The 43,886-nt window shown below is 60.2% G+C and carries 40 protein-coding genes; 13 read left to right on the forward strand and 27 right to left on the reverse strand.

Annotation, left to right across the window (positions count from 1 at the left end):
* The first annotated feature begins 373 nt into the window (after nt 1–373).
* Nucleotides 374–763, forward strand: a complete 390-nt coding sequence (locus PMI21_RS27440; protein ID WP_007933140.1) for a hypothetical protein — start codon at nt 374–376, stop codon at nt 761–763.
* 60 nt (nt 764–823) lie between these two features.
* The gene (locus PMI21_RS27435; protein WP_007933142.1) at nt 824–1,726 is read left to right on the forward strand and encodes an alpha/beta fold hydrolase; all 903 of its coding nucleotides are present in this window, start codon (nt 824–826) and stop codon (nt 1,724–1,726) included.
* Here the strand turns inward: PMI21_RS27435 and PMI21_RS27430 are convergent.
* Nucleotides 1,695–2,687 (reverse strand): GlxA family transcriptional regulator, encoded by a 993-nt coding sequence (locus tag PMI21_RS27430; RefSeq protein ID WP_007933143.1) that lies wholly within the window; start codon nt 2,685–2,687, stop codon nt 1,695–1,697. The two genes, PMI21_RS27435 and PMI21_RS27430, sit on opposite strands and share 32 nt — an antisense overlap.
* A 90-nt stretch (nt 2,688–2,777) precedes the next feature.
* Between PMI21_RS27430 and inhA the strand changes: the two genes are divergently transcribed.
* Entirely contained in the window at nt 2,778–3,464 is a 687-nt protein-coding gene (inhA, locus tag PMI21_RS27425; protein WP_007933144.1) for an isonitrile hydratase, read from the forward strand.
* A gap of 37 nt (nt 3,465–3,501) precedes the next feature.
* Here inhA and PMI21_RS27420 read toward each other — a convergent pair whose 3' ends face one another.
* Nucleotides 3,502–3,831 carry an antibiotic biosynthesis monooxygenase family protein gene (locus PMI21_RS27420; protein ID WP_007933145.1) on the reverse strand — a complete coding sequence of 110 codons (330 nt, stop codon included), beginning with the start codon at nt 3,829–3,831 and terminating at the stop codon, nt 3,502–3,504.
* 26 nt (nt 3,832–3,857) lie between these two features.
* Complete coding sequence (locus tag PMI21_RS27415; RefSeq protein WP_007933146.1) at nt 3,858–4,487, reverse strand: LysE family translocator; 630 nt, start codon at nt 4,485–4,487, stop codon at nt 3,858–3,860.
* Nucleotides 4,488–4,576: 89 nt separating this feature from the next.
* Between PMI21_RS27415 and PMI21_RS27410 the strand changes: the two genes are divergently transcribed.
* Entirely contained in the window at nt 4,577–5,902 is a 1,326-nt protein-coding gene (locus tag PMI21_RS27410; RefSeq protein ID WP_007933147.1) for an aminotransferase-like domain-containing protein, read from the forward strand.
* A 660-nt stretch (nt 5,903–6,562) separates the two neighbouring features.
* Here the strand turns inward: PMI21_RS27410 and PMI21_RS27405 are convergent.
* Nucleotides 6,563–7,051, reverse strand: coding sequence for an SRPBCC family protein (locus PMI21_RS27405; RefSeq protein ID WP_007933148.1), 489 nt, complete (start codon nt 7,049–7,051; stop codon nt 6,563–6,565).
* A gap of 208 nt (nt 7,052–7,259) precedes the next feature.
* Here PMI21_RS27405 and PMI21_RS27400 point away from each other — a divergent pair, with 208 nt between their 5' ends.
* Nucleotides 7,260–7,661, forward strand: a complete 402-nt coding sequence (locus PMI21_RS27400) for a lysozyme inhibitor LprI family protein (protein ID WP_007933149.1) — start codon at nt 7,260–7,262, stop codon at nt 7,659–7,661.
* Nucleotides 7,662–7,743: 82 nt separating this feature from the next.
* Here the strand turns inward: PMI21_RS27400 and peaD are convergent, their stop codons facing one another.
* The 4 genes from peaD to peaA form a co-directional block, all read right to left on the reverse strand.
* On the reverse strand, nt 7,744–8,862 hold the full coding sequence (gene peaD / locus PMI21_RS27395) for a quinohemoprotein amine dehydrogenase subunit beta (RefSeq protein ID WP_007933150.1): 1,119 nt from the start codon (nt 8,860–8,862) through the stop codon (nt 7,744–7,746).
* A 23-nt stretch (nt 8,863–8,885) separates the two neighbouring features.
* A complete protein-coding gene (qhpC, locus tag PMI21_RS27390; RefSeq protein WP_007933151.1) occupies nt 8,886–9,209 on the reverse strand; it encodes a quinohemoprotein amine dehydrogenase subunit gamma in 324 nt (107 codons plus the stop codon).
* Nucleotide 9,210: 1 nt separating this feature from the next.
* Complete coding sequence (gene peaB, locus PMI21_RS27385; protein ID WP_007933152.1) at nt 9,211–10,641, reverse strand: quinohemoprotein amine dehydrogenase maturation protein; 1,431 nt, start codon at nt 10,639–10,641, stop codon at nt 9,211–9,213.
* 81 nt (nt 10,642–10,722) lie between these two features.
* Entirely contained in the window at nt 10,723–12,303 is a 1,581-nt protein-coding gene (gene peaA / locus PMI21_RS27380) for a quinohemoprotein amine dehydrogenase subunit alpha (protein ID WP_007933154.1), read from the reverse strand.
* A gap of 345 nt (nt 12,304–12,648) precedes the next feature.
* Between peaA and PMI21_RS27375 the strand changes: the two genes are divergently transcribed.
* The gene (locus PMI21_RS27375; protein WP_007933156.1) at nt 12,649–13,005 is read left to right on the forward strand and encodes a hypothetical protein; all 357 of its coding nucleotides are present in this window, start codon (nt 12,649–12,651) and stop codon (nt 13,003–13,005) included.
* A 48-nt stretch (nt 13,006–13,053) separates the two neighbouring features.
* Here PMI21_RS27375 and PMI21_RS27370 read toward each other — a convergent pair whose 3' ends face one another.
* Nucleotides 13,054–13,308 carry a DUF1652 domain-containing protein gene (locus tag PMI21_RS27370; RefSeq protein ID WP_007933158.1) on the reverse strand — a complete coding sequence of 85 codons (255 nt, stop codon included), beginning with the start codon at nt 13,306–13,308 and terminating at the stop codon, nt 13,054–13,056.
* Between the two features lie 284 nt (nt 13,309–13,592).
* On the opposite strand from PMI21_RS27370, the gene PMI21_RS27365 reads away from it, so the two are divergent.
* Complete coding sequence (locus PMI21_RS27365; protein ID WP_007933160.1) at nt 13,593–15,083, forward strand: aldehyde dehydrogenase family protein; 1,491 nt, start codon at nt 13,593–13,595, stop codon at nt 15,081–15,083.
* Nucleotides 15,084–15,172: 89 nt separating this feature from the next.
* Here the strand turns inward: PMI21_RS27365 and qhpG are convergent, their stop codons facing one another.
* The 7 genes from qhpG to PMI21_RS27330 all read right to left on the reverse strand — a co-directional run bounded on the left by qhpG (nt 15,173) and on the right by PMI21_RS27330 (nt 23,538).
* The gene (gene qhpG / locus PMI21_RS27360; RefSeq protein ID WP_007933162.1) at nt 15,173–16,468 is read right to left on the reverse strand and encodes a flavin-dependent monooxygenase QhpG; all 1,296 of its coding nucleotides are present in this window, start codon (nt 16,466–16,468) and stop codon (nt 15,173–15,175) included.
* Nucleotides 16,465–17,142 carry a subtilisin-like serine protease QhpE gene (qhpE, locus tag PMI21_RS27355; RefSeq protein ID WP_007933163.1) on the reverse strand — a complete coding sequence of 226 codons (678 nt, stop codon included), beginning with the start codon at nt 17,140–17,142 and terminating at the stop codon, nt 16,465–16,467. The genes qhpG and qhpE overlap by 4 nt, the downstream gene beginning before the upstream one ends.
* Nucleotides 17,132–18,850, reverse strand: a complete 1,719-nt coding sequence (locus PMI21_RS27350) for an ABC transporter ATP-binding protein (protein WP_007933166.1) — start codon at nt 18,848–18,850, stop codon at nt 17,132–17,134. The genes qhpE and PMI21_RS27350 overlap by 11 nt, the downstream gene beginning before the upstream one ends.
* Nucleotides 18,850–20,754, reverse strand: a complete 1,905-nt coding sequence (locus tag PMI21_RS27345) for a sigma-54-dependent Fis family transcriptional regulator (RefSeq protein ID WP_007933167.1) — start codon at nt 20,752–20,754, stop codon at nt 18,850–18,852. The genes PMI21_RS27350 and PMI21_RS27345 overlap by 1 nt, the downstream gene beginning before the upstream one ends.
* 160 nt (nt 20,755–20,914) lie before the next feature.
* Complete coding sequence (locus tag PMI21_RS27340) at nt 20,915–21,652, reverse strand: S-methyl-5'-thioinosine phosphorylase (RefSeq protein WP_007933168.1); 738 nt, start codon at nt 21,650–21,652, stop codon at nt 20,915–20,917.
* A gap of 12 nt (nt 21,653–21,664) precedes the next feature.
* The gene (gene nagZ / locus PMI21_RS27335) at nt 21,665–22,663 is read right to left on the reverse strand and encodes a beta-N-acetylhexosaminidase (protein WP_177318265.1); all 999 of its coding nucleotides are present in this window, start codon (nt 22,661–22,663) and stop codon (nt 21,665–21,667) included.
* Between the two features lie 167 nt (nt 22,664–22,830).
* Nucleotides 22,831–23,538, reverse strand: a complete 708-nt coding sequence (locus PMI21_RS27330; RefSeq protein ID WP_007933170.1) for a TetR/AcrR family transcriptional regulator — start codon at nt 23,536–23,538, stop codon at nt 22,831–22,833.
* Nucleotides 23,539–23,767: 229 nt separating this feature from the next.
* On the opposite strand from PMI21_RS27330, the gene lexA reads away from it, so the two are divergent.
* Entirely contained in the window at nt 23,768–24,376 is a 609-nt protein-coding gene (lexA, locus tag PMI21_RS27325) for a transcriptional repressor LexA (protein ID WP_007933171.1), read from the forward strand.
* Between the two features lie 10 nt (nt 24,377–24,386).
* Entirely contained in the window at nt 24,387–24,860 is a 474-nt protein-coding gene (gene sulA, locus PMI21_RS27320; protein ID WP_007933172.1) for an SOS-induced cell division inhibitor SulA, read from the forward strand.
* Between the two features lie 94 nt (nt 24,861–24,954).
* Here the strand turns inward: sulA and PMI21_RS27315 are convergent, their stop codons facing one another.
* From PMI21_RS27315 to PMI21_RS27285, 7 genes are all read right to left on the reverse strand, one after another.
* Nucleotides 24,955–25,188 carry a hypothetical protein gene (locus tag PMI21_RS27315; protein WP_007933173.1) on the reverse strand — a complete coding sequence of 78 codons (234 nt, stop codon included), beginning with the start codon at nt 25,186–25,188 and terminating at the stop codon, nt 24,955–24,957.
* Between the two features lie 141 nt (nt 25,189–25,329).
* Complete coding sequence (locus tag PMI21_RS27310) at nt 25,330–25,854, reverse strand: DUF6586 family protein (RefSeq protein WP_007933174.1); 525 nt, start codon at nt 25,852–25,854, stop codon at nt 25,330–25,332.
* A 142-nt stretch (nt 25,855–25,996) separates the two neighbouring features.
* Nucleotides 25,997–28,624 (reverse strand): type I DNA topoisomerase, encoded by a 2,628-nt coding sequence (topA, locus tag PMI21_RS27305; protein ID WP_007933178.1) that lies wholly within the window; start codon nt 28,622–28,624, stop codon nt 25,997–25,999.
* Nucleotides 28,625–28,738: 114 nt separating this feature from the next.
* Entirely contained in the window at nt 28,739–28,975 is a 237-nt protein-coding gene (locus tag PMI21_RS27300; RefSeq protein WP_007933188.1) for a DUF1653 domain-containing protein, read from the reverse strand.
* 99 nt (nt 28,976–29,074) lie between these two features.
* The gene (gene fadA, locus PMI21_RS27295; protein ID WP_007933190.1) at nt 29,075–30,250 is read right to left on the reverse strand and encodes an acetyl-CoA C-acyltransferase FadA; all 1,176 of its coding nucleotides are present in this window, start codon (nt 30,248–30,250) and stop codon (nt 29,075–29,077) included.
* Between the two features lie 30 nt (nt 30,251–30,280).
* Nucleotides 30,281–32,428 carry a fatty acid oxidation complex subunit alpha FadB gene (gene fadB / locus PMI21_RS27290; RefSeq protein WP_007933192.1) on the reverse strand — a complete coding sequence of 716 codons (2,148 nt, stop codon included), beginning with the start codon at nt 32,426–32,428 and terminating at the stop codon, nt 30,281–30,283.
* A 653-nt stretch (nt 32,429–33,081) separates the two neighbouring features.
* Complete coding sequence (locus tag PMI21_RS27285) at nt 33,082–33,519, reverse strand: hypothetical protein (protein WP_007933194.1); 438 nt, start codon at nt 33,517–33,519, stop codon at nt 33,082–33,084.
* A 104-nt stretch (nt 33,520–33,623) separates the two neighbouring features.
* Here PMI21_RS27285 and PMI21_RS27280 point away from each other — a divergent pair, with 104 nt between their 5' ends.
* Nucleotides 33,624–34,061 (forward strand): universal stress protein, encoded by a 438-nt coding sequence (locus tag PMI21_RS27280; RefSeq protein WP_007933196.1) that lies wholly within the window; start codon nt 33,624–33,626, stop codon nt 34,059–34,061.
* A 78-nt stretch (nt 34,062–34,139) separates the two neighbouring features.
* Here the strand turns inward: PMI21_RS27280 and PMI21_RS27275 are convergent, their stop codons facing one another.
* Entirely contained in the window at nt 34,140–36,062 is a 1,923-nt protein-coding gene (locus PMI21_RS27275; protein WP_007933199.1) for an ATP-binding cassette domain-containing protein, read from the reverse strand.
* Nucleotides 36,063–36,275: 213 nt separating this feature from the next.
* Between PMI21_RS27275 and PMI21_RS27270 the strand changes: the two genes are divergently transcribed.
* Nucleotides 36,276–38,204, forward strand: coding sequence for a transglycosylase SLT domain-containing protein (locus PMI21_RS27270; RefSeq protein ID WP_007933209.1), 1,929 nt, complete (start codon nt 36,276–36,278; stop codon nt 38,202–38,204).
* A gap of 79 nt (nt 38,205–38,283) precedes the next feature.
* On the opposite strand, the gene PMI21_RS27265 is transcribed toward PMI21_RS27270, so the two are convergent.
* Complete coding sequence (locus tag PMI21_RS27265; protein ID WP_007933210.1) at nt 38,284–40,068, reverse strand: ABC transporter transmembrane domain-containing protein; 1,785 nt, start codon at nt 40,066–40,068, stop codon at nt 38,284–38,286.
* Between the two features lie 267 nt (nt 40,069–40,335).
* Here PMI21_RS27265 and PMI21_RS27260 point away from each other — a divergent pair, with 267 nt between their 5' ends.
* The gene (locus PMI21_RS27260; RefSeq protein ID WP_007933211.1) at nt 40,336–40,515 is read left to right on the forward strand and encodes a PA1571 family protein; all 180 of its coding nucleotides are present in this window, start codon (nt 40,336–40,338) and stop codon (nt 40,513–40,515) included.
* Nucleotides 40,516–40,617: 102 nt separating this feature from the next.
* On the opposite strand, the gene pdxB is transcribed toward PMI21_RS27260, so the two are convergent.
* The gene (gene pdxB, locus PMI21_RS27255; RefSeq protein WP_007933212.1) at nt 40,618–41,760 is read right to left on the reverse strand and encodes a 4-phosphoerythronate dehydrogenase PdxB; all 1,143 of its coding nucleotides are present in this window, start codon (nt 41,758–41,760) and stop codon (nt 40,618–40,620) included.
* Nucleotides 41,761–42,095: 335 nt separating this feature from the next.
* On the opposite strand from pdxB, the gene PMI21_RS27250 reads away from it, so the two are divergent.
* Nucleotides 42,096–43,505: an MATE family efflux transporter gene (locus PMI21_RS27250; RefSeq protein ID WP_007933213.1), complete on the forward strand. Its 1,410-nt coding sequence runs from the start codon at nt 42,096–42,098 to the stop codon at nt 43,503–43,505.
* A 48-nt stretch (nt 43,506–43,553) separates the two neighbouring features.
* On the opposite strand, the gene tusA is transcribed toward PMI21_RS27250, so the two are convergent.
* A complete protein-coding gene (gene tusA / locus PMI21_RS27245; RefSeq protein ID WP_007907805.1) occupies nt 43,554–43,805 on the reverse strand; it encodes a sulfurtransferase TusA in 252 nt (83 codons plus the stop codon).
* Nucleotides 43,806–43,886 lie beyond the last annotated feature (81 nt).

The following is a 43,886-nucleotide window of genomic DNA, read 5'->3' on the forward strand; positions in this document are numbered from 1 at the left end:
TTTTGTAGGATCGAGGCCTACCCGCGATGAACTTAAACACTCACCGTCAGCCACCACTGAACTCCCGTGGCGAGGGAGCTTGCTCCCGCTGGGGCGCGCAGCGGCCCCCCGAATGCTCAACCACATTCCTCCAGAAGCACCGCATTTGCTGGCTTTACGACCGCTGCGCAGCCGAACGGGAGCAAGCTCCCTCGCCACAGGATCGCGTAAGCCAAACACCTACATTTATTAAACAAACCTGCCCAATCAACACACAGTCACTCATTCCTACATCCGGAAATACCTTGTTGCCAGTACCTGCATCCATCCCTACCATCCACGCTCAACGGGTACAGCGGAGCTGTCCAACAAAACCCGAATTCAAGGAACCAGAATGACCCAGCGCATCCATCGCAGCATCGATACCCCACTCCGATCAGGCCTGAACCGGACTGAACTGTGGGAGGGCCACGACAAAGGCCTGATCAAATGCTGGGAAATCGGCCGCCAACGCGCCGCCCGCTTCCCCGACCTCGCCCACCAATGCCTCACCGGTGAACTTCCGGTGCTGGGCTGGAAAGGTGGCGTCAGCCGCAGCCTGAAGAAACTCGAAAAATACGGCTCCCTCAAGTACCTCGCCCAATGGCAGGGGTTGCGCGGGGAAGATCTGGATATTGATCTGAGCGCAGAACGGGCGTTGACCTGTTCCAGGACCAAAATGGTGGTGACGTTTACGCCGGACCGATCGAAATACTTCAATCAGGTGGCGGACGTGGAAGCCTGAGAAACAGGCCTCGGATCGATTTGAATCGGCCATCTCAAAACAGCCACTGCGGAGCATCGAATGAACAATGACGCGCTGATCCACTATGCACTGACGCCCAGCCTCAATCTCGCCTACGAAGCATACGGCCCCAGCAGCGGCGACCCGGTCATTCTGCTCCACGGCTTCCCCTACTCCCCCCGCGCCTACGACGACATCGCTCCAACCCTCGCAGCGAAGGGCTACCGCGTCATCGTCCCGTATCTGCGCGGTTACGGCCCGACCCGTTTCAACAACCCCGACACCCTGCGCTCCGGCCAGCAAGCCGCTCTCGCCCAGGATTTGCTGGACCTGATGGACGCTCTTGCCATCAAACAAGCCGCGCTGTGCGGTTACGACTGGGGCGGTCGGGCGGCGTGCATTGTTGCGGCGCTAAGGCCGGAGCGGGTGCGCTGTCTGGTGACCGGGGACGGTTACAACCTGCAGAACATTCCCCGCTCCACCCAGCCTCTGGATCCGCAGACCGAACATCGCCTCTGGTATCAGTATTACTTTCACACCCCGCGCGGCGTGGAAGGCTTGACCCAAAACCGCCGGGCGCTGTGCGAACTGCTCTGGCGTCTGTGGTCACCGACCTGGGCGCAAAATGCCGATCGTTATCCCTTGAGCGCGCCAGTCTTCGATAATCCGGATTTCGTCGAAGTGGTTATTCACTCGTACCGACACCGGTTCATGTACGCGTCCGGCGACCCGGCGCTGGAGTGGATGGAAGAAGCGTTGACCCAGCAACCGGTGATCGGCGTGCCGACGATTTCCCTGTGCGGCGCCGATGACGGCGTGGGCCCCGCGCCCGAAGTCGATGAAGACGCCGAGCGTTTTACCGGCCCCTACGAACGCCGAGTGTTGGCGGGCGTCGGGCATAACATTCCCGAGGAAGCGCCCGAGGCGACGCTCAAGGCAATACTGGATCTGCTGGAGGACTGACGGAAAACCGCTCGCGATAAGACTGCGGTGTCACGCCCATGGCTCGCAGAAAACTGCGACGCAAGGTTTCTTCGCTGCCAAACCCGCATTGCACCGCGACCCGTTTGATCGGTACGCCGGTGTCGCTGAGCAGCCGTCGCGCTGTCTCGACCCGAATCAGCTCGATGGCTCGTGCCGGGGTCTGGCCGGTGTCGGCGCGGTAGTGACGGACGAAGCTGCGCTCGCTCATCCCGGCCTGCAAGGCCAAGGTCGGGATGCCGAGGTCCTTGGTGAGGTTTTCGCTAATCCAGGCGTGGAGCTCGTCGAATCGGTTGCCTTCTTTCTGCAACGACAGGGTCACGCTGAACTGCGACTGGCCCCCCGGACGCTTGAGAAACACCACCAGTTGCCGGGCGACTTCCAGGGCCATGGTGCGGCCGAGATCCTGTTCGACCATGGCCAACGCCAGATCAATGCCCGCGGTAACCCCGGCCGAGGTCCAGACCGGACCGTCGTTGATGAAGATCGGGTTGGGTTCGACCTGCAGTTTGGGATGCTGCTGCGCCAATTGCTCGCAGCGGGTCCAGTGCGTCACCACTCGTCGACCGTCGAGCCAACCGCTGGCCGCCAGCAAAAACGCCCCGGTGCACACGGACGACACCCGCCGGCAATCTCGCGCATGCTCACGCACCCACGCCACCAGCGACTCGTCCTGCGCCGCCGCGTAAACGCCCCAGCCACCAGCAATGATCAAGGTGTCGCTGCCCCGATCCGGCAGCGGCTCCGCCAACAGCGCCAAACCCGCCGACGACATCACTGCCCCGCCACTGCTGGCAATCACCGACGGCGCATAGGGCGGCGACAGACCTTGCTGGCGGGCAATGTCGTTGGCCGAGGCGAACACCTGCAAGGGCCCGGTGACGTCGAGCACTTGCACGTTGGCAAAGGCCAGCACGTGAATGGTTTTCGGGGGGCTCGGCATGTTTGGCGTAATTCGTGGGGTTATTGGCGTGTACGCCAGATCCTACGAGCCTACAGTGAAGCCGTCCACCTCAATCAGGAGAAAAACGCCATGACGTTGCAGATCGGTTTACTGTTGTTTCCACAGGTTCAACAACTGGACCTGACCGGCCCTTATGACGTGCTGGCCTCGCTGCCGGACGTCAAGGTGCATCTGATCTGGAAGGACCTGGTGCCAGTCACCGCGAGTACCGGGCTGGTGTTGAAACCGACCATCACCTTCGACGATTGCCCGCCGCTGGATGTGATCTGCGTTCCCGGTGGCGGTGGTGTCGGGCCATTGATGGAGGATGAACAAACCCTAGCCTTCATCAAGGCTCAGGCCGCCACGGCGCGGTATGTCACCTCGGTCTGCACCGGCGCTCTGGTGCTTGGCGCGGCGGGGTTGCTCAAGGGCAAGCGCGCCACCACTCACTGGGCGTATCACGAATTGCTCGGGCTGTTGGGGGCGATTCCGGTGAAGGATCGGGTGGTGCGCGACGGCAATCTGCTGACGGGTGGCGGGATCACCGCAGGCATCGATTTTGCCCTGACCCTGGCCGCTGAGTTGTTCGATAAGGACACCGCGCAACTGGTGCAATTGCAGCTTGAATACGCCCCGGCACCGCCGTTTGCATCAGGCAGCCCCGAAACGGCGCCAGCCAGCGTGCTGGAAGAAGCCCGTAAACGCGCTGCCGGGTCGTTGAAATTGCGTACGGAAATCACCGAACGTGCTGCGGCGAAACTCGACCTCCAGTGAAAGAAATGGCTGCGGGAGCTATCGCCCCCGCAGCCAGTCATCCACGCCGACCATTCGGCACAAACAGCTCGAACGAGTCATCGCCATAAGCCCGCTCTACTTTGGCGATCACCACTTGATAACCCGCGTACCACTTGCGGTACTGACGCTTGGCCTCCAGGTGCCTGGGGTGGCTGGCGAATTCCCGGATAGAAGTTTCGTCCTGCCAGTAGTAACTGGCGTTGACCAGTTCGCCATCGGCCGAGCACCAGGATTGGGTGCCGACGAACCCTTCGATGCTGATCGCGACTTCGTCGATCAACGCGCTCAACCGGTTGAACTCCTCGTCCCGTTGCCCGGGTTTGTAGATAAACGATGCGATGTACATGCACAGATTCCTTTTCAACGAATGAGTCAGGCCGGACGAGTCATCAGGGCCAGCCGGACGGCGAGCAACAGCAGTACCGCAGCCAGTCCCAATGACTGCCATCTGGCGAATGTCGACGTGCTGGAAATACGCCGGCTGACCGTGCTGCCGAAAACCCCGAGCAAGGTGTGAAACACGCCACTGACCAGGGTCAGCACCATGCCCAGCAGCACCAGCTGTAAGGCAATCGAGCCTCGTTGCGCGTTAACGAATTGCGGCAGGAACACCATGAAAAACAGCAAGGCCTTGGGGTTCAGCAGGCTGTTGAGCATCGCCCGGATCAGCAGGATCTTGAGCGGCACCTGCGCAACATCCGACGTGCCGCTGGCCGATGGTTTTTGCAACGCCTTGAACGCCAGCCACAGCAGGTACAGGACGCCGGCATAACGGATCAGGTCGAAGGCCGGCGGCCAACTGGCAACCAGTGCGGTAACCCCCATCGCCGTCAGCGCCGTCAGGATCAGATCGGCCAGGCCAATGCCCAATCCCGACGCCACACCACCGCGCCAGCCATAACTGGCGCCATGGCTGATCACGAAGGCCATGTTCGGTCCGGGTGACAGCAGCAACAACATCACCGCGCCGACGAAAATCGATAAGGTCGCAGGGTCAATCACAGCGAAGTCTCCGTCCTGGAAAGCCTGTAGATTAGAGCGCCAATCTGATACAAACAAAAAATTGATCCAGATACAAAGAGCACTCAGCCATGACCCGTATTCGCTACAAACGCCTGGTGGATCAGTTCGCCGGGAAGATTCGCAGCGGTGAACTGCCACCGGCCACGCAATTGCCGACCATTCGCGCGTTGATGCAGCGCGAGCGGATTGCCCTGGCCACGGCGTTGCGGGTCTATCACGAGCTGGAAGCGATCGGCCTGGTGGTCGGCGAAACCGGCCGTGGCACCTTTGTGCGCGACACGTCCTTGCCACGCGGTCTGGGATTGGAACAGCAACCGCTGGGCGTCGGCATGGTGGACCTGACCTTCAATTACCCGTCGGTACCCGGTCAGGACGAATTATTGCGCGAGGGTTTGCGAGCGATTGCCGCCTCCGGGGATATCGATGCGCTATTGCATTCCGCGCCTCAGGGCGGGCGGCCGCATGAACGGCAGACGGCGGCCCGGCATTTACGCAATCGGGACATTCGGGTGGGGGGCGATCAGGTGCTGATCGTCAACGGCGCCCAGCAAGGTCTTGCCGTGACGCTGATGGCACTGCTCAAACCGGGAGATATTCTGGCTCTCGACGCCCTCACCTACCCCGGCCTGAAAACCCTGGCCCAGGCCCATCGGCTGGACCTCGAAGCCCTGCCGCAAATCGCCGGGCACACCGACCTCGACGCCCTGGAAGCGCTGTGCAAGCGGCGCCCCGTGCGGGCGCTCTACAGCATGCCGACGATGCACAATCCGCTGGGCACGGTGATGTCCATCGCCGACCGTGAGCGCCTGGTGCAATTGGCCGAACGCTACGACTTTCTGATCATCGAAGACGGCGCCTATGCCTTCCTCGCAGAACCGGCACCCAAACCGCTGTTTACCTTGGCCCCGCAGCGCACGCTGTATATCAGCGGCCTGTCGAAAAGCGTTGCCTCGGGCCTGCGCATCGGTTTCATCGTTGCACCGAAAGCGATGATGCCGGCGCTGGAACAAGCCATACGCGTGTCGACATGGAGCACCCCGTCGCTGACCGTCGCACTGGCCTGCCGCTGGATCGATAGCGGCGAAGTCGACAACCTCGAAGAGCAAAAGCGCCTGGACGCCCGGCAGCGACAGAACCTGGCTCGGCAAATCCTGAAAAACTGCGAACTGATGGCGCATCCCGCGTCCTACTACCTCTGGCTCAGATTGCCCGAAGGCTTGCGGGCCGAAACGGTGGTTGCCGAGCTGGAACGTAAAGGTGTGCAGGTGACCAGCGCCGATCCCTTTGCCACGACCACTCATGTGCCTCCTGCACTGCGGGTGGCCATGGGATCGATCAGCCTCGACGTGTTGAAGCGCGCCCTGGAAACACTGCGTGCAGTTGTGGACATCTGACGGACTTTTCTGACGCCCATAAAAAAACCCGCCTAAGCGGGTTTCTCAAGACCATTACGACATCCTGTCGGTAGCCATCCTGGCGTATGGTCGATCATCCGTGATCCTGAACACGTCCTGTGTTCAGTTGATGGATCCAGATTAAACACATCGATGAAGCTGCAAAAGACGACATATCAGCGGCTGCGTGTAAGCCATTGACCATCCAGCGCCTTAAAACAGCCCTTGTAGCAGCTGCCGAAGGCTGCGTTCGGCTGCGAAGCAGTCGTAGACCATACAACCACGGTGTACCTGAAAGACCGCAGCGCCTGAATTTGCGACTGCTTCGCAGCCGAACGCAGCCTTCGGCAGCTGCTACAGGTACGGGGACGGGAAATCGGTTGCAGTTTTCTGCAGACGAAAAAAAACCCGCCGAAGCGGGTTTTCCAAGACCATATCGACTCCCTGTCGGCAGCAATCCTTGCTTATGGTCGATCATCCGTGACCCTGAGCACTTCCTGTGCTTCAGTTGATGGGGCTAGATTACGCTTCGGATCCAATCCGCAATAGACGACATAGCTACTACCGCGTGTAAGACATTCGCCATAGCCGCCCTTCCGAATACCCTTAGACGTATCAACCATCATGGGCCGAAGCCGCGAATTTCGCGGTCTGCAGCCATCAACCTCCCTGAAGATCGTGGGTCTTGGCGTTGTCCGTCAGAAACTGTTCGATATTGTTCATCTGCTCATCCCAGCCACGGCTGTCCATGCGGAACGCCTTGAGCCTGCGCGACTGAGGAACGTGATCGAAACCGGACTCGACGACCGTCAACAACGTGCCTTCGTCCGTGTCTTCGAGTTTGAACGTCACCAGCGTGGTGGGCTCCTGGGAGTAATCGACTTCCGGTTCCACCGCATACGGGTGCCAGCGAAACGAAAACACCCGCTCCGGTTCGACCCGCTCTACCAGTACATTCCACAACAAGTGCTCATAACCAGGATAAGTAATCTGCCCCTGGGTCCACTCGCCGGCAACAAAGCGTTTACCTTTGAGTGCCACGCCGAACCATTGCCCGAACATTTCGGCATTGGCCAGCATGCGCCAGACCCGCGAGCGCGGCGCCTTGAGCAGAACCTTCCTTTCGATGAAATCTGATGCTGGGTTCATAAGTCACCTCCTGTATTGAACAGTAGGCCCGTAAAGACCATAAGACCAACCTAAAAGTTGTATCAAACGGGTGCTGCAATCAACCGTACCTGAAATATTCGGCCTCGGTTTTGGGCATAAGTTCTGGGCTGAAAGTGCCTCGTTGCAAGCTGAAACCTCCATCTTCGCTACACTGCTGTTCAATTTTCATCACCACTGCGAGCCCACCATGTCCCCTCGTTTTCTCCTGGCGCTGACACCGCTGCTGTTCACCACCATGGCGCATGCCGTGGACTGTGCCAATGCGAACGACCAGGGCACCATGAATCAGTGCGCTGCCGAGCAATACAAAGCGGCTGATAAAGAGCTGAACACGCTTTACCAGCAAATCACCAAACGATTGAAAGACAATCCCGATGCCAAGAAGCTGCTGGTCAGCGCGCAACGCAACTGGGTGGCGTTTCGTGATGCCGAGTGTGAGTTTTCGACCTCTACGGTGTCGGGTGGCAGTGTGTATCCGCTGATCTACAGCCTGTGCAACACCAACCTGACCAAGGCCCGCGTCGAAACCTTCAAACGCTACCTCACGTGTGAGGAAGGCGATATGAGTTGTCCGGTGCCCGAGGCTTGATACTGAGGTGTCCTTGAGGGCCTCTTCGCGGGCAAGTCGGATCGCCGACTTGCCCGCGAAGGCACCCGCTCAGGTACCACGATTACCGAACAAACACCTGCGCCGTGGTAATCGCCATATCCCCACCCGGCATCTTGATGCTGCCAATCCGCTTCAGGCTGTCGGCATCGAAAATCGCCACATCGTTGAACGTCCCGGCCAGGTAGACCTTGCTGCCGTCCTTGTTGAAGGAAATGCAGTAGTAGGAGTGATCGAGCGTCGCTGCCTGCAGCATTTTCTTCTGTTTGATGTCGTACTTGGCCAAGCGATTGAGCACGCCGAACATCAGGTTCGGATCCTTGGGCGAGCGCATGCCGCTGAAGTAGATTTCCGTCAGCGGGCCGAAGTCGGTGGTTTCGGTCTTGCCGGTTTTCAGGTCGATGCTGAACAGCCCGTAGAGGTACTCGGCGGTGGCCGGGTCCTGCTTCTTGTCCTTGAATTTCGCGGCGGTGTAGAGCAGCGAGAAATCATGGCGATAGGTCTGCTGGTTCCACACGTAGAGCACGTCCGGCGCGCTGTAGTTGGCCCGTTTCCAGTGACGGCTGGGGATCAGCACGTCGAATTTTCCGGTGTTCACGTTCACCTTGTAGACGTCAGCCCCCGCCACATACAACGTGCCATCGTCACCGCTCTGCATGATGGTCAACTGCCGTGGTGCCGGGAAACTGCGCACGGGTTTGGCGTCCATGCCGGCGTCGGTCGCGTACACATCGAGACGCGGTTGCTGCACTTCGTAGCGATCATTGAGCATCAACGTCGGGTTGGCGACGGTGTACAGCTCCTTGCCGTCATGACTGAGGGTGAAGGCAAACATCGAGCGTGCTTTCTCCCCCGGTTTCTGCGTGATGCTGGCGTGGAACACCTGCTTGCAGCTGTCCAGCTCGACACCGTAGACATCCGCGTAGTGGTTGTTCAGTACGTAAGCCGTCTTGCGATCCGGCGACAGTTGTACGGTGCCAGGGCCGAAGGCGTCCGGCATTTTGCAGGTCTTGAACAGGCTGTCGGTGGCCAGATCTATGACGTGCAGGTTGTTCGGATAATTGGTGGTCAACATGTACTCGTGACCGGTTTGAAGTGCAGTGTTTTCATCGGCCAGAACGGTGAGCGAGCAGACGCTCAGGACGGCAAACGCGGCGAGGCCGCAAGCTTTAATACGAAGCATGCTGGAATCCTTCATCAGTCCGATCATTTGTCTTTTGGAAAGACAGTGCCGAGGTTGCGCCAGTTTTCGTTGGACGCCTGGGCATCCTTGTTCCAGTCCGGGTAGGTGCTCATCATGTCCGGCACCTGGGCCGGCCACCAGCACGGGTCGGAGCAGCCATAAAGATCGGCCTCCATCGGCTGGCACAGCGACGACACACCACCAAAGGCGTCGATTTCCCAACCCGGGTCGGTGGTCGAGGCGCAGCCGGCGACGGAACTCATCGCCACCACTTCTTCGATACGGTTTTCAGCCGCGGCCTGATCGAGCTTCTGGGCTTTGTTGTTGATTGCCTTGAGATGTTTCATGTCAGTGAGCCTTGCGCGGAGTGATGTAGCTGCTGATAAACGCAGGGTTGTGAGCCATGATCCGGGTGTAGACCTCGATGCCGAAGTCGACCCAGTCACGCATCAGTTCGCAGTAGTGATAGGTCGGATGGGTCGGGTCGCCGTATCGGGCGTAGCTCTCGTGGTAACAGCCGCCGGAGCAGAGATTACGGATCTGGCAGTCCTCGCAACCGGTGTTGGTGCGGTCCAGGCGTTGTGAGAGGAAGTCATTCAACTCAACCTGTTTCACGCCGCTGTGCACATTGCCGAAGGTCGGCAGGCTCGAACCGGTGAAGCGGTGGCACAGGTTCAATTCGCCCTTGTGATCCACCGCCAGCATCTTCAGGCCCGCGCCGCATGGCAGGGCTTTTTTGTGGCCTTCATGGATGTCGGTGATCAACTGGTGCAGGTTGGAAAAACCGATGTTGCGGTGTTCCAGCGCCGCTTCCAGATACCGCCGACCGAGCTTTTTCATGTTGGCGAAGACGTCGATCAACTCGTCGCTGGTGAGGTTGAAACTGCTGATATCGCCCGAAGTCACGGGAGCAAAACCGACCTCGGCAAATCCCAATTCGTTGAACAGGTGATCCCAGATAGTCTCGACGTCGGTGACGCCGGTGGTCAGGGTCACCCGCGCGCCCACCGGACGGCTGTTGTAGCGTGACAGCAGCATCTCGGCCTTGCGCCGCACCACGTCGTAGGTGCCCTGCCCGCCCACGGTGATACGGTTGCGGTCGTGCACGGTTTTCGGCCCGTCGATACTGACCGAGAGCCCGAAGCGATGGGCATTGAGGTAGTCCACGGTTTCTTCGGTGAGCAGCGTGGCGTTGGTGGTCATGACGAATTCGACAAACTTGCCCGCCTCGGCAAAGCGCTTTTCACAGTAGTCGACCATGTACTCGATCAACTTGCGATTGCTCAGCGGTTCACCCCCGAAGAACACTACGGTGAAGCGTTCTTCGTCCGGGGATTCGCGCAGCAGCATTTCCACCGACGCGACTGCGGTTTCGACGTCCATTTTTTTGCCGGCCGACGGCTTGTCGAGGTCTTCCTTGTAGCAGTAGGTGCAGCTCAGATTGCAGCCGGTGTTGACGTTGAGCACCACGGTATTGATCGCGGTGCGCTCGACCCGTTTGGTGCTGATGTCCGGGGTCAGTGGCGAGCCGTCGCTGACCAGCTCCAGCGAGATCAGCTCACGCAAGGTCTCGGTGATTTCTTCGCCGTTGAAGCGTGCGGCCAAGCGCTGGATCAGGTCGTCCGACGAACAGCCGGGACCGCGCAAGGTATCAATGATGGTGCCGGTCAACTCATCGCTGGCGAACAGCGAACTGCTGGGAATGTGAAACAGCATGCGGTCGGCATCGACGTGCACTTCGTGCAGATTACGCTCGACCAGATTCAAGATAGCGCCCATGGCAAACCTCCTGTGCAGACCTCGGTTGCGAGGCCTGCGATCATTCCGAAAAAGTGTCTGAAAGCTTGGGTTTCAGGGCATTCAAGGAATGGGTGGATTGTTCCAGCGTTGCACGGTGACGATCATGTGGCCTTCGCCGGTCAGGGATTTGCCTGCGTCGTCGACGGCGGCGATCACCTTGAGGTTGCCGGCATTGTTGGTGGACATTTTGCGCGCAGGGTTCGGCCCGGCATCTCCCGGGGTGAACACGCCAGCGTCGGCCTGCATGGTGCCGGCGAACTTGACGTCTTCGTCTTCCTTGGCGCGGTCGTCGAAGGCTTCGACTTTCCACTGCGCCGGGAACACGCCGATACGATACGGCTTACCATCAGCGCCCTTGCCCCAGGCTTCAGCATCGAAACGGCCCTGGACTTTCGGCGTCGAACCACCGCCCTCGCCGATCCGCGCCACCGAGAATTCCGGCACCACTTTGACCGATTCGATTTTGCTGTAGACCGACAGGGTTGGGCCTTTCAGGCTGCCAACCGTCACCGCGCGCAGGCCCGGTTGGGCATTGGCGGCGGCCTTGAGTTTGACCTTGATCCGATCCGCGCTTTGCTCGACGACTTCGACCACTTCCACGCCTTTGCCAAAGTTCGGTTTGCCGTTGAGGCCACTGCCGACCAGCGTCACCTCTGTCTCGGCGCCCGCCTTCAGATAACCCGGCTGCACCGCCAGCAAACGCTGGGAGCCCTGTTTGGCGGCGACGAAGTCCAGACCGCGTTCGTCGTGCTCGGCCTCGAACATCCGCCCCTGCATGGCATTGCCTTGGGCGGCGAACACCTGGCGCATGGTCACACCTTCAATGCTCACGTTGCCGCGCCATTCGTAGCCGGTGTAGAGAATCGCGCTGCCGTCGCCGTTGAAGGGCGTGCTGTCGGCGTATTGGCCTTTGACACTGACCTTGAAGGTGTCGCTGCCGTTGGCCGTCACGCTCATCACCCCGGCCAATTCACCTTTACCCGGCAAGTGGCCGCTGAAGCTCCAGTCACCCACCAGCGCGGCGCTTTTCGGCGCGCTGCCCAGCCATTTTTTCCAGGCCGGGTTGTCCAGCGGATAGCGCTTGGCCAACAGCGGCACCATGTCTTTGCGGGCGATATCAAACCAGTCACGATCCCGCGCCAGTGCCTGGTATTCCAGCGACGGCCATTGGCCGAGGTGGAAGTTCACCAACCGCTCCCATTCCTGGGCAGGCCGGCGTTGCAGGGCAACCCGCGCGCCGGAGTGGCAGCGACCGCACATCTGGCTGGTCTGGTCGTCAAATTTCTCGACGGTATTGAGCCGCCGCTCCAGCGCATAACGCACACCATCGGTCTCGCTCGGTGCCAGGCCCTGAGTGTCGGCCAGGTATTTGACGAGTGTCCGGCGGTCGTCATCGCTGATCTGCAAACCGTGCATGGTTTGCATCCGGGCGATGCTCATCAGCCAGCCTTCCGGGGTTTTGCGCTGGTGGCTGATGCGGCTCAGGGCGTTATCGGCTTCGGGGGTGTGACAGCCCTGACAGGTTTCCTTGAGGACGGTCTGGGCGTCGCGGGCTGCCAGGCTATGGGGTGAGTGCAGCGCCATACAGGCGGCTACGGCCAGCAGACTGGCGTTCATGCCTGATCGGAGTTTTCTCTTCATCAACGTCGAACCTCGCACGGTGCTTTCTTATTTTTGTGGCTTATCGTTTTTATGGTTTCTGCCGTCGGCTTTGATCCGCTGACGGAGGCAAGAGAAACGTCTGCGATGAGCAATACACGGAGCGTGCCAGCTTAACGATCACCATAAAAATCAATTAGTTATATGAAAAAACTGGCTATTGAGCGCGTCTGAACGAGATCGCCTGCGTCTAATATCGCGACATCTGTTGCAGTGTGAGACAAGCATAGATGCCCCGACCGGAACACTTCATCGCCCGGCGATTGACGATGCTCCAGTGCAGGCGCGAAATGAGGGTCCACCGATTGCCAGTCAGAGGGTAAGAACATGGCAAGCATAACGGTCCTGGCGGGGGACTTTCTGCAGGGTGATGGAGAGTACAGGGACGGCGTTTTCACGCTCAGGACGTCGCTGCACCCGTGGCCCGGCATCACCCTCCCGCTCTCATTGTTCAAGAGCGTAGAAGTGGCTAATGAGGACTCGATCAACAACATCAAGGATGTCATCGGCTTCGGCGTGGCAGGGGCCATGTTGCTGGGGCCGATCGGCGCGATTGCCGGTTTCATGTTGGCAGGCAAGGAAACCGAGGTAACCTTTCTGGCCACACTCAAGGATGGAAGAAAGTTGCTGGCAGCTGTAGATAGCGACACGTTCGAGGAGATTTCTCAAAAAATCCCGTCATGAAATGACGGACGCACGCCGCACCACCGACGGGTGCGGCGTGACATCGGTTCAGCTGTAGAACGTCGGGTGAACGCCTTTGTGAGCCTCGATTTCCAACCGCATATCAGCCACCAGCGAAGCAATTGCATGGGGGCTGTCCAGTGTCCACACCGGAATGTGAGTGGCCACCAGATCCACTTTGCCGGTCATGCAATCGCAGACCCGAATCGTCAGGGACTGGTCCGCCTCCATGCTGCAGGTGCACACGGCGGGCAGAAAACTTTGCTCGATGATGTTTTGGATTTCCAGGGGTGAAAGGAACATCGCTACCTCCCTCACGCCAGATGGATGCCGGGCAAATGCTCCGTCATTTCACCCTTTAGCCTGAAAATTCTAGTCCTCAATAGCGGACCTCTCAAGACCGTGGCAGGTTGCTCGTCGTCTCATCGGGCTGTCGCGATTTGCGACACCTCCAAGCGAGTCGCCCGCCCTCTCGCATCACTCAACCCCCCGCCGACACTGGGCTATAGCCCCTTCCCGACACTTGGCACAGCCATTGCCAAACATTGAGCAAGCCCCCGTTTTCACGCACAACAAGAGGTCTTGCCATGCCCCTCCCTTATCTGCTTCCCGCCACCTCGGCTTTCATCCAGCGCGCACCGCGCATGCTCATTGGCGGTGACTGGGTCGAGGCCGCCGACGGCCAGACCATGGCCCTGCACAACCCGGCCACCGGCGAGGTGCTGTGCTCGGTGCCACGGGCCACGCCCGAGGATGTCGACCGCGCGGTACTTGCCGCCCGTCAGGCTTTCGACGATTCGTCCTGGACCCGCACTCGCCCTCGGGAGCGGCAAAACCTGCTGTGGAAACTCGCCGATCTGATGCAGCGCGACGCCGAACTGCTGGCGCAACTCGAATGCCTGAACAACGGTAAAAGTGCGGCCGTGGCCCAAGTGATGGACGTGCAGCTGTCCATCGATTTCCTGCGCTACATGGCCGGTTGGGCGACCAAGATCGAAGGCTCCAGCGTTGACGTGTCGCTGCCGCTGATGCCCAACGATCAGTTCCACAGTTTCATCCGTCGCGAAGCGGTGGGCGTGGTCGGCGCCATAGTCGCCTGGAACTTCCCTCTGCTGCTGGCCTGCTGGAAACTCGGCCCGGCCCTGGCCACCGGTTGCACCGTGGTGCTCAAACCCGCCGACGAAACCCCGCTGACCGCACTGAAGCTCGCCGAACTGGTGCTCGAAGCCGGTTACCCCGAGGGCGTGTTCAACGTGGTCACTGGCACCGGTATCACAGCGGGTTCCGCCCTGACCCACAACCCGCTGGTCGACAAACTGACCTTCACCGGTTCCACCGCCGTGGGCAAGCAGATCGGCAAAATCGCCATGGATTCCATGACCCGGGTCACCCTGGAGCTGGGCGGCAAGTCGCCGACCATCGTCATGGCCGATGCCGACCTGAAGACCGCCGCCGCGGGTGCCGCCAGTGCGATTTTCTTCAACCAGGGCCAGGTCTGCTGCGCCGGCTCGCGGCTGTATGTACAGCGCAAGCATTTCGACAATGTGGTCGCGGACATCAGCGACATTGCCAATGCCATGAAGCTGGGCAACGGCCTGGACCCGAGCGTCGAAATGGGCCCGTTGATCTCGGCGCGTCAACAGGAACGGGTTTACCGCTACATCGAAATGGGCCGGGAAAGCGGCGCGACCATCGCCTGTGGCGGCGAGCAATTCGGGCCGGGGTATTTCGTCAAACCGACGGTGATTGTCGATGTCGATCAGCGGCATTCATTGGTGCAGGAGGAAATCTTCGGTCCGGTGCTGGTGGCGATTCCGTTCGATGATGAAGCCGATGCCTTGCGCATGGCCAATGACAGCCCTTATGGCCTTGGGGCGAGCATCTGGTCGAATGATCTGGCGGCGGTGCACCGGATGATTCCGCGAATCAAATCAGGCTCGGTGTGGGTCAACTGCCACAGCGCCCTGGACCCGGCGCTGCCGTTTGGCGGCTACAAGATGTCGGGGGTCGGGCGTGAGATGGGGTATGCGGCGATCGAGCATTACACCGAGTTGAAGTCGGTGTTGATCAAGCTCTGAAACAGCTTTTGTAGGAGCTGGCGAAGCCTGCGATCTTTTGATCCTGAGTACGCTTGAGGCTGCCAAAAGATCGCAGCCTTCGGCAGCTCCTACGGTTTGAACCCCTGAGCCAACAACCAACTGCGAACCATCCTCCCCTGCTCCATCGTCAGCCCGGCCAACACCCGCTCGGCCGGCTCGCTGCGCAACCGCCGCACCAACGGCGCCAGTTCAACCCCTTGCACATGCCAGATCCCCAGCGGCTGATCCGCCGTGATCACCACGTCGGCCTCATCCACAAAACCATCGCGCAACACCGGCGCTCGCTCAATCTTCAGCGAGGAAAAATCTGCCTCGGCATGGGCCACTTGCGCATCCGGCCATTGCCGCCGCGTCTGCCAGAACGGCTGCTCCGGCCAACGCTGCTCATCGGCATAAAAGTCCCGGCCAATACGCGCAAAACGCAAAAACAACTGCTCGACCCGCTGCTGATGAAAACGCTGTGCCAGCAATGCCCGCTCTGGCTTGCGCAACAGCGTGTTGATCACCGTCGGGGCCTGCAATGCCGAAGACAATGATTGAAAGATGCCGTTGCCCGACAGCGGATCCACTGCCATCGCCGCATCGCCGACCCGAATCCAGTGATCGCCGCACACCTGCGACGACAGAATCGCCGTGCTGCTGCGCGCATGCAGCTGCAAATCGGTTTCCGGTCCGCTAGCAAAAAACGCCCGAGCCACCGCCGAACCCTGGCGCCGCTGACGGCAGTAATCGAGCAACAGCGCCTTGCCCGGCAGCTCGGCACTGGCCACGTCCACCGTCCATTGCCAATAGCACTGACCGTCGGCCCGCCGCGCCATCCAGGCCCAACCGTCCTCAAGGCTTTCCACCGCACTGGCGGTGGTGCCCGGCGCACCTTGCCAGCGATTGAGCAAGCTGAGCGTCTCCGGCCCGCGCCAGCCTTTGCCGAGGGCCGGCGCCTGGCGTCCGCGGGCCTCCACCAGAAAATCCGCGACCAGCGCTTCGCGCCCTTCAATGTCGATGCGATGCCCCGAAGCCGACGACTGCACCGTCAGCACCCGGCCTTCGATCAGCTTGACACCGGCCAGCCGCAAATCCTCGCGCAAGCCTCGATCAAAGCTCGGCCGATCCAGTAGAAATTCAACGTTTTGCGCATGCTGCTGACCGTTCCAGGACACCTGCCGTTGGGACGGCACCGTCGCATCCGCCAACGCTTGATGCAGCCCCGCACCGCGCAAGGCATCCAGCACCCGTACGGAAACCCCTTCCAGCGCCGCAAACCGCCGCCACTCACTGACCAGCGTCACGGCGTACCCGAGCCGTCGCAACCCCAGGGCCACCGCCGCCCCCGCTGGCCCAGCGCCAAGAATGACAATCGCAGTCATGCGCCAACACGCCGTTCAGGACCACGATAACGGGCATTCTCCCGTAGCCAATCGCCCACCTGTTCGTTACTCGCCTCGGGGTTTGCAACGAGGAAGCTTGCGATGTGCCCGCTCAATGCCGCACAGCCGAGGCTCGCGCCGGATTGGCCCGGATAGGTGCCGTGAACACACGCGGCGAAGTCCGCTTGGGCGCTGTTGAGCCACGACCATTCCTGCTCGGCGCAACGCGCATCACCGGTGCCCCGCAGCACCTGCGGATAATTGGCCGGAAACACCCCTTCGCCCTGGGCCGGGCTGGATGCACAGAGCAACACGCCTCGCGCCACCGCTGCCGCACAGGCTTCACGCAACAGGCTGCGATCCTGCCGCAAACCGAGGCTCAGGTTGATCAACCGCACATCCTGCGCCACCAGCCAGTCAATCGCGGTGGCGATCTGCAAGGCGCTGGTGACTCCGCGCTGGTCGAACACCTGGGCCACGCAAAAAACTGCCGAAGGCGCCCGTCGGCCGATGGCCTCGATCACTGCGCTGCCGTGGCCAAGCGGGTCATCGCGTAACTCACTCTCCACCAGCCCATCCTCCAGCAGCGAGAACCGTCGACCGGCAACCACTTGCACCCGTTGCGCCGCCGAGTGACCGCTGTCCACCACGCCAATCCGCAACTCAGGCTTCATGCTGCACCGTTTTTGAGGTGAGCACGCCATCCAGCAATTCAAAGCGCAGATCGGCATCGGCCAGGGTCGAGGGACGATGGCTGATCAGAATCCGTGTACGCCCGGCGAACAGTCGGTCGATCGCCTCGATTACTTCGCGCTCGGTAGCTTCGTCCACCGCCGAGGTCGCTTCGTCCAGCACCAGAATCAACGGGTCCTGCAACAGCGCCCGGGCAATGGCGATACGTTGTTTCTGCCCACCGGACAACTGCTGGCCACGTTCGCCCAAAGGGCTGTCGAGGCCTTCAGGCAAAGACTCGATCAGGCTGTCGAGTTGCGCCAGTCGCGCGACTTCGGCGATGGCCTGGCGGCTGGCATCCGGCACGGCGTAGGCCAGGTTGTCGGCGAGGCTACCGCGAAACAAGACGATGTCCTGGCTGACCACGGCAATCCGCCGACGCAACTGGAACAGGTCCAGCTCCCGCAGATCGACCTCACCCAGCAACACCCGACCGGACTGCGGATCGTGGTGCCGCTGCAACAGGTCGATCAGGGTCGATTTACCAACACCGGAGCCGCCGCTCAGGGCGACTTTCAAACCGTAAGGAATGCGCGCCTCGATACCACGCAAGGTCGTCGGGCGGCCGGGATGGCTGAAGTGCACGTCGTCGAAACGCAACTCGCCAGAGGTCGGCATCGGCTGCGGCGCAACCGGCGTGAGGACGGTCGGTTCTTCACCACGCAACTCCATGACCCGCCCGAGGCTGACGGTCATCCGTTGAATCGCGACGTAAAGCCCGAGCAGGCTCTGAACCGGGCCGACGGCCATGCCCAGATAGGTCGAAAACGCGATCAGCGCGCCCAGCTGCCAAGTCCCTTGCACCACCCAGTAACCGCCAATCAAAAACGCGCAGGCCCGCGACAGCGAGGTCAGAGTGCCGGGCACCGCTTGGGTGAAAAACTCGGTGACTTGCAGGCGCAACAACTGGCTCATATACCCTTGGCCCAACCCCTCCAGCCGCCGCGCTTCTCGCTGTTGCTGACCGGCGGACTGAATGAATTTCATCACCGGCAAGGTCTCGACCATGAACGACGACATGTCCGCCGAACGCTCGCGCAACTGCCGCACATCGCGCTCGACCTTGCGCCGCATCCAGCGCAGCCACAGTACGTCGAGCGGAATCAGCACCAGGGCCAGCAGCGAGAGTTTCCACGACAGGGTCACCAGCATCGCCACGGCGACCACCAGGCCAATCACGCTCGACACTGCAGAGAACAGCGAGTCCACGGCAAAGCGCTGAATCTCCGCAACATCGCCATCGAGGCGCGACATCAAATCGCCGATGCGCCGCTGGCCGTAAAAACCCGGCGAGAGCCGCTGCAAATGCCGGTAAAGGTCATCGCGCAGGGCAAACAGAATCCGGCCGGACAGTCGCGTGTGCAGGTAACGATTGATGCCCGACAGCGCCGTGCCCAACAACCCGGCGACGATCATCAACCCGGCGATCAGCACCAGCATTGGAAAGTTGCGTGCCAGCAGGCCGTCGTCGATCAGCAGTTTGGTCAGCCAGGGCTGCACCAGTACCAGCGACGAGGCACAGACCGACAACCCGAGCAGCCCGGCAATCGCCAGCCGATGGGGCCGCACGAAGCTGTACAGCCAGCGCAACGCCGCTTGCAGGGCGGCGGGGTTCTGGCTGTCGATCAGCCGCACGATCAAGCGCTGCATCACGAGCGCAACTGTTTGAGCTTGCGGTACAGGGTCGCGCGGCTGATGCCCAACGCATCGGCGGCGGCCGAGACGTTGCCTTGGTGCGTCTCCAGGGACTGGCGAATCAGCTCCAGTTCATGTTCACGAATACTGCCGCTCTGGGATCGTTCGCCGGCAGTCAATTCGTCGAGCATGCTGTCGGGCAAATGGTCGAGGGTAAGCACGGTTTCTCCCGGCTCGCGCATGGCCAGCGCGGTGCGCAACACCATCTCCAGTTGGCGGATGTTGCCCGGCCAGTGATAGCCGCCGAGCAAGCGACTCAGATCATCATGCAGGACCACCGTCGGCGCATCGAGTCTGGCCAGTAAACGGCCAACCAGGCCGCTGAAGTCATCGCGCTCGCGCAGGGCCGGGAGCATCACGCTGATGCCGTTGACCCGGTAGAACAAGTCCTCGCGGAAGTGTTTGTCTTCCACCAGACGCTTGAGGTCGCGGTGGGTGGCGCAGATCAGTGCGACGTCGATGTCTTGCTCTTCGCCGGCGCCCAGCGGGGCGACTTTGCGGTCCTGCAGCACGCGTAAGAGCCGGGCTTGCAGGGCCAGCGGCATGTCGCCAATTTCGTCGAGAAACAAGGTGCCGCCGTGGGCCTGTTGCAAGCGCCCGATCATGCCGCCACGGCGCGAGCCGGTGAAGGCGCCTTCGCGGTAGCCGAACAGTTCCGACTCGATCAGGCCTTCAGGAATGGCCGCGCAGTTCACCGCAACGAAAGGTTTGTCGCACCGCGCTCCAGCCATGTGCAGCGCCCGGGCAACGACTTCTTTACCGGTACCGGTTTCGCCCAGCAGCAACACTGGCAGTTCATTGGCCAGGCCTTGGCGGGCCATGCGCAGGGCTCGGGCATAACGGCTGTTACTGCCGGCCAGGGATTCAAGATCGGGGTGGGGCTTGGCGGTTTTGGCTGGGGTGCGCGCCGTGCTGCTGACGTTGATCGACCGCTGCGGTGCGCGCAGGGTTTTGTAGAAAAATTCGCCTTTGGCGGTTTGCAAACTGCCGACGCCACCCTGATGCAGACGCGACAACAATTGCAGGCCATCGACACCCAGAAACTCTTCGCAGCGTCGACCGACCAGCGCCGAACGCTCGGCATGCAGCAACTGGCAGGCCTGGGCACTGACGGCGAGAATCTGCCCGCCGAGGCTCACCGCCAACAAGCCCTGCCAAGGGGATTCGAGGTATTGCCGACGGCTGTGGAAGGCCAGCACGATCTGGTCCGGATAACTGGCGTTGAACACGCGACTTTCGATCTGGCTGACGGCCATGGCCAGCAGCGCGGTGCTGTCATGAGCGCGGCCGAGCGGGCCTTCGCGGGTCAGGTCAAGCACGCCGAGGATGTCGCCCTGAGGGCAATAAATCGGCACCGAGGTGCAGGAAAAATCGGTCAGTCGATCGAGATAATGTTCGCCGCAATCGATCATCGTCGGCCGAGCCTCCACCAGTGCGGTGCCCAGCGCATTGGTGCCGCGAGCGGCTTCGCTCCAGCAGGCGCCAAGGGTGATGTCTTGCAGGCCGCTGCCCTTGAGACGGTCGGCACGACCTTCGACGGCGAGGATGGTGGCGTCGGAATTGGCGAGGATGATCAGCCCTTCCTTACCTTGGCGTTCGGCCAGGTAGTCGATGGCCGGCATCGCTGCATCGATCAACAACCGATTGCTCGCCAGCAGCACGTCGAGACTGGCGCTCGATTCCAGCGCCAGCTCATGCTTGGCATTGAAATGCACACCATGGCTGAGGCTGCGCCGCCACGACGCATCGATTTCCGCACGCAACACCCCATCGGGGACGGCGCCTTCGAGATGCAGCTTTTCCCGTGCCAGCCTGGCTTCGCGGTGCAACGTGGGATGGGTTGTTTTTATTAGCGTCATCAAGCGCTCCGGATCGGTCCGCCCCGCGCTTTTTGAAAATCAGCGCCCTGCCGCAATCTTTACGTTAACGTCAGGGCGATGGCAAGTGCCTTACGGCGCTTGTGTATCACGGCATAAAATCAACACATCTGATAATGACTGAAACTCAAGAGTGTCGAGCTTAGCCCTTCAATACCCGCGCCAACGTCGACTTCACTTTGCCCATCCCGTCATGCAATGCCTGTTCGATCTCAGCCATGGTAATCACCGCTGTCGACTTGCCCGCCGCCGGATTCACCACCAGCGCCAGACAGGCGTAATCCAGTTCCAGCTCACGCGCCAATGCGGCCTCCGGCATCCCGGTCATGCCGACGATGTCGCAACCGTCACGCTCCAGTCTCGCGATTTCAGCGACCGTTTCCAGACGCGGCCCCTGGGTGCAGGCGTAAACGCCATGGCTGCTGTAGCCAACGCCTTCAGCCGCCAACGCCGCGATCAATTGCTGACGCAGGGGTTCGCTGTAGGGATAGCTGAAGTCGATGTGTGTAACCTGTTCCAGGTCATCGGCAAAATAAGTGTGTTCGCGACCGCTGGTGTAGTCGATCAATTGATGCGGCACGCAGAAATGCCCGGTGCCCATCGCGGCATGAATCCCGCCCACGGCGTTGACCGCGAGAATCGCTTCGGCACCGGCCTGCTTCAAGGCCCACAGATTGGCACGGTAGTTCACCTGATGCGGAGGGAAGCGGTGTGGGTGGCCGTGACGTGCGAGAAACAGCACTTCCTTGCCGGCGTATTCACCGATCTGCACCTCGGCCGAAGGCGCGCCGTAAGGGGTGTCCACCGCCAATGATTGACGAATGCTCAAGCCTTCGAGTTGAGTCAGGCCGGTGCCACCGATAATCGCGTAAACCGTCATAACGAAAAGTCCTTAATCAATCAATTGAGCTTCTTTGAGCGCGCCGACGGCCGTCAGCCAGCGCGGGTCTTGACGGTATTCGGTGTTGGCGTACGCCTGCCCACGCATCCGCGCGATACGCGCCGAAGGTTTGACCTTCAACCGCTGGGCGGCACTCAAAGCCAACTCGGCAGCCGCGCGGTCGTTGCACACCAGGCCCATGTCGCAACCGGCGGTCAATGCCGCTTCGATGCGACTGGCGGCATCGCCAACCACGTGCGCACCGGCCATCGACAGGTCGTCACTGAAGATCACGCCATCGAACTGCAGCTCGCCGCGCAGGATGTCCTGCAACCAGCGACGGGAGAAACCGGCAGGCTGGGAATCGACTTGTGGATAAATAACGTGGGCCGGCATGACGGCGGCCAATTGCTTGCTCAATCGCGCGAACGGCACCAGGTCGTTGGCGCGAATCTCGTCGAGGCTGCGCTCGTCGTTGGGAATCGCAACGTGGGAATCGGCCTCGGCCCAGCCATGACCGGGGAAATGCTTGCCGGTGGCAGCCATCCCGGCGCTGTTCATACCGCGGATGAACGCCCCCGCGAGCAAGGCAGCGCGCTCGGGATCACCTTCGAACGAGCGGGTGCCAACCACCGCACTGCGCTGGTAATCCAGGTCCAGTACCGGGGCGAAGCTCAGGTCGAGACCGACTGCGAGCACTTCGGTCGCCATGATCCAGCCGCACTGCTCGGCCAGGTATTCGGCATTCGGGTTGTCGGCGATGGCGCGCATGGCGGGCAGTCGCACGAAGCCCTGACGCAGTCGCTGAACCCGACCGCCCTCCTGGTCCACCGCCAGCAGCAGATCAGGACGAATGGCGCGGATCGCGGCGCTCAACTCACGCACCTGACGCGGGTGTTCGATGTTGCGGGCAAAAATGATCAGGCCGCCCACTTCGGGCTGGCGCAACAATTGGCGATCTTCAGACGTCAGCCAGGTACCGGCGACGTCCACCATCAACGAGCCTTGCAGGCCAGCAGTCATGGAAATTCCTTGATTACGATAAACCCGGCTCGCACGAATTCGCCGCCATGGGCTGAGCCCGGCAGGTCGGCGATATCAATGAGGGGGTTCAAAACGAGAGTCGGCATGGGCGGCTAGCTTAGCGGATGTCAGCTGCCGCGCCCACCCGTGTGCGGTTAAACCTTGGCGGCCACCGGGGTCGATTTGCTGCGTGGACGCAACTGCGCGGTGGCCATGGCGGTGTCGGTGACGCCGGTTTCGGCACGCATGCCCGCGGCCAGGAATGGCACCATCAGACGCATCACCTGCTCGATGGAAGTGTTGACACCGAAATCGGTCTCGGCAATCGCGCGCAAGGCCTTGATCCCCGACATGCTGAACGCCGCGGCACCGAGCATGAAGTGCACGCGCCAGAACAGTTCGATCGGAGGAATGCGTGGCGCGGCTTCGTTGACCAGCATCATGTAGCGGCGGAAAACCTTGCCGTACATGTCTTCCAGATAACGACGCAAGTGGCCTTGGCTCTGACTGAAAGCCAGCCCCAGCAAACGCATGAAGATGGACAGGTCGTTTCCGCTGCGTGGCTGCACCACCAAGGCTTGCTCGACGAGGATCTCCAGCAGCTCTTCAAGGGTCGGTTTGTTCTCGGGTTTGGCCTGACGGCGCTCCAGCTCTTTATCGAGACTGAGGCAGAACGGCCCGAGAAAACGCGAGAAGACCGCTTGAATCAGCGCCTTCTTCGATCCGAAGTGATAGTTCACCGCCGCCAGATTGACACCAGCCTTGCTGGTGATCAGACGCAACGAGGTTTCAGCGAAACCTTTTTCCGCGAACAATTGCTCGGCAGCATCGAGAATGCGTTCAACGGTTTCCGACTGGGCCATGGCTACTCCGCCTGACAAACACTTGTTTGAAACATACGTTTCAGCCCAGGCCTTGTCAAGTCTGGCGGTTCGTTTTGGGAATGGTCGGTCAGCTATTTAACCATACAACACTGGCGCTTCAATCGGCGAGCTGAATGACCGTCCAGCGGCCGGCAAAAAAAGGGGCATTGCCAAGACCGGTTCACTGTATATAATCCCAGTCACTGTATAAAAAGACAGAGCGATCAATATGCTAAAGCTGACGCCACGCCAAGCAGAGATTCTGGCCTTCATCAAACGCTGCCTCGAAGACAACGGCTACCCGCCGACCCGCGCGGAAATCGCTCAGGAACTGGGCTTCAAGTCGCCCAACGCGGCGGAAGAACACCTCAAGGCACTGGCCCGCAAGGGCGCGATCGAGATGACCCCAGGCGCCTCCCGTGGCATTCGCATCCCCGGCTTCGAAGCCAAGGCCGACGAGTCTACCTTGCCGATCATCGGCCGAGTGGCAGCGGGCGCTCCGATCCTCGCCCAGCAGCACATCGAAGAATCCTGCAACATCAACCCTTCGTTCTTCCACCCTCGCGCTGACTATCTGTTGCGGGTCCATGGCATGAGCATGAAGGACGTCGGCATTTTCGACGGAGATCTGCTGGCCGTCCATACCACCCGTGAAGCCCGTAACGGTCAGATCGTGGTGGCGCGGATCGGCGACGAAGTGACCGTCAAGCGCTTCAAGCGCGACGGCAGCAAGGTCTGGCTGATTGCCGAAAACCCTGAATTCGCCCCTATCGAAGTCAACCTGAAAGATCAGGAACTGGTGATCGAAGGCTTGAGCGTCGGCGTGATTCGCCGCTAAAGGAGGCTTTATGCAGTTCCCACACACTTCACAGCAAGCCCAACTCCCGCTGTTCGAGGCGTTCATGGCGCAGCCGCTGGCGCCGATCCTGAAAGACGTGGTCGAGTCGCCCTGGAGCGCCGAGCCCGAAGTCTTCAGCGAGCTGTCATTGCGTGGCGCGGCCGGGAACTGCCTGAACCTTCTGGCACCCATCCTCAGGGAACTGAGTCAGGATCAGGACGCTCGCTGGCTGACTCTGATCGCCCCGCCCGCCAGCCTGACCCAGGCCTGGCTGCGAGACGCCGGCCTGAACCGTGAACGCATCCTGCTGCTGCAACCACGCGGCACACAGAGCGCCCAGCAGCTGACCTGTGAAGCCTTGCGACTTGGCCGCAGCCATACGGTCGTCAGCTGGCTAAACCCGTTGAGCACATCGTCGCGGCAACAGCTGATCAGCGCCGCCCGTACCGGGGATGCGCAAAGTCTGAATATTCGACTGGGTTAACTGACAAAACACTGTTTGCGCTGAACAGCGCGGGGCTTCTCCAAGGATAGAGAAGCCGATCTGTAGAGGTATCCGCAAAATCCGACGGGCGGGATCAATGAAGAACCCGTGGCCCCTCTTCCTTATCAAATTCGCCTTCAACAAGGCGCCCTGCCATCTGAACACCGACGCTCAACATCGCCTTGGCGACTTCCACGTGCTGGCCTTGCAGGAAAGCCTTGGCATCCTCGGAGAAATCCAAAGTAACCAGAGAACCCTCGTCCTCAGCCCTACGCAGCTCGATTCGGCCGTCTGGTAACTCGACAATTTCTAGAAAGGACGTTGGCATAAAGGACTGTTCTCCACGAAAGGCGGGGATTATATAGGCATCGGCCAAGCTTCGCTCGGGATCTTGACCAAATGCCATCACGAAGAGAAATTTCTGACATCACGCTTTCTTGAGCGAACCATTCGCCAAACACTCAATCCTTCAGCACTCGTTCAGCCCTTCGCGAAACCGGATCGCCAGGCTTTTCAAATTCTGGCGCCAGCTCTCCAGTTCTTCCCGGCTCAGTTCTTCAGGCGCCTCTTCTTCGTCCAGATTGACCGCCAGAATGAGCGGCTGCGTCACATCGCCCTTGGGCTTGTGTGGAGCACGAGGCGGCTGAAACAGTGCGGCATAAGCCGACAGCAGTTTGGCCAGCCAGGTTTCAGGGTTTTGCGCCAACTCGACCATCTCGGCCATTTCCGGAATAGCGATGGTTTCGAGCACTTCGCGGGTCAGCAGCATCTCTGCCCGCGGCGCATTAGCCTGAGGCAAGCGATAGAAACCGGCGATTTCATGGCACAGCCCCAATAGCGCTCCGTACAGGTGAAACAACGCCGATTCGCGCCCGGCCTGAATCAGCGCCAGGGAGTTCATCGCCCGCCCCTCTTCGGCCTTGGCGAGCGCTTCCAGCGACAGGCCGGCGAAATAAATTTTCTGGTTGGTACGGGTATAGAGTTCGTGGGCCATGACGGCAGCCTCCACAACGAAATAATTGCTTCACGCAGGTCTGACAGTGTCGTGGATCACCCAAGCTCACCGCAAGCCCAAAACAAAAAGGCCGCATGAAAACCCGAGGGTTGTCATGCGGCCTTTTTATGTACAGCGGCTTTTAAGCCTTGGCTGCTGGACGCTTGTCTTCAACCGTCCACTTGCCGCCATCGTAATACGCTTTCCAACCAGTCGGCTTACCGTCGACTTCCGTCTGCACGTATTGCTCTTTGGTCTTGCGGCTGTAACGGATCACGGCGGGTAGACCGTCAGGATCTTTCTTCGGCGCTTCGCAGAGGAAGTGGTACTTCGGATCGATCTCATCCTTGTGCGGCACGATCTCGACGACCAATGGCGCACGGGTCTCGCGGTTTTTCGGGAACTGGCTGGCCGCCAGGAACAGGCCGGAAGCACCGTCACGCAGGATGTAGGTGTCGTTGACCTTTTCGCATTTGAGCTCAGGCATCTTCACCGGATCCATCTTCGGCGGCGCCGCATCACCACTTTTCAGCAGCTTGCGGGTGTTCTTGCAGGTTGCGTTGGTGCAACCGAAGAACTTGCCGAAACGGCCGGTCTTGAGCTGCATCTCGCTACCGCACTTGTCGCACTCCAGGCTCGGACCTTCGTAACCCTTGATGCGGTAAGTGCCCTCTTCGATCTCGTAACCTGCGCAATCCGGGTTGTTACCGCAGATGTGCAGCTTGCGCTTCTCGTCGAGCAGATAAGCATCCATCGCCGTGCTGCAGATCGGGCAACGGTGCTTGCCGCGCAGAACCAGCGACTCCGACTCACCCTCGTCGTCCGCAGCGATTTCGTCGCCCGGAACCAGATTGACGGTGGCCTTGCAGCGTTCTTTCGGCGGCAGGCTGTAGCCCGAGCAACCGAGGAACACGCCGGTCGATGCAGTACGAATCTGCATCGGACGACCACACACCACACAAGGAATATCAGTCATCACCGGCTGGTTGGCGCGCATGCCGCCTTCGGCGCTTTCGGCCACTTCGAGTTTCTTCTTGAAGTCGCCGTAGAACTCGTCGAGCACGTTTTTCCAGTCGCGCTCGCCCTGAGCCACGTCATCGAGATTCTCTTCCATGCCGGCGGTGAAGCCGTAGTCCATGAGATTGGAGAAGCTCTCGGCGAGACGCTCGGTGACGATGTCGCCCATCTTTTCCGAATAGAAACGACGGTTGTGCAGCGCCACGTAGCCGCGGTCCTGGATGGTCGAAATGATCGCTGCGTAGGTCGAAGGACGACCGATGCCGCGTTTTTCCATTTCCTTTACCAGGCTCGCTTCCGAGTAACGCGCCGGCGGCTTGGTGAAGTGCTGGGTCGGATCAAGCTTGATCAGCTTCATCGCGTCGCCCTGGGCCATGTCCGGCAGCACGTCGTCATCGCCAGGCTTGGTGATTTGCGGCATGACGCGGGTGTAACCGTCGAACTTCAGGATGCGGCCCTTGGCGCGCAACTCGAAGTCACCGGCACCGACGGTGACCGTGGTCGACAGGTATTGGGCCGGCAGCATCTGGCAGGCGAGGAACTGGCGCCAGATCAGCTCGTAAAGCCGCTCGGCATCACGCTCCATGCCCGACAGCTTGCTTGGCTCGGTATTGGCGTCGGACGGACGAATCGCTTCGTGAGCCTCTTGCGCGCCTTCTTTGCTGCTATAGACGTTCGGGGTTTCCGGCAGGTACTTCTTGCCGAATTCGCCTTCAATATAAGTACGCGCCATCGTCACGGCATCGGCCGAGAGGTTGGTGGAGTCGGTACGCATATAAGTGATGTAGCCGGCTTCGTACAGACGCTGGGCCATCATCATGGTTTTCTTCACACCGAAGCCCAGGCGGTTACTCGCGGCCTGCTGCAGGGTGGAGGTGATGAACGGTGCCGACGGCTTGCTGCTGGTCGGTTTGTCTTCGCGCTTGACGATGCTGTAGCTGGAAGCCTTGAGCTTCTCCAGCGCGACCATGGCCTGGGTTTCGTTGAGCGGCTTGAAGGCCTCGCCTTTCTCGCGAGCCACGTCGAAGCGCACAGTCGCGCCCTTGGCGGTGCCGAGGTCGGCGTGAACTTCCCAGTACTCTTCCGGGTTGAACGCGCGGATTTCACGCTCACGCTCGACCACCAGCTTCACGGCAACCGATTGCACGCGACCGGCGGACAGGCCACGGGCGACCTTCGCCCACAGCAGCGGCGAAACCATGTAACCCACCACGCGGTCGAGGAAGCGACGCGCCTGCTGAGCGTTTACGCGATCGATGTCCAGCTCGCCCGGTTGGGAGAAAGCTTCCTGGATCGCTTTTTTGGTGATTTCGTTGAACACCACGCGCTTGTAGCGGCTGTCGTCACCACCGATGGCTTCGCGCAGGTGCCAGGCAATGGCTTCCCCCTCGCGATCCAAGTCGGTTGCGAGATAGATGGTGTCAGCATCTTTGGCGAGCCGGCGCAGCTCTTCGATAACCTTTTCCTTGCCTGGGAGGATCTCGTACTTGGCTTTCCAGCCATGATCGGGATCGACACCCATGCGCGAGACCAGCTGCTTGCGCGCTTTCTCTTTCGGCGTGAGCACCGGACCTTCACCTGCGGCGGCCTTGCCACGCTTGGCGGCAGGCTCTTTGCTGGCGCTAGCCGAACCGCTGGTGGGCAGGTCTCGGATATGGCCGATACTCGACTTCACCACGTATTGGTTACCCAGATACTTGTTGATGGTCTTGGCCTTAGCCGGGGATTCCACAATGACCAGCGATTTGCCCATGGATCAGAAAATTCCTGAATTCTAGAAGTGAAAGGCGGTTGGCGCCTGACGCGGCACCGCTATATATAGTGGCTACAAGGTGAGGTCAAGCGCAGGGTTCTGCGCGCACTCCCCTTATGGCTGCGGAAAAATGCTCGGTTCAGCTTGCACCAAAGCAAAGCGTGGCACCTGTTCGCCGTCAACCTCGACCGACTCCAGGAACATGCTCAAGGGGCGTACCCAAAAGCCGTAATCGCCATACAGGGCTTGGTAGAAGACCACTTCTTCTTCGGTCTCCGAATGCCGCGCAACACTGAATACGCGGTACTGCGGACCTTTGTAATGCTGGTAGAGCCCAGGTTGTATCGGCATGCTTTGGCCCTCACTCAAATCTTTTCAAAATAAAAACAAAAATAAATCCGGAAAAACAAAAACCGGGGCACATGGCCCCGGCTTCCATCGACGAAACGCTTAAACGCGTTCGAAGACGGTGGAGATGCCTTGGCCGAGACCAATGCACATGGTAGCCACCCCGAAGGTGCCGCCATTCTGCTTCATCACGTTCAGCAAGGTGCCCGAAATACGTGCACCGGAGCAACCGAACGGGTGACCCAGGGCGATCGCGCCGCCGTGCAGGTTAACCTTCTCGTTCATCTTGTCGAGCACTTTCAAATCTTTCAGCACTGGCAGGGCCTGTGCGGCGAAAGCTTCGTTGAGCTCGAAGAAGTCGATATCGTTGATGCCAAGGCCCGCGCGCTTCAATGCTTTCTGCGTTGCCGGTACTGGACCATAGCCCATGATCGCAGGGTCCACACCTGCCACTGCCATCGAACGAATCACCGCCAGCGGCTGGATGCCCAGGTCCTGGGCACGCTGTGCCGACATCACGATCATGCACGAAGCACCGTCGGTGATCTGCGACGAAGTACCAGCGGTCACGGTGCCGCCCTTCGGGTTAAACGCTGGCTTCAGAGCCGCCAGGCTTTCCAGAGTGGTTTCCGGACGAATGGTTTCGTCGTAGTCGAACAGTTTCAGGAAACCGTTCTCGTCGTAGCCCTGCATCGGGATGATTTCGTCCTTGAACTTGCCTTCCACGGTCGCCTTGTGGGCGAGTTGGTGGGAGCGCACGCCAAAGGCGTCCTGCTGTTCGCGAGTAATGCCGTGCATTTTGCCGAGCATTTCTGCGGTCAGGCCCATCATGCCCGAGGCTTTCGCCGCGTACAGGGACATGTGTGGGTTCGGATCGACACCGTGCATCATGCTCACATGACCCATATGCTCGACGCCGCCAACGACGAACACGTCACCGTTGCCGGTCATGATTGCTTGCGCGGCAGTGTGCAGCGCACTCATCGACGAGCCACACAGACGGCTGACGGTCTGGCCGGCCGAGGTGTGCGGGATCTGAGTCATCAGGGACGCCATGCGGGCGATGTTCCAGCCCTGCTCCAGGGTCTGGTTAACGCAGCCCCAGATCACGTCTTCGACTTCGCTCGGGTCGACCTTGACGTTGCGTTCCAGCAATTTGCTGATCAGGTGTGCCGACATGTCTTCGGCGCGGGTGTTGCGGTGCATGCCGCCCTTGGAGCGGCCCATCGGCGTACGACCGAAGTCGACAATCACGACGTCTCTAGGATTCAAGCTCATATACTTTCACTCTCGCTCTAGTGTGGGCGCTTAACCGAAGAAGCTCTGACCGTTCTTGGCCATTTCACGCAGCTTCGCGGTCGGGTGGTACAGCGCGCCCAAATCAGCGTACTGGTCAGCCAGGGCAACGAACTCTGCAACACCGATCGAATCGATGTAGCGCAGCGCACCGCCACGGAATGGAGGGAAACCAATACCGTAGACCAGACCCATATCGGCTTCGGCGGCGGTTTCGACGATGCCGTCTTCCAGGCAGCGCACGGTTTCCAGGCACAGCGGGATCATCATCCAGTTGATGATGTCTTCGTCAGTGACTTCGAGCTGTTGGAAAACGATCGGCTTGAGCACTTCCAGCACCGACGGATCGGCGACTTTCTTCTGCTTGCCGCGCTTGTCGGTCTCGTAGGCGTAGAAGCCCTTGCCATTTTTCTGGCCCAGGCGCTTGGCTTCGTAGAGCACGTCGACAGCCGAACGGCGATCGTCCTTCATTCGATCCGGGAAGCCTTCAGCCATGACGTCACGACCGTGGTGGCCGGTGTCGATGCCGACCACGTCCATCAGGTAGGCCGGGCCCATCGGCCAGCCGAATTTTTCCATGACCTTGTCGATGCGGACGAAGTCCACACCGGCGCTGACCAGCTTGGCGAAACCGCCGAAGTACGGGAACAGCACGCGGTTTACCAGGAAGCCCGGGCAGTCGTTGACGACGATCGGGTTCTTGCCCATTTTCTTGGCGTAGGCAACGGTGGTGGCAACGGCCACTTCGCTGGACTTCTCGCCACGGATCACTTCAACCAGCGGCATCATGTGCACCGGGTTGAAGAAGTGCATGCCGACGAAATTTTCCGGACGCTTGAGGGCTTTGGCCAGCAAGGTGATGGAAATGGTCGAGGTGTTGGACGCCAGAATGGTGTCCTCTTTGACCTTGTCTTCGACTTCGGCCAGAACGGCTTGCTTGACCTTCGGGTTCTCGACAACGGCTTCGACCACCAGGTCGACGTGACCGAAATCGCCGTAGGACAGGGTCGGACGAATGCCGTTGAGTACTTCGGCCATCTTCGCCGGGGTCATGCGACCTTTATCAACGCGACCAACCAGCAGCTTGGCGGCTTCAGCCAGACCTTGCTCGATACCGTGCTCGTTGATGTCCTTCATCAGGATCGGCGTGCCTTTGGAGGCCGACTGATAAGCGATACCGCCACCCATGATGCCGGCGCCCAATACGGCGGCCTGCTTCACTTCCTTGGCGATTTCGTCGTAGGCCTTGGCCTTTTTCTTCAGTTCCTGATCGTTCAGGAACAGACCGATCAAGCTCTGTGCGGCAGAGGTCTTGGCCAGCTTGACGAAACCGGCGGCTTCAACTTCCAGGGCCTTGTCGCGACCGAAGTTCGCGGCTTTCTGGATGGTCTTGATCGCTTCGACCGGCGCCGGGTAATTCGGGCCCGCCTGGCCGGCCACGAAACCTTTGGCGGTTTCAAACGACATCATTTGTTCGATGGCGTTGAGCTTGAGTTTTTCAAGCTTCGGCTGGCGCTTGGCCTTGTAGTCAAACTTGCCGGAGATGGCGCCCTTGATCAGGTTCAGCGCCGCTTCGTGCAATTTCTGTGAGTCGACCACGGCGTCGACGGCACCGACTTTCAGTGCGTCTTCAGCGCGGTTTTCCTTACCGGCGGCAATCCACTCGATGGCGTTGTCGGCACCGATGATGCGCGGCAGGCGTACGGTGCCGCCGAAGCCTGGGTAGATGCCCAGCTTGACTTCCGGCAGACCGATTTTGGCAGTGCTGGCCATGACGCGGAAATCCGCCGCCAGGCACATTTCCAGACCGCCGCCCAGTGCGATGCCATTGATCGCGGCGACAGTCGGGACGTTGAGGTCTTCGAAATCGCTGAAAATCTTGTTGGCTTCGAGGTTGCCAGCAACAAGCTCGGCATCCGGCAGCTTGAAGTTGTCGACGAATTCGGTGATGTCGGCGCCGACGATGAACACGTCCTTGCCACTGCTGACGATCACACCCTTGATCGAAGCATCTGCCTTGATGGTGTCTACAGCCTGACGCAGTTCGTTCAGGGTAAGACGGTTGAACTTGTTGACGGACTCACCCTTGAGGTCGAACTTCAGTTCGACGATGCCACTTTCAAGAGCCTTAACCGTGATGGCTTTACCTTCGTAAATCATCAACTGATCTCCACGATATGGAAGCTGAACAGTACACGTCGGACGCAGGCGACTGGCTCGGCAGGGACGTTTATCGTCAATGCTAACGCCAACTCACCCGGCACACCCGCCAACGCGATAGTCGGGATTCTGTAGGAGCAGTCTGTAATACAAACGCTCAATTCATACGCCCGTTTGATTTGGGTATGTCACCTTCACGGAATTTCCGGCAATTGTCAATCGCCCAAAATACTGGTTGAAACGCGACTTTCCGGTCACTTCCGTACCACGAAGCCCTGCAACACGCTGATGCATGTGAGGCCATTCATAGAATCAATAGTTAGAAAAGTCGCCCTAATTCGCGGCAGCCTGTGTTTAACAAGCTACGCTGGCGGGACCCTGAAGAAAAAATTTGAACGCTTTTGACGAATGCCCAGCGTAAGATCTGTGCCACAAAGAATTACCGGCCTGCCTGGCCAACCCCAGCCCGATGATGATGTCGGGCTTTTTATTGCCCTTTGTAGCAGCTGCCGAGCCTGCGAGGCTGCGTTCGGCGACGAAGTCGTCGTAAACCCTTAGCACGCGATTAGCCTGATATCCCACGGTGCCTGATTTACGACTGCTTCGCAGCCGGACGCAGCCTCGCAGGCTCGGCAGCTGCTACAGATCGGGGTTCAGGCGAGTGCTTTGAGCGTAGCGTCGATCTGTTGCAGAACCTCGGCTTCGCCCTTCTCGCCCCAATACAGGGCAATCATTTGCTTGTCTGCTTCGACCTTGTAGACGTTGGCTGGCAATTTTTCGAAATGATTCAGCAGCACTCCATCCTCGCAGACTTCCTGCCACTGATTGACCCACACCCCCGGCGCCTTCTGCCAATAGCTCCAGCACGCCGGCTGAGTGCCACGGCGCGGTCGGTGGTACTGGGCGCAAGGGCTCGGCGGCTCCTGGCTCAGCCAGTGCGGCCACTCCTGGGGCGCTAATTGCATGGCAAGGCCAATGCGTCGCGCCTCCATGCGCAGGGCCATGCGACCGCTCTGGACACGAGACGGTCGCAACCAGGCCAGCGGGCTCAGCACCACCAGCAGGATTGACACCACTATCCAGACCGTCATATCTGTACTCCCGATTCTTGATGAGCCCATTGAGTCACTTTGAAACCAATGCGCTTGAAACCAGCCATACTTACCAATATTGCAATCCTCAGGAGGAGCACCTCATGCCCTACCACCATATTCTGGTCGCTGTAGATCTAACCGAAGAGTGCGATCCTGTAATCCACCGCGCCCGCGAACTTTCGGTGAGCAATGGCGCAAAGCTGTCCCTGGTGCATATCGTCGAGCCGATGGCCATGGCCTTTGGCGGCGACGTGCCGATGGACCTTTCCCAGTTGCAGCAGCAACAGTTCGATCAGGCCAAGGAGCGCCTTGAGCGGTTGATCCTGAAATACCCGGAGCTCTCCAAGGAATACAGCCACTTGACCTACGGCCAGCCGCGCCAGGAGATTCACCATCTCGCCAAGGAGCAAACGTGCGACCTGATCGTGGTGGGCAGCCATGGCCGACATGGCCTGGCACTGTTGCTCGGCTCCACCGCCAATGACGTGCTGCACGGCGCGCCTTGCGATGTACTTGCCGTGCGCCTGCAAAAAAGCTGACAACAAGCAACAATAAAACCCTTACGAAAAGCCCGGCATTCACGCGAGTGAAGCCGGGCTTTTTTATAGCCGGATCAATCAGGCATCCAGCTCGGCCCAGCGCTCGACCATCACGTCGAGTTCAGCCTGCAACTGCTCAAGCTGAGCGATCACAGCAGCCGTCTCGGCAGGAGGACGCTGATAGAAGCCGGCATCCGCCATCTGCGCTTCAACCACCGCGATCTGCTGCTCCATGGCTTCGATCTGGCCAGGCAAGGCTTCCAGCTCACGCTGCAACTTGTAGCTGAGCTTCTTTTTCGCCACCGGCGCTAGCGTTTCCACTGCAGCCACCGGCGCAGGTTCGGCCGTCACGACAGCCGAGTTCAAGTCGGCCTTGCCGGACTTGCTCTCGGTCACGCCCAGCAGGCGCGGCGAGCCGCCCTGACGCAGCCAGTCCTGATAACCGCCGACGTATTCGCGAACCTTGCCTTCACCTTCGAAGACCAGGGTGCTGGTGACCACGTTGTCGAGGAATGCCCGGTCGTGGCTGACCATCAGCACAGTGCCGTTGAAGGTCAGCAAGACCTCTTCCAGCAGCTCGAGGGTTTCCACGTCAAGGTCGTTGGTCGGTTCGTCGAGCACCAGCAGGTTCGCCGGTTTGCTGAACAGTTTGGCCAGCAGCAGACGCGCTCGCTCACCACCGGACAGCGCCTTGACCGGCGTGCGGGCACGCTGCGGGCTGAACAGGAAGTCGCCGAGGTAGCTCAGCACGTGACGGCTCTGGCCATCGATATCGATGAAGTCGCGACCTTCGGCCACGTTGTCGATCACGGTCTTTTCCAGGTCCAGCTGATGGCGCAACTGGTCGAAGTAGGCCACGTCGATGCGCGTCCCCTCTTCCACTGTGCCGCTGGTCGGTTGCAGACCGCTGAGCATCAGCTTCAACAGCGTGGTCTTGCCGGTGCCGTTGGCGCCGAGCAGACCGATGCGGTCGCCGCGCTGCAGGACCATCGAGAAATCCTTGATCAGGAACGGGCCGCCCGGGTGAGCGAAACTCACGTTCTCGAGCACCATCACCTGCTTGCCGGATTTGTCGGCGGTATCGAGCTGAATGTTGGCCTTGCCGGTACGCTCACGACGCTCGCTACGCTCGACGCGCAGGGCTTTCAGTGCACGGACACGGCCTTCGTTACGGGTGCGACGCGCCTTGATGCCCTGGCGGATCCAGACTTCTTCCTGGGCCAGTTTTTTGTCGAACAGCGCGTTGGCGGTTTCTTCAGCGGCCAGTGTGGCCTCTTTGTGCACGAGGAAGCTGGCGTAATCGCCGTTCCAGTCGATCAGGCCGCCGCGATCCAGTTCCAGGATACGGGTTGCAAGGTTCTGCAGGAATGAACGGTCGTGCGTGATGAACAGCACGGCGCCCTGGAAATCCTTCAGCGCTTCTTCAAGCCAGGCGATGGCACCGATGTCCAGGTGGTTGGTCGGTTCGTCGAGCAGCAGCAGATCCGGTTCGGAAACCAAGGCCTGTGCGAGCAGGACGCGACGACGCCAGCCGCCGGACAATTCGGCGAGGGTCTTGTCGGCAGGCAACTGCAGACGGCTCAAGGTGCTGTCGACCAGTTGCTGCAAGCGCCAGCCATCGCGGGCTTCGAGGTCGTGCTGGACGTGCATCAGTTTGTCCAGATCGGCGTCGGTGACGATGTTCTGGCTCAGATGGTGATATTCGGCAAGCAACGCACCAACGCCGTCGAGGCCTTCGGCGACCACGTCGAACACGGTCCGCTCGTCGGCTACCGGCAATTCTTGCGGCAATTCGCCAATCTTGAGGCCGGGCGCGCGCCAAACGGAGCCATCGTCAGGCTTCTGGTCGCCCTTGACGAGCTTCATCATGCTGGACTTGCCAGTGCCGTTGCGGCCGATGATGCACACCCGCTCACCACGGGCGATCTGCCAGGACACCTTGTCCAACAACGGCATAGCGCCGAAAGCAAGGGACACATCGCTGAATTTGAGCAGGGTCATGAGCTTCTCCAAAAACCGGGCGCGCATTCTACCTGACTTGAGGCTACAGAAGGCCGGCAATTTCAATGTCGAAGCACTCTGCACAACAATTGTTGCGAACTTATGCTGGCATGTCGGCAAAGCTTTCACCCGTTACTGGCAAAAGGCTAAGCTACAGATAATTAGGTGCCGCTCTTACCGGCACTTGTCATGATTTTTCTGCCCGGATGCCTCATGCGCAGTCGCCTTTTCAGTCTTTTTTCGTGTTTGCTTCTTACAGCTGCTGCCGTTCAATCCGCCCAGGCGGTAGACCTGTCTACCCAGCGCCAGTATTACGACGAAGCCAAGCGTGCCTTGGCCAAGGGCGATTCCGGCCCTTATTTCCGTTATAGCCAGGCGCTCAGCGATTACCCGCTGACCCCCTACCTGGCCTATGACGAACTGACCGCGCGGCTGAAAACCGCAAGCAATGCCGAAATCGAGAACTTCCTCGCCGAACACGGTGACCTGCCGCAAGCCAACTGGATGAAATTGCGCTGGTTGCGCTGGCTGGCCGAACGCGGCGATTGGGAAACGTTCGTCAGATATTATGACCCCAAGCTCAATTTCACCGAACTGGACTGCCTGAACGCGCAGTATCAGATCAGCCATAACCGTAAGGCCGAAGGCTACGCCAACGCCGACAAGCTCTGGCTGAGCGGCAAAACCCGGCCCGAGGCATGCGATGCAGCGTTCGGCATGTGGGCCGCCGATGGTCAACTGACTGAACAGAAACGCTGGGAACGCACCAAGCTCGCCGCCCAGGCCAGCAACTACCCGCTGGCCAACAGCCTGATCAATGGCCTGACGACCCTCGCCCCGCGCGGTCGCCTGCTGGTGGATGTGGCGCAGAAACCCGAACTGCTGAATCAGCCATCGCGCTTCATCCCGGCCGATGAGCCGATGTCCGATATCGTCAGCCTTGGCCTGCGCCGCCTGGCCCGTCAGGATCCGGACCGGGCCATGGCCCTGCTCGACGGCTACGCCAGCAGCATGCACTTCTCCCGGGACGAAAAAGTCGCGATCGCCCGGGAAATCGGACTGACCCTCGCTCGACGTTTCGACAGCCGCGCGCTGGACGTGATGACCAAATACGACCCGGAACTGCGGGACAACACCGTTTCGGAATGGCGCTTGCGCCTGCTGTTGCGTCTGGCCCGCTGGGACGACGCCTATCAGTTGACCCGCCGCCTGCCTCAGGACCTGGCCACCACCAACCGCTGGCGTTACTGGCAGGCACGCACCCTGGAGTTGGCGCAGCCACAGAATCCGCAAGCGCAAACGCTTTACAAGGGCCTGGCTCGCGAGCGCGACTTTTACGGCTTCCTGGCGGCCGATCGCTCGCAGTCTCCCTATTCGCTGATCAACAAACCGCTGGTGCTCAGCCAGGCGCTGATCAACAAGGTGCGCAATACCCCAGGTGTGCGCCGTGCGCTGGAGTTCCATGCACGCGGGCAGATCGTCGACGGCCGACGCGAGTGGTACCACGTCAGCCAGCATTTCAGTCGAGACGAAATGGTCGCCCAGGCGAAACTGGCCTATGACCTGAAATGGTATTTCCCAGCAATCCGCACCATCAGTAAAGCGCAGTACTGGGACGACCTGGACATCCGCTTCCCGATGGCCCACCGCGAAACCCTGGTGCGTGAAGCCAAGGTCCGTGGCCTGCACTCGAGCTGGGTGTTCGCCATCACTCGCCAGGAAAGCGCCTTCATGGACGACGCCCGTTCCGGCGTCGGCGCCAGCGGCCTGATGCAACTGATGCCAGTCACCGCCAAGGAAACCGCGCGCAAGTTCAGCATTCCCCTGGCCTCGCCGCAGCAAGTGCTCGATCCGGACAAAAACATCCAGCTCGGCGCCGCTTATCTGAGCCAGGTCCATAGCCAGTTCAACGGCAACCGCGTCCTCGCCTCCGCCGCCTACAACGCCGGCCCCGGCCGCGTGCGTCAATGGCTGCGCGGCGCCGACCACCTGAGCTTCGATGTGTGGGTGGAAAGCATCCCGTTCGACGAAACCCGCCAGTACGTGCAGAACGTGCTGTCGTATTCGGTGATCTACGGCCAGAAACTCAATTCACCGCAGCCGCTGGTGGATTGGCATGAGCGTTACTTTGACGATCAATGAGCCTGCTTTGAAACGCTGACAAAAATGCCCGCATCGATTGATGCGGGCATTTTTTATGGTGCTCTACTTGGTCGGTTACTTAGTCGGTTACTTGGTCGGTTGGGGCATGGAGCCCATCACTAAACTGCAACGCCGCCAATCGCGCATACAACGCATTGCTCGCAATCAACTCCTGATGCGTCCCCACTGCCACCAGTTTCCCTTGGTCCATCACGGCAATCCTGTCAGTGTTTTTCACCGTGGCCAGTCGATGGGCGATGACCAGCGTGGTGCGGTTTTTCATCAGGCTGGGCAGGGCTTGCTGGATCAGGTGCTCGCTCTGGGCATCGAGGGCGCTGGTGGCTTCGTCGAGCAACAGGATCGGCGCGTCCACCAGCAGCGCCCGGGCGATGGCCAGGCGCTGGCGTTGCCCGCCGGACAAACCGAGACCCGCATCGCCGAGGTGGGTCTGGTAACCGTTAGGCATTTGCTCGATGAAGTCGTGGGCGTAGGCGATTTTCGCGGCTTCCTGGACCTGGGCCGAAGTCGCCGTCGGGTGGCCGTAGCGAATGTTCTCTTCGATGCTGCCGAAGAACAGCGCCGGGGTTTGCGAGACGAGGGCGAAGCAGCGGCGCAGGTCCAGAGGATCGAGTTGGGTCAGCGGCACACCGTCCAGCAGGATGCGTCCTTCAGCGGGGTCGTAAAAGCGCAACAGCAGGTCATACACCGTCGATTTGCCGGCACCGGACGGCCCGACCAAGGCAAGGGTTTCGCCGGCGTTGATGGTCAGACTCAAGCCATCGACAGCATAGCTTTCAGGACGCGACGGGTAGGAAAAGCGCACATCGCGCAGCACTAGATCGCCCATCACCCGTTCAGGCAACGTCACCAGACCTTGGGTCGGTGGCTGGATGATGTTTTCCGAACGCAACAGCTCGGCAATCCGTTCCGCCGCCCCCGCTGCTCGCTGCAGTTCGCCGATCACTTCACTCAATGTGCCGAAGGCGCCACCGACGATCAGGCTGTAAAAGACGAACGCTGCCAGCTCACCCGCGGAAATCCGCCCGGCGATGACATCCATGCCGCCAACCCAGAGCATCACCCCGACCGCGCCCAACACCAGCAGGATCACCAGGGTAATCAACCAGGCTCGCTGGAAGATGCGCTTGCGGGCGGTATTGAAAGCCTCTTCCACGGTCGCAGCAAAACGCTGCTCGTCCTGCACCTGATGGTTGTAGGCCTGCACGGTTTTGATCTGACTCAGGGTTTCGGACACATAACTGCCGATATCGGCAACCCGGTCCTGGCTCTGTCGCGACAGGGTGCGCACCCGGCGACCAAAAATCAGGATCGGTGCGACCACCAGCGGCAATGCGATCACCACGATGCTGGTCAGCTTGGGGTTGGTGATAAACAGCAAGACAATCCCGCCGATCACCATCAACCCGTTACGCAGGAACAGCGACAACGAAGAACCAATCACCGATTGCAGCAGCGTGGTATCGGCGGTCAGCCGGGACTGGATCTCGGAGCTGCGGTTGTCTTCATAGAAGCCTGGATGCAGGTAGACCAGGTGGTTGAACACCCGACGGCGGATGTCCGCGACAACGCGCTCGCCGATCCACGACACCAGGTAAAACCGCACAAAGGTGCCGATCGCCAGACCGATCACCAGCAGCATGAACAGGCCGATGGATTGATTGAGCAAATGCGGTGACTGGGTCATGAACCCCTGATCCACCAGCAGGCGAATCCCCTGCCCCATGGACAAGGTGATGCCGGCAGTGACAATCAACGCCAGCAAGGCGCCGAAGGCCGGCCAGCGATAAGGTGTGATGAAACGGCTGGCCAGGCGAATGGCGCGGCGGTGACGGGCAGAGAGCATGAAGATCATCCGAAGGCGTAACCCATGGCTTTGACCCGATCAAGCCTACACTGCTCAATCGGATTGAACGCTGTAAATCACAATGAGTCGGGTTAATTATGACCGCCAAGACTAGTGGCTAGATATTATTGGTCTAAAGTCCGGGTGGAAACGTCAGGGTATTTCTGATGGACTGAAGATGCCGACCTGAAAGATCGCAGGGAATTGTCACAGCCCGGTCACCTGGCGGTTTTACAGTAAGCGCACAACCTGATGAGGAGACAGGCCATGTCCTTGCAAAACAGCAGCGATGGCAAGATTCCAGTGATCCGCACGCAGCCAGACCAGTCTCTGGGGTGCTCGATTATTGATGAGGAAGGGCGTGAAGTACCGATCACTGAAAGCATGATCCAGGACGCTTGCCGCGAACTGGAAAAGCGATTGGTCAAGCCTGCCGAACAAAAGTGATATAGCCACCGTCTTCTTGACCCGGCCCTGTTGGCCGGGTTTTTTATGGGTGCCTGTTTTGTGTGGCCTTCGGCAGCTCCTACAGGGATCCGGTCAGTTTCTTTAGACCGAGGTTGCCCCCAAGGCCGCCACAATTTGCTGCAACACCGGCGAATCCCCTTCGATCCGCACTTTCAACCCATCGATCTCACGTCGCAGCGGGTAATGCTTGCGCAGCGCATCGAACGCCGCACGCTGCTCGCTCACATTGTCTACAAGGCTGCGGCGGAAATCCGCGTCGTCGCGGCGCGGGTCGTACACGCCACGGCACAACATCGCCAGCGCCCAGGCCGGATCGGTGTCGGCGTTCAACGTCACCGCCGACAGCCATGGTGCTGGCAGCAAGTCGCTCAGGCTGACCTGTTCCGGTTGCCCAAGGAATTCGCAAAACGCCTGATAGATCTGCGCCGTCCCGCGCTGTTTGCCGTCGAGGCTGTAGCCGGCAATGTGCGGCGTCGCGATGACACACAACTCCGCCAGCGCTACATCGACTTCAGGCTCAGCCTCCCAGACATCCAGCACCGCTTGCAGATCTTCACGTTGCAACAGCACCTGACGCAGGGCGACGTTGTCGATCACCGGGCCACGACTGGCGTTGATCAGCCAGGTGCCGGGTTTGAGTTGGTTTAAACGGTTTTTATCGAACAGATGCCAGGTTGCCTGAGGACCTTGTTTGTCCAGCGGCGTGTGCAGGCTGATGACGTCGCATTGCGCAATGATCTGCTCGAGGCTGACGTAATCGCCCCCTTCAGCGGCTTGCCGTGGCGGATCGCAAACCAGCACGTTCCAGCCAAGGCCTTGCAGAACCTTGACCAGCCGCCCCCCCACTTCACCGGCGCCGACCACGCCATAAGTGCGCTGAGTCAGGTCGACACCTTCGATTTCGGCCAGGGTCAGCAAGCTGCCCAGCACGTAATCGACCACACCCCGGGCATTGCAGCCTGGCGCGCTGGACCAGGTGATGCCGGCCTGCTGAAAGTAGTCCAGATCCAAATGATCGGTGCCGATGGTGCACGTGCCGACAAAGCGTACCTTGCTGCCTTCGAGCAATGCACGGTCGACGTTGGTCACCGAGCGCACCAGCAGCACATCGGCCTGCTCGACAGTGGCGCGGTCGATGGAACGTCCCGGCACTCGGCGGATTTCACCGAAGCTTTCAAAGAAAGCATCGAGCAGCGGGATATTTTCGTCGGCAACAATCAACATGGCAGGCTCCTTTGGCGGACCGGCAGTTTAGGCGCAGATTGAGGTGATGGGCCAGCAGGTATTACGCACCGCAAGTGCCCTCCTGTGGCGAGGGAGCTTGCTCCCGTCCGGCTGCGAAGCAGGCGCAAAGACTGATGCCGTGGTGTGTCTGAAGATAATGGGTAGCTGATTTTGGGGCTGCTGCGCAGCCCAGCGGGAGCAAGCTCCCTCGCCACAGGGAGTGGGGGATGCCCGTAAAGCTGATTACAAATCCGCAACACAGGATTTTTCCTGACCATTGCGTCAAGGCGTAGAATGCGCCGCCTCGCGCATCAAAATCCTTTGGACGTTTCGCCTTGAATTCCGTGACTGACCACACCGCCGCTATTTCCCTCAACCGCCCGGCCCGGGTTCGCCTGGAGCTGAAGAACCTGCTCGACCTGGCATTGCCGATCATGATCGCGCAACTGGCGACCACCGCCATGGGCTTCGTCGATGCGGTGATGGCGGGTCGGGTCGGGCCTCGCGATCTGGCGGCCGTCGCGCTCGGCAACTCGATCTGGGTGCCGGTGTTTCTGTTGATGACCGGTACGCTGCTGGCCACCACCCCGAAAGTCGCCCAGCGCTTCGGTGCCGGCACTCACAGTGAGATCGGCCCGATCGTGCGTCAGGCCTTGTGGCTGGCGCTGGTGGTGGGCTTGATGGCGACCGGCATGCTGTTCAGCGCCGAACCGATCCTGCACATCATGAAGGTCGACCCCGAGCTGATCGGCCCGTGCATGCAATACCTGCACGGCATCGCCAGCGGCCTGCCCGCCGTCGCGTTCTATCACGTATTGCGCTGCTTCAGCGATGGCCTGGGTCGCACGCGTCCGGCCATGGTCCTTGGTTTGTGCGGGCTGGCGCTGAACATTCCGCTCAATTACATCTTCATCTATGGCCACTTTGGTGTGCCGGCGATGGGCGGTGTCGGCTGCGGCTGGGCCACGGCGATCGTGATGTGGGTGATGGCACTAGGCATGGCCGGCTGGGAGCGCTGGGCGCCGGCCTATCAGTCGAGCCAATTGTTCAACCGTTTCGACTGGCCGCAATGGGCGGTGATCAAACGCCTGCTGGGCATTGGCCTGCCGATCGGCATCGCGGTGTTCGCCGAGTCGAGCATCTTCGCCGTGATCGCCCTGCTGATCGGCAGCCTCGGCGCCACTGTGGTCGCCGGGCACCAGATCGCCCTGAATTTCAGCTCGCTGGTGTTCATGATCCCCTACTCCCTCGGCATGGCCGTGACCGTGCGGGTCGGCCAGGCATTGGGCCGTGAAGAACCACGCGAAGCACGCTTCGCCGCCGGGGTCGGTATGGGCACGGCGCTGGCTTATGCGTGCCTGTCGGCGAGCCTGATGCTGTTGCTGCGTGAACCCATCGCCGCGATCTACACCGCCGACCCGACGGTGATTCACGTGGCCGCGATGCTGATTGTGTACTCGGCGCTGTTCCAGTTTTCCGATGCGATCCAGGTGACAGCGGCCGGCGCACTGCGCGGCTATCAAGACACGCGAGTGACGATGATCCTGACGCTGTTCGCTTATTGGGGCATCGGTTTGCCGGTGGGTTACGCCTTGGGCCTGACCGATTGGTTCGGCGCGCCGAGCGGCCCGAGCGGGCTGTGGCAGGGTTTGATCGTCGGCTTGAGTTGCGCGGCGCTGATGCTGTCGATCCGCCTGGCGCGCAGCGCACGCAAGCGGATCCGCATCAGTCATTCGGCCGGTTAAGCGAACACAAAAAAGAGCCTGCATATGCAGGCTCTTTTTTTGTGCCCGTTAAGCGAGCTTCTTGCGGATCCAGTACAGGTAGGTGCCAGCCTCTTCGTGCTGCGCCACCAACTCGTGATCGAGGAACACGCAGAACTTGGGAATGTCGCGACGGGTCGACGGGTCGGTGGCGATCACCTTCAGCAGGCCGCCGGGCACCAGGTCACGGATGTGCTGGTGCAGCATCATCACCGGTTCCGGGCAATTGAGGCCGGTGGCGTCGAGGGTGCCGTCGACCGGCGTATCGATCATTTCACTCATGGTTTACTCCTGAAACATGCCGGCATTGTCGCGCATTGCCGGGTGTCTAGTCACTGGCAGCTGATCGTTCCCACGCTCTGC

Source organism: Pseudomonas sp. GM18, assembly GCF_000282195.1.
In the GTDB taxonomy this organism is placed as follows: Bacteria; Pseudomonadota; Gammaproteobacteria; order Pseudomonadales; family Pseudomonadaceae; genus Aquipseudomonas.

What these genes read in the sequence shown, in the direction of transcription:
- PMI21_RS27440 (WP_007933140.1), top strand. Translation starts at nt 374, where the DNA reads ATGACCCAGCGCATCCATCGCAGCATCGATACCCCACTCCGATCAGGC.
- PMI21_RS27435 (WP_007933142.1), top strand. Translation starts at nt 824, where the DNA reads ATGAACAATGACGCGCTGATCCACTATGCACTGACGCCCAGCCTCAAT.
- PMI21_RS27430 (WP_007933143.1), bottom strand. Translation starts at nt 2,687, where the DNA reads ATGCCGAGCCCCCCGAAAACCATTCACGTGCTGGCCTTTGCCAACGTG.
- inhA (WP_007933144.1), top strand. Translation starts at nt 2,778, where the DNA reads ATGACGTTGCAGATCGGTTTACTGTTGTTTCCACAGGTTCAACAACTG.
- PMI21_RS27420 (WP_007933145.1), bottom strand. Translation starts at nt 3,831, where the DNA reads ATGTACATCGCATCGTTTATCTACAAACCCGGGCAACGGGACGAGGAG.
- PMI21_RS27410 (WP_007933147.1), top strand. Translation starts at nt 4,577, where the DNA reads ATGACCCGTATTCGCTACAAACGCCTGGTGGATCAGTTCGCCGGGAAG.
- PMI21_RS27405 (WP_007933148.1), bottom strand. Translation starts at nt 7,051, where the DNA reads ATGAACCCAGCATCAGATTTCATCGAAAGGAAGGTTCTGCTCAAGGCG.
- PMI21_RS27400 (WP_007933149.1), top strand. Translation starts at nt 7,260, where the DNA reads ATGTCCCCTCGTTTTCTCCTGGCGCTGACACCGCTGCTGTTCACCACC.
- peaD (WP_007933150.1), bottom strand. Translation starts at nt 8,862, where the DNA reads ATGCTTCGTATTAAAGCTTGCGGCCTCGCCGCGTTTGCCGTCCTGAGC.
- qhpC (WP_007933151.1), bottom strand. Translation starts at nt 9,209, where the DNA reads ATGAAACATCTCAAGGCAATCAACAACAAAGCCCAGAAGCTCGATCAG.
- peaB (WP_007933152.1), bottom strand. Translation starts at nt 10,641, where the DNA reads ATGGGCGCTATCTTGAATCTGGTCGAGCGTAATCTGCACGAAGTGCAC.
- peaA (WP_007933154.1), bottom strand. Translation starts at nt 12,303, where the DNA reads ATGAAGAGAAAACTCCGATCAGGCATGAACGCCAGTCTGCTGGCCGTA.
- PMI21_RS27375 (WP_007933156.1), top strand. Translation starts at nt 12,649, where the DNA reads ATGGCAAGCATAACGGTCCTGGCGGGGGACTTTCTGCAGGGTGATGGA.
- PMI21_RS27370 (WP_007933158.1), bottom strand. Translation starts at nt 13,308, where the DNA reads ATGTTCCTTTCACCCCTGGAAATCCAAAACATCATCGAGCAAAGTTTT.
- PMI21_RS27365 (WP_007933160.1), top strand. Translation starts at nt 13,593, where the DNA reads ATGCCCCTCCCTTATCTGCTTCCCGCCACCTCGGCTTTCATCCAGCGC.
- qhpG (WP_007933162.1), bottom strand. Translation starts at nt 16,468, where the DNA reads ATGACTGCGATTGTCATTCTTGGCGCTGGGCCAGCGGGGGCGGCGGTG.
- qhpE (WP_007933163.1), bottom strand. Translation starts at nt 17,142, where the DNA reads ATGAAGCCTGAGTTGCGGATTGGCGTGGTGGACAGCGGTCACTCGGCG.
- PMI21_RS27350 (WP_007933166.1), bottom strand. Translation starts at nt 18,850, where the DNA reads ATGCAGCGCTTGATCGTGCGGCTGATCGACAGCCAGAACCCCGCCGCC.
- PMI21_RS27345 (WP_007933167.1), bottom strand. Translation starts at nt 20,754, where the DNA reads ATGACGCTAATAAAAACAACCCATCCCACGTTGCACCGCGAAGCCAGG.
- PMI21_RS27340 (WP_007933168.1), bottom strand. Translation starts at nt 21,652, where the DNA reads ATGACGGTTTACGCGATTATCGGTGGCACCGGCCTGACTCAACTCGAA.
- PMI21_RS27330 (WP_007933170.1), bottom strand. Translation starts at nt 23,538, where the DNA reads ATGGCCCAGTCGGAAACCGTTGAACGCATTCTCGATGCTGCCGAGCAA.
- lexA (WP_007933171.1), top strand. Translation starts at nt 23,768, where the DNA reads ATGCTAAAGCTGACGCCACGCCAAGCAGAGATTCTGGCCTTCATCAAA.
- sulA (WP_007933172.1), top strand. Translation starts at nt 24,387, where the DNA reads ATGCAGTTCCCACACACTTCACAGCAAGCCCAACTCCCGCTGTTCGAG.
- PMI21_RS27315 (WP_007933173.1), bottom strand. Translation starts at nt 25,188, where the DNA reads ATGCCAACGTCCTTTCTAGAAATTGTCGAGTTACCAGACGGCCGAATC.
- PMI21_RS27310 (WP_007933174.1), bottom strand. Translation starts at nt 25,854, where the DNA reads ATGGCCCACGAACTCTATACCCGTACCAACCAGAAAATTTATTTCGCC.
- topA (WP_007933178.1), bottom strand. Translation starts at nt 28,624, where the DNA reads ATGGGCAAATCGCTGGTCATTGTGGAATCCCCGGCTAAGGCCAAGACC.
- PMI21_RS27300 (WP_007933188.1), bottom strand. Translation starts at nt 28,975, where the DNA reads ATGCCGATACAACCTGGGCTCTACCAGCATTACAAAGGTCCGCAGTAC.
- fadA (WP_007933190.1), bottom strand. Translation starts at nt 30,250, where the DNA reads ATGAGCTTGAATCCTAGAGACGTCGTGATTGTCGACTTCGGTCGTACG.
- fadB (WP_007933192.1), bottom strand. Translation starts at nt 32,428, where the DNA reads ATGATTTACGAAGGTAAAGCCATCACGGTTAAGGCTCTTGAAAGTGGC.
- PMI21_RS27285 (WP_007933194.1), bottom strand. Translation starts at nt 33,519, where the DNA reads ATGACGGTCTGGATAGTGGTGTCAATCCTGCTGGTGGTGCTGAGCCCG.
- PMI21_RS27280 (WP_007933196.1), top strand. Translation starts at nt 33,624, where the DNA reads ATGCCCTACCACCATATTCTGGTCGCTGTAGATCTAACCGAAGAGTGC.
- PMI21_RS27275 (WP_007933199.1), bottom strand. Translation starts at nt 36,062, where the DNA reads ATGACCCTGCTCAAATTCAGCGATGTGTCCCTTGCTTTCGGCGCTATG.
- PMI21_RS27270 (WP_007933209.1), top strand. Translation starts at nt 36,276, where the DNA reads ATGCGCAGTCGCCTTTTCAGTCTTTTTTCGTGTTTGCTTCTTACAGCT.
- PMI21_RS27265 (WP_007933210.1), bottom strand. Translation starts at nt 40,068, where the DNA reads ATGCTCTCTGCCCGTCACCGCCGCGCCATTCGCCTGGCCAGCCGTTTC.
- PMI21_RS27260 (WP_007933211.1), top strand. Translation starts at nt 40,336, where the DNA reads ATGTCCTTGCAAAACAGCAGCGATGGCAAGATTCCAGTGATCCGCACG.
- pdxB (WP_007933212.1), bottom strand. Translation starts at nt 41,760, where the DNA reads ATGTTGATTGTTGCCGACGAAAATATCCCGCTGCTCGATGCTTTCTTT.
- tusA (WP_007907805.1), bottom strand. Translation starts at nt 43,805, where the DNA reads ATGAGTGAAATGATCGATACGCCGGTCGACGGCACCCTCGACGCCACC.